Consider the following 57,671-nt stretch of genomic DNA (forward strand, 5'->3'; position numbering starts at 1 on the left):
AAGACTTTCTCCACAGCCTGAGAAAAGCCACGATAACGTGGCTTTTTCACTCTTGATTTTCAAAAAACAGTTCATATTGTACCTTGTACAGTTCATCATCCGTTGGCTCCTCAAGTGGCATTGCTTGTAACACCAACATATAGTTACCTTTTGGAATTGCAATATGCAATGTATCAGAAAGAATACTCCTTACAAAAACCCCATCGTTTTCTACCGTAAAAGGAACGGATATCGTTCTCACGACTCCCTCTTTCTCATTATGCTTTCCAACAGATGCTTTGATTTCACACGTATAATCGGAAATTGCTTCAAAGATAATTACACCTTCTGCTTTGGCATATCCCCTCTCAAAATCTTCATTACCCCAGTCTACATAAGGTTGTTCTCCACCATAATTCATCACGATTAATTGTGAATAGGAAATTGTTAACTCCACAAACACCATCCCCTTCTACTATTTCACCACAAATTTTACACGTGTCCCATCTGGATACTTATCTAGCTTATTTCCCACCCATGAACCTGCGCCTCTATTATCAGCAGGGCTAATATATTCAATATGCGCACCTTTTCCACCTTCTTTACACATTGCCATCGGCCATTCATCACGATCATATCCTTTTTTTACTGGATACGGTGCTAAAGACAACTTCCTTCTATCTCCCGTGCCATTTCGATCAATCGTACAAATTTTCGAGTGGCCTTCTTTTATCGCATCTGCAATGTGCTTTCCCGTTTCTGGATAACGTTCTTTTGGGAATTCTAGAACTTGATCATATGTAACTTCTTTCTGACTCTTTGGTTCTGCAGGTATAAGTGCTTCATAGACAACGACAAAAATAGAAAGAATAGCAATAATCGAAATAATAATACCTTTTAACTGCTTCATGTATGTGCCTCCACTTTTTAATCCTCTTGCCTTTCCTAGGTTATTATAGCAAACTTCTTTTATATATGTTTTCAGACATTATTTTAGTTGTTCCTCTTCTTTATGCCAAAAATGTTCATTTTTCCTCAGGTTTTCACTAATCATGTAGAAAACTTCTAGGTTTACGACATTCTTTTTCAAAGGAAGTCAAAGTAAAAGATTGAATTGGTATATACGATACTTTTTGGGGAGGAAATGTCATGGAGGCAATCTATAAAACGAAGGATGTCACGAATAAAACAGGAATCCCGAAACATATAGTTCGAAAATATAGTCAACTTTTAGAACAACACGGTTATACAATTACAAAAACCGCTGATGCTCGTATATATAAAATGGATGATCTAAAACTATTGAAATCAATCCATGAACGAGCAGCCAAATTACAAGAAGATATTACAGAAACAATTCCTATTATTTTAAAAGAAAAAGACAATCCACCTGTACCAGCGATAAAGAAAAATCAAGAGGTCCAAACCAAAGATGAAGGCCGAAATTTTGAAGAATTCATGCTAAAACTTGAAATGTTAGCTCAATTAAACGAAGCCATTATTCATCAAAACTCTACCTTAATCACACAAAATCGATTAAAAGATGAAAAACTAGATGTATTAATGCAACAGGTCTATGTAAAAGAAGAAAAACAAGAAGAAATGCTCCAAGATCTCATCGATCATGCAGCTCAAACAGATGCCTTGCAAAAAGAGAAGATGGACTTATTAATGAATCATATGTATAAGCGTGAATCAAAACAAGAAGAAAAAATGAATAAACTTGTCAATCATGTTTATAACAAAGACAACAAGCGAGATACACAGCTTATGCAAGTCATTCGTGAAATTCAAGAAACAAAGCGATTAATTGCCGCATCAAAAGAACAAAGTCTATTTCAATCACTTAAAAATTTATTCGTTCGCGTTAAACAGGAAAAAACAAATGAATAGACCCTTAACCATAATGTATTTTTCACTACCTAGAAATTAAGATTCTACAATCCATTCATACAAAATAATAAAAAGTTACCTTCTATCGGTAACTTTTATTCTTAATTTCTAACTGCTGGTAATGTAATAATTGCTTCTGTACCTTTCCCACTCTCACTGTTATACTCCAGCGTACCATTATGTGCTTGTAAAATACTAAAAGTCACCATAAGCCCTAGACCCGTTCCTTTTTCTTTCAATGAATAATACGGTTGTCCAAGTCTTGCTAACTGTTCTTTCGTCATTCCAATACCGCTATCTTTTACTCGTACTATAATGATTTCACCTTTTTGATTAGCAGTTACTTTTAAATATCCTTTGTTTTCCTGAATCGCTTCAATTCCATTCTTTACAACATTCATAATAGCCTGTTTTAATTTCGTCTTATCACCTATCGTATATAGATTCTCAGAAATTTCAACTTGTAAATACACACCTTGCATCGCCGCAAATGAAGACATTAACGTAGTCATTTCAATCAACTGCGCCGATAAACAAATATGTTCTTTTTTCTCAATTTGTGGCCTCGCTAAATTTAAGTAATCCGAGATGATTTGTTCAGCACGATCTAGTTCCGCCAATACAAGGCGCATATAATCCTTGTTCTTCATATCTTCTGTACTATCCAATAATTGGATAAATCCCCGAACAACTGTAAGTGGATTTCGAACTTCATGCGCAACACTTGCTGCTAATTCACTTACAATGTTCAATTTTTCCGACTTTTGCATCTCTGTACGTAGCAATGCGTTTTCGTTTAAATATTCCGTTAAATACACTTGAAATATCATTGTCATAACCATAACAAACGAGGCGCATATATATCCACCATATAAATGTGACATAGGCGGTGTAAATCCAATTCCTAATAACACATCGAACATTCCAAGTACTAGGCAGATAAGCGCATATAAAGATGAGATGATGAAAGATAAAATAAGTTTCTTATTCCTTGGAAAAACAGACCACTTTTTTGATAACAATAATGGAATAATGATAAGGAACACAACTTCTAATATACGAAACCAATTTAAATCATTTAAAAACCATTCGTATACGATAAAAATAAAAGCTGGAATAATCCCTACAATTCCTCCATACAAGAAACCACTCATAATTGGGATTGCATGAAAGTTGTAATCGCAACCTTCTTTAAAACAAATCGGGTATGTCATAGAAAGGACAAGCGTAATACTGGATAAAAACATAATAAAGTAGCGATTGGGCTTTGGAAGCATATCTTGATAGCGATTGAGACGAATCGCTTCGTATAAAAACAGTGGCAAAATAATGATTGCAACTTGGATCATTAAGTCGCGGATTAGTTCCATACCCTTTCATCCCCTACATGCATTTTGATTTGATTATATCATTTTATAGGATCGTTTGTTTTAAAATTTAGACTTTTCTTAACATATTTGTAAATCATTTGTGAAGAGTCGTTAAGAAATGTTACAACTTTCCGAAATGATTGTAAACCCTGTACCAAATTACCATGATGCAGTATACAATGAATACGGATTAAAAAATAAAACAAAAAATAGTCCAATAAACGGACAACTATAACAACATAAAGCATATAATCCATACTATCTATGTTTACAAATAAGTGACCATTATTTTAGTAGGAGGAAGATAAATATGGCAGGAACTACACTTGTTTTAAAAGAGGAGAATTTGATTGTTCTCGAAAATGTTGATAAATCAGTATACGAAGAATTACAAGACAAAGCTGGTGAAGAGAATTGCACATGTGCTATGAATGAATCTGTTATGCACCTTGGTAAAGTCTCTTCAGTACTTTGGAATGAAGATGAAATAGATTGGGAATATGGTTATTAAAAAAGTCGCTTTAAGCGGCTTTTTTTATGCACTGAAAAGCGAAATGATTAAAACTATGGTAAAATGAAATTAATTTTCAAACGGAAGAAAGGGAGAGAAAATGGAACAATTCATTAATCCTAGAGTGAAGGATATTCAAATTTCTGGTATCCGTCAATTCTCTAATATGATTCAAAACTATGACAATATCATCTCTTTAACAATTGGACAACCTGATTTTCCAACTCCTTCTTTAGTAAAAGAAGCTGCAAAACGCGCGATTACAGAAAACTATACAAGTTATACACATAACGCTGGTCTATTAGAATTACGTAAGGCAGCTTGCCATTTTCTAAAAGAAAATTACGATTTACACTATGCACCTGAAAACGAAACCATCGTTACTATCGGCGCTAGTGAGGCAATTGATGTTACATTTCGTACCATTTTAGAACCTGGAACAGAGGTTATTTTACCAGCCCCTATTTATCCAGGCTACGAGCCTATTATTAGACTTTGCGGCGCAACACCTATTTTTGTAGATGTTCGTGAAACTGGATTTCGCTTAACAGCAGAAGCGATTCAAAATGCAATTACCGATCGAACAAGATGTATCGTTTTACCTTATCCTTCTAATCCGACCGGTGTTACACTGTCAAAAGAAGAACTAACAAATATTGTATCTGTTTTAAAAGATAAAAATATTTTCGTTCTTTCTGATGAAATTTATAGTGAGCTTGTATATGAAGAAAGTCACATGTCCATTGCTCATTTTCCAGAAATGCGTGATAAAACAATTGTTATTAACGGATTATCCAAATCACATTCTATGACAGGCTGGCGCATTGGACTTTTATTCGCTCCAAGCTATTTGGCAGGGCATATTTTGAAAGTTCATCAATATAATGTCACCTGTGCAACTTCAATCGCACAGTATGCTGCAATTGAAGCATTAACAGCTGCTAAAGATGCACCAAAAATGATGCGTCATCAATATAAGAAGCGCCGCGATTATGTATACAACAGACTTATTCAAATGGGCCTAACTGTTGAGAAACCGACTGGTGCCTTTTATTTCTTCCCATACATCGGCAATATGGCATCTTCATCATTTGACTTTGCTATTGAGCTTGTCAAAGAAGCTGGACTCGCAGTTGTCCCTGGAACAGCATTTTCAGAATATGGTGAAGGATATATCCGTCTTTCATATGCTTATAGTATGGAAACGTTAAAAGAAGGCTGCGATCGTTTAGAAAAATTTTTAAAACAAAAAGCTAAGAGATAATACTCTTAGCTTTTTGCATAACGATCACAAGTTTGACGCTTCAGTAATTTATGCGGAATAATAATGCATTTCGAAATGGATTCAGAATGCTCCACCTTGTCTACTAATGCTTTTGCAGCTTCATACCCTAATTGATAGATATTCACATCGACCGTTGTAAGCGGCGGGCTCGCAATTTCAGACAATAATGCATTATTGAAGCTCACAAGCGAAACATCTTTTGGTACGATAATCCCTTTTTTCGCAAGTGCACTTAGTACCCCAAGACCTATAAGATCGTCTGTAGTCATAATGGCCGTTGGCGGCTTTCCAAGTCCCATTAACTCTTCTACAGCTTGCTGACCACTTTCTCTTGAAAAATCAAAGTGCAAAATATATTCATCTGGTAACACAATGTCCGCTAATTTTAAAGCATCGCTCATTCCAGCTAAACGGTCTTTTGTCACAAGTAAATCAGAGCCACCACCAATAAACGCAATTTGTTTATGACCTAATGAAATGAAGTATTCTGCTACTTCTCTTGCAGCTGTATAGTTATCATTATCTACATATGTAATTTCATCTTTTCTCTCATATGGTTTTCCAATTAACACAAACGGGAAATTTTGCTCATTTAAATATTGAATAATGCGGTCATTTTCACGTGAATATAGAAGAATAATCCCTCCAATTTGACGCCCTTGTACCATTTTCACGACACCATTAAAAATCTCTTCTTCCGTTTCACCAGTTGACATATAGAGTGCATATCCTTCAACATGAGCAAATGAACTAATCCCTCGAATTACTTCTGGGAAAAATGGATTTTGAAATGCTTTATTCGCAGAGCTTGGCATTACAAGACCAATTGTTTTTGTCGTTTGATTCGCAAGACTTCTCGCATTTAAATTTGGATGATATCCCAGTTCGCTCATTACTTTACGAACACGGCGCTTTGTTTTTTCACTTATACTTGGATTATCAGCAATTACACGAGACACAGTAGAAGGTGCAACATTTGCCTTTTTCGCCACATCTTTAATTGTAACTGTCATAAAATCCCCCTCCTCTCTTCTCATTCTTTATTCATATGTATTTTTATCCCGTAGTTCCTCAGGTAGTAGGAGAAAGCGAAAGCCTCTATTACTTTATTTTATCCCTCAAAAATTATATTAATGTAAACCAATATTCTCCCTCTTCATGTATTGTAAGGGATACAGACTTATTTTCCTATACTATAATATACTATTTTTTCACATCTTTTCCCATAAGATGTCATATAAATGCTATATCATGCCCCTAAAAAAAGAGAAATGGGACATATTGTCCCATTCTCATCCTTTCGTACCTCCGGCTGTTAAACCAGAAATAAAATATTTTTGCAGGGATAAGAACAAAATAGAAATCGGTATTGCAATTAATACAGATCCAGCTGCAAATGTTGTAAATTCATTACCAAATTTTTTCGCTACCATTTCATATAACCCAACCGCTAACGTATAATTCTCTGGTGTGCGTAAAATGATGCTCGCTAAAATGAAATCTGTAAACGGACCGATAAACGTAAATAAAGCTACAACTGCCACAATCGGTTTTGCGAGCGGCATAATAATTTGCCAGAAAATACGGAAGTGCCCTGCTCCGTCCATACGAGCCGACTCATCTAATTCTTTTGGAATCGTATCAAAATACCCTTTCATAAGCCACGTATTCATCGGAATTGCTCCGCCAACATAAATTAAAATCAACGCAAGATGTGTATCAATTAATCCAGTTAATTGTGCTAAGACATAAAGTGCAATCAAAGCTGCAAAGTTTGGAATCATTTGCAAGATTAAAAATGTTAACAAACCATTCTTTCTTCCAACAAAACGATATCTTGAAAATGCATAAGCTGTAAAACTAATAGATAGTACAGAGAAAATCATCGTTAAAACACTTACTTTGAGTGTATTTTTATACCAAAGTAAATAATTGCTTTGCGAAAGATCTAATAACTTTCGGTAGTGATCTAGCGTTGCGTTTTTCGGAATAATACTTGACCCTGATAAACTATCTCCTGGATTAAACGATGAACCAACAATCCATAATAATGGATAAAAAATAATGACACACATTATGAAAATTACGAAATAACTTAATGAGAGACGTAACATCTTTTGTCGTTTTATATTCATTTACATCATATCCTCTTCTTGGAATGATTTTGTTCTCTTAAATTGCCATAATGCAACTGAAATAACGATTAACGATAAAATCATCGTAAGTGCCGCTGCTTTTCCATATTGTGCTGATGTCATCGTTAATTTATAAATCCATGAAATTAAAATATCTGTTCCCCCTGCATTTTGCCCAGATACAGCAGGTCCCCCGCTATTAAATAGATAAATAATACTAAAATTATTAAAGTTAAACGTATATTGTGTAATTAAGATTGGAGCTGTTGCATATAGAACAAGCGGCAATGTAATTTTTCGGAATTGTTGCCATGCCGTTGCTCCATCTACTGTAGCCGCTTCATACAATTCCCCTGGAATCGATTGCAATATCCCTGTTGTCATTGCAAAAATAAATGGGAAACCAAGCCATGTTTGAATGAATATTAAAGCAGTTTTCGCCCAAAATGGATCTGTCATCCAAGCAATCTTTTCGATTCCAAATAAAGCTAACACTTGATTGTTAATTGCGCCAAATGACTCATTAAACATACCAGCAAAGACAAGAATGGATACGAATGCTGGTACAGCCCACGGTAAAATAAAGATGGTACGAATCACTGCTTTCCCTTTAATCCCAGGCTGATTCACTAATATTGCTAAGAAAATACCAAGCGCCACTTGTAATGTCGTTGCAACAAATGTCCAAATCACAGTCCAAGAGAATACGCTTAAAAATGTATCTCTCCACATTGGTAATGTGAAAATATCAATAAAGTTTTTAAATCCAACCCAGTCTACTAGTTTTGCTGGAGGAGAATGATATAAATCATAATTTGTAAATCCAATTAAAATAACAAAAATGATTGGAAATACAACAACAAAAATAAGTAACAAAAATCCTGGTGACACCATTAAATATGGAAAACCTTGATCTAATAAATTACGGTATTGTTCTTTCACAGAATTTAACGGTATTCCTACATCACGCTTTTTTCCGTTTTGATAGGCATCATATAAATTAAAAGCATATATACCTAATCCAAATACAATAACGATTAGTGCTAAAATCCCTTTTACTAATAGAAAAATAGAATGGTCCCGAGGAACTTCTGTACCGAGCGTAACAATTCCCCACAATCCGATATTTAATAAATCAGCGAATGCTACAACAAATGAACCTGTTAATACAAGAAAGATAAGACCTTTTATATATTGTTTATTATATATTTGACCAATACCTGGAATAATTGACAACATAGCCGCTCGTTTCCGATGTTTTGAACCGTTCACTTCCTGCGCTGGTTCAATGGATGTTTGCATATTTCTTCCCCCTTTTTCTTCCCTTTGGAAGGAAGAGAATCCGTATCTCCCTTTTACGGGAGATACGAATCCCATCTTATTTTTTCTTACTATGATTTGCTTCAATGTTTCCTTTAATTTGTTTTACAGCTTCATCAAGTGCTGCTTTTGGCTCTTGTTTATTTGCTGCAACTAATTGAAGCGCGTCTCCAGCTGGTTTCCAAACTTCTTGCATTTCTGGAATATTCGGCATTGGAATACCATTCTCTGATTGAGCTGCCACTGCTTTTGCAGCTTCATTGTCTTTAATCATTGGATCTTCCATTACGGATTTAACAGGAGGAATTTCTTTCGTTTTTTCAAAACGGATTTTCGCGTTCTCTTCATTTGTTACCCACTCAGTAAATTTTGTTGCTAAATCCTTCTGTTTCGAGAAGCTTGTTACATGCCATCCTTTTACACCTACAAAAGTTTTCATTGGCTGACCGTTTGGTAATTTTGGCATTGGTGCTACCCCATAATCAATGCCTGCCTTTTCCATCGCTTGGAATGCCCATGGACCATTCATAATAGATGCCGCTTTTCCTTCATTAAATAATCCATCTGCAGCTGCCCCACCAGATTCACCAATAATTCCTTTTGGAAATAAATTTTCTTTATACCATTTTTGAATATATTCAGCACCTTGTACCGCACCACTATTATCTAATCCAATATCTGCTGGATTCGGTCTTCCATCTTTCTCACCAAATACATAACCGCCCATACCAGCCATAAATGCATTTGCAAAATAGAAGTTATCTCCTAACGCTAAAAATCCGTACTTCCCATTTTTTGTAAAGTCTTTTGAGAAATTAAAAAGCTCATCCATTGTTTCTGGTGCTTTTGGCATTAATTTTTTATTATAAATAAAGACTGGTGTTTCAATTGCTTTTGGTAAACCGTATAGTTTTCCGTCGTATGTTTGTGCCTTGATTGATAAATCTGTAAATTTATTTTTCACCGTATCATCCACTTTCACCTCTGAAAGTAGCCCTTCTGTTACCGCATTACCAATATGATCATGCGGCAATGTTACAACATCTGGCCCTGTACCCGCTGGACCATCGAGACGAAGTTTTTCTACTTGTTTCGTCATCTGAACCTCTTCAACTTTTACTTTCACATTATATTTCTTTTCAAAACTTTTCACTGCTGGATCTAATCCAACACCCTTTTTCTCATCTTCCCAAACAAGAAGATCATAATCTTTCTTCTCCTTGCTCGCTTCCTTTTTTCCTGAATCTTTCGGACCACATGCCGATAGCATACCGACTGCCAAAGTTGAAATTGTTAATAACGATAATGCTTTCTTCACCCTAAAAACCTCCCTAAATTATATATGTACTGGTTTAACAAATGAAAACGTTTGCACTTACTAGTTTAATAGAAGCGCAACTCATCTTCTAATCTATGAAAACGTTTGCGCTATTTGTCTATCATTATACATTCTTTTATGTATTTTGCAATATTTTCTTTTTATATTTTCCAAAAAAATTTATGATGTTATTCTTTCTATCCATTGACTTTCTTTTCAATGAATACTACTCTTATAAGCAACATTACAGCTATATTAAAAAGCAATCGTTTGCAACATGTTCTTATTTATAAAAAATTAAAGGGGGATTTTTTATATGTTTAAAGAAGCAATATACCATAGACCAAAAGACAATTACGCATACGCTTACAATGACAATACACTTCACATTCGGCTGCGCACGAAAAAAAACGATGTAGACGTAGTTTCGCTTATTCACGGTGATCCATATGAATGGCAAAATGAAAAATGGATTACTACACAAATACCCATGAAAAAAAGTGGATCAACTGATTTATTTGATTATTGGTTTGTTTCAATTGAACCGAAATTTAAGCGCTTACGATATGGATTCGAACTAACAAATAACGCTGAAACGATTATTTATACAGAACGTGGCTTTTTCTCTGAATTACCTAACGATGACGTTGGCAATTTTTTTTGCTTCCCATTTATACACAAAGAGGATGTTTTTACAGCTCCTTCATGGGTAAAAGATACAGTGTGGTATCAAATTTTCCCAGAACGGTTTGCCAACGGGGATCCTACATGTAATCCATTACATACACTTCCTTGGGGAAGCACAAACCCTACAGCTACAAATTTTTTTGGAGGAGATTTCGCCGGTATCATTCAGCACCTTGATTACCTTGTAAAACTCGGTATTTCTGGTATTTACTTTACTCCCATCTTTACCGCACATTCCAATCATAAATATGACACGATTGACTACATGGAAATTGATCCGCAATTTGGGACAAAAGAAATGTTCAAACAACTTGTGAACGCCTGCCACAAACGTGGCATAAAGGTCATGCTCGATGCTGTGTTTAATCATAGTGGATACTTCTTTGATAAATTCCAAGATGTTCTTAAAAAAGGCGAGCAATCACCCTATAAGGATTGGTTTCATATTCATGAGTTTCCGGTAGTAACCGAACCACTTCCTAATTATGATACCTTTGCTTTTACACCATATATGCCAAAATTAAATACCGCTCATCCAGATGTAAAAGAATACTTACTCGAAGTAGGACGTTATTGGGTACGAGAGTTTCACATTGACGGCTGGCGCCTTGATGTTGCAAATGAAATCGATCATACATTTTGGAGGGAGTTCCGTAGTGAAATAAAAACAATTAACCCTGAAGTATATATTCTAGGAGAAATTTGGCATGATGCACTTCCTTGGCTACAAGGCGATCAATTTGATGCTGTAATGAGTTATCCTGTTACAAATGCCCTTCTTTCTTATTTTGCACATGAAACGATTGGCGCTAATAGATTTATGGAACAAATTACAGTATCTCTTCACTCGTATTCCATGAATGTGAACGAAGCGGCCTTCCATCTATTAGGCAGTCATGATACACCGAGAATTTTAACACTCTGTAACGGAAACAAAAATAAAGTAAAACTACTTTATGTATTCCATCTTTCTTTCATCGGTTCACCATGCATTTATTATGGTGATGAAATTGGTATGGATGGAGGAATGGATCCTGGTTGCCGAAAATGTATGATTTGGGATGAAGATAAACAAGATAAAACATTATTTCAACATATAGAAACATTAATTTCATTACGAAAACAACATAAAGCATTTGGCGGACACGGAACATTTCAATGTATCGAAGCAGACGATGAACAGGGTTACATTTCTTATACGAAAACATATGAGGGAGAAACAATCTTCTTTGTTTTAAACTCAACCAACCATGAAATTATAGCTCCTATACCCTTTGATATTACTGGTAAAAAAATTATAAATTTGTATACAAATGAAGAGTTTTCAGCAGAAACAAACGCATTACAAGTTTCACTTCCCTCATATGGATTTTCAATTTTGAAATGGTAAAGCAAAAAAGCCTTGTGTCAGAAGCTGCACAAGGCTTTTCATTATTTTAATTTATATGCTCTCGTTTCATAAGGCTTCAGGACGATACTCTCAATTTTTTCATCTTGCACATTGTAATTGTTTATCAATAACTCTAAGTTGCTGTATGTTATCTCGTCTGGCATTTCAAATACACACTCATCGTCGGTAAAGTTTGCAATTACAAGTAACTTTTCATCTTTCCATGTTCTTATATAAGCAAAAATAGATGGATGCTCCTCTAAAATTAAATCATATGTTCCATACACAATGATTTGATGTTTTTTACGAAGCTCAATCAATTTCTTATAGTAATAAAAAATAGAGTTCGAATCTTGTAATGCTTGTTCTACATTGATTTCTTTATAATTAGCATTTAATCCAATCCACGGTTCTCCTGCTGTAAACCCAGCATGCTCGGTTGCACTCCACTGCATTGGCGTTCTCGCATTATCTCGTCCTTTTACATAAATAGATTGCATCACTTTTTCTTCATCTTCATCGCATTCTATTACTTTTTCACGATACATATTTAACGTTTCAATATCACGATACTCATCAATTGAATCAAAGTGAACATTTGTCATTCCAATTTCTTCTCCTTGATAAATATAAGGAGTACCTTTCATCATATGAAGTACTGTCGCTAACATTTTCGCTGATTCTATGCGATAAGTTGTATCGTTGCCAAAACGAGAGACAACACGTGGTTGATCATGATTGTTCCAATACAAACTATTCCATCCTGTATGTTCTAACGCTTTCTGCCATTTTGTTAAGTTCTGTTTTAAAGTAAGGAGCGAACACGGTTTTACATCCCACTTTCCACCTTCTCCAGAATCTAAATCCATATGTTCAAACTGAAATACCATTTGCAATTCTTGACGTTCTTCAGCAGTGTACAGTTTCGCTTCTTCTGTTGTTACACCAGGCATTTCACCAACTGTCATAATATCGTATTTAGACAATACTTCTTGATTCATTTCATGCAAATACGTATGGATATTCGGCCCATTCATAAAGTGTTGATGCCCAGATACATAACCTTCTTCCTCTGTCTTCACAGCTGGCAATCCTTCTTCTTTGGAAATAAAGTTAATCACATCCATGCGGAAACCATCAATCCCTTTTTCAAGCCAAAACTCCATCATCTCATAAACATCTTTTCGCACCCGTTCATTATCCCAATTTAAGTCTGGTTGCTTTTTAGAAAATAAATGTAAATAATATTCGTCAGTCTCTTCATCATATTGCCATGCAGACCCACTAAAAGCCGCTCCCCAGTTATTCGGCTCTTTCTCCCCTTTACCTGGACGCCATATATAATAGTCTCGATATGGATTATCTTTTGATTTACGAGATTCTATGAACCAATTATGCTCATCAGAAGTATGGTTAACGACTAAATCCATCATTAGCTTCATATTACGTTCGTGCATTGCACTTAATAGTTCGTCCCAATCATTCATTGTTCCAAACTCATTCATAATCTTACGATAATCGCTAATATCATAGCCATTATCATCGTTTGGAGATTCATAGACTGGTGACAACCAAATTACATCGATACCTAGTTTCTTTAAATAATCCAGCTTTGAAATGATTCCACGAAGATCGCCAATTCCGTCACCATTACTATCCATAAAACTACGAGGATATATTTGATATACAACACTTTCTTTCCACCATTGTTTTTCCATCATGCTACCCCATTTCATTATTTAATTACAAAATTAGGCGCAAACGTTTTCATTAATGAATGATAACAGATTCTAGAACATTTTAAAATAGCGCTTATAATTTTTTATTGTCTTTCCATGCAGAATGTACACTGCTTAATATCTGTTTTATACAAAATATGAAAACGTTTTATTTTTTTCTGTCATTTTTATTTATTTTTCCAATTTATTCGTTTATAATAAATCCAAAGAAAACGTTTGCATATTTTTTCTAGGAGGAAAAGTCATGGCAGAACTAAAATTAGAAAACATTTACAAGATATATGATAATAACGTAACAGCGGTAACGGATTTCAATTTACACATTCAAGATAAAGAATTTATTGTGTTCGTTGGTCCATCCGGATGTGGAAAATCAACGACATTACGAATGGTCGCTGGACTCGAAGATATTTCAAAAGGAGAGTTCTCAATTGATGGTAAGGTAATGAATGATGTTCCTCCAAAAGATCGAGATATCGCAATGGTTTTTCAAAACTATGCACTCTATCCACATATGAGCGTTTACGATAACATGGCATTTGGCTTAAAGCTTCGTAAAATTCCAAAAGACGAAATTGATCGTCGTGTAAAGGATGCAGCTCGAATCTTAGGACTTGAAGAATATTTAAATAGAAAACCGAAAGCACTATCTGGTGGACAACGCCAACGTGTTGCGTTAGGTCGTGCGATTGTCCGTGACGCAAAAGTTTTCTTAATGGACGAGCCTTTATCCAACCTTGATGCAAAATTACGTGTAGCAATGCGCTCAGAAATTTCTAAATTACATCAGCGACTTGGTACAACAACAATTTATGTAACACATGATCAAACAGAGGCAATGACAATGGCATCACGCCTTGTTGTTATGAAAGATGGAAAAATCCAACAAATCGGTTCACCAAAAGAAGTATATGAAACACCAGAGAATATTTTCGTTGGTGGATTTATTGGCTCACCTGCAATGAATTTCTTCCGTGGTAAATTAGCAGAACAAGACTTTGTTATAGATGATAAGATAAAGATTAAAGTATCTGAAGGCAAAATGAAATTATTACGTGAACAAGGTTATGTGAATCAAGAAATTGTACTAGGAATACGTCCAGAAGACATCCATGATGAACTTTTATTTTTAGAGGCTTCACAAGAGACAACATTTACAACTCAAATTGAAGTTTCAGAATTACTAGGGGCAGAATCTATCTTATATATGAAACTAGGAAATCAAGATTTCGCAGCACGCGTTGATGCAAGACACACGTTTGCACATGGTGATCAAATTAAGCTTGCCTTTGATATGAATAAGGCGCATTTCTTTGATTGTGAAACAGAAAAACGTATTCGCTAAAATAGTAATTTTTATTATAATATATACAAAAAAACCGTCCACGTATGTATCGAGGGCGGTTTTCAACTATTATACTAGGGTTTCTACTGTATGAAGTGATTGTTCTTCCGTACTGATAATTCCAAAAATAGGTAAATCTCTCAATATCACTTCTTCTTGCTGTTTCATAAGAGATGACGTTAATTGCTTTATTTCTATCCAAACGTCATTCACACATAGCATATTGGAATCGTTCTCTTGTTGACGTGAGAAAATAGGATCTATTTTATATAAACCAGCATTATTAAATAGCATATCAATACGATTATAAGCTTCAATTGCAACACTAATGACGCACTTCCAGTCTCCTTGTTTCTCCATATCATTGGATACAAACAGTGCCTCTCCACCTAACTCTACAATTTCCTCTGCTGTTGCTTGTCCATTTTCCCTATCAATATCCGTCACAATTACTTTTGCACCTTGTGCTGCCAACAAAAGAGCTGTACTACGTCCAATACCGATGCCACCGCCAGTTACAACGGCGACTTTCCCTGCAAGCTTCATTGTCATTACCCCTTCTGTAAGTCTTACCGTCATTCAGTATACTCCTTTCTCGGATACATCTGCAAGCAGGAAAAGGCACCTACACTCATTTGCTCTTTCTGTTTTTACTTCGCATGTGGCAAAAAAGCCCTGACCGCTTCTATGCATTCTCTCCCATCTAAAAAGAGGGGTTTTATGTTGTTTTTAATATATATTAATTTCCAATCTATTAATAATAAAAAATAGGATGTTTTAAAAATTAGCCATTGTCTATTTTTAAAACATCCTTCATCAATATGTAGGGCACTATATAGGAGATATCAGCACTATATAAATTCCATTATATTAATTTAAATTTGTTAAGTTTTACAAAAATAAAACCCGAAAAATCTAATTTATAATAAGGTTCCCCTTCTTCATATCATAAAAAAAAGGAACCTTATTTCAATATCTTTATCACTGTTTCTTACTATGATTAAACGAGACTCATCACCTTTGTCTTGGCAACTAAATCATGAAATCCTCTATTATCCTCGCGGAACAACATCATGTACACATTGCATACTGCAGGAATTCCAAGTAGCAATATGTTTGGTAATAACAATACAAAGAACCGTACGATTAACGTTTGTATCGTTAACGTTTCACTTGTTAGTGATATAAGTTTTGTCCTTGTTATTTTTTTACCAATTGTACAACCGTTCCAAACAAATGGCACAAAAATAAAGTAGATGGCCATTAATATAAAAACAAGTGTAAGATCATATCGATAATCACCTAAACTTATATTAAAACGATTGAAAATAGCACCATAATTTCCTGTTATAATGGCCACAATAGCACCATACATAACCGATATGAAAAACATATCAATAATGGAGGCACCAATGCGATTCATTACCACCGCTGGACGATGCACCTTTAACTTCATTTTATGTCGACTCCTTCGTATCCTTCTTTACCCGTTTCATCGTACCATTTCTAAAAAACATTGTAAACTGGCGTTTCTTTTCCTTTTCTTGTACAATGTGTTACAACAGCATTGTAAAGGGGGTTCTCATATTGAAGCGGTGGATAATCCTATTTTTCACTATATTATTAGCAGGTTGTACAGGGGACATAAACCATTCAGCTTACACCATCAATGATGAATATGAACTGATAAATACTTCCGGAAATGCATTTGAACTTTTCCCAAAGCAAGATGCTGTATATGCCACACAATATATCCCAGCAAAAGTCACAGAAATCGCCTGGGATGATAGATATATTATTGCAAAACAAATTGAGGAAAAATCAGATCCAAACAATCCCGAAGCAGCGATGACAAATAAACAAAACGAGCATTATTGGATTATTGACGTAAAACATAATAAACGTTTTGGGCCTTATAATGAAAAACAATTCCTAGAACAAAAAGATGCCTTTAAGATCAAAAAACAATTTCAAACTGTAGAAACGTATGTGAAAGAATTCAAAAAAGAGTCAGCCTAAGCTTAAAGCTGACTCTTTTTTACTGCAAACAGGCCCGTTCCTCACCTACTATACTAAGATTCTTTTTCATAGTAGAAAATCACCATATAAATCCATTTTCATTTTTCGACATCTAAATCCCTGCTATGCAGAACACAAAGTACCCTACACTCATTTGCTCTTTCTGTTTTTACTTCGCATGTGGCAGAAAAAGGCCCTGACCGCTTCTATGCATGAATAGATGCTCTTTCCCACCTAAAAAGAAGGGGTTTATATCGGTTTGTTAATTGATGTATATATATATTTTCACACCCCTTCATCTGACATTCCTTATACAAAAACATCTCACTTAGATAGTGAGATGTTAAATGTTTGTGGTTCTGCAACGGTTTCATGCGTATCACCGCTGGCGAGAGCATCCGTTGTAAATGCTATTTTAGTCACATCTTTTTTTTCATCATCGAGTATTAATCCAATTATACCTTCCCTTGTTTCACCTGGCTTATACTCTTCCCTTGTCACACTCTTTGTACCAACCAGCGTATCCTCTCCGTATAAGAAATTTTGCTTCGTTACATCAAATTGCTGTGTTTCATTAATCGTAACATTGTTCATGGAGAAAAATTCCATGTTTTTATCTCCACTATTTTCTACTTTATATGTAATTTCAGCATAACGTACGTTATCACTGATCTCTTGTCCACTTAATGAAGCATATAATTCAGCATCTTCACGGCTAACTTTATCTCCAAGTCTACGTTGCACTTCATCTGGGCTTAATGCTGTATAAATTTTCAATGTGTCCTTTGCCTCTTTACTCATTTGTGACAACGAAATAACTTTGACATCTTGTACATGGATTTTCATTGGAGCTACCTCAAATGTTTGATTTATATGGTTCAATTGCTCCAATTTAAATGTTCCCCAGCCTTTCTCTTTAACAGCCTGTCCAACTTTTTTCAGTTCTTTACCACCATATTCAGTCGTCTCCGGAATCGTTTCTTTCTTCTTTGGCTCCTTCTTTTCTTCCTTATGGAAGCAGCCACTTAATATAACGAGACAACTACACAAAACACAAATACTTTTCCATATTTTCATCTTCTTATTACTCCTAACACTCACATTCTTCCTCTGTTTTCACCCTTACATGTGACAAGAAAAGGCCCTGATCGCTTCTATGCATAACCAGGATGCTCTCATTCACTTAAAAAGGGGGTATGTCGTTTTTTAACTTGTATTTATATAGATAATTCTCTTGTTTTATATAAAATAGAAACAATGAGAAGCCCACAAAAACACTTATAATCCCAGACACTATTATACTCCTTATTTGTAAAATATGAAAATAAGGGGGTAACAGCGCATGAACTATACATATTACTAGAGCCACAACTGCTGACCATGCCCAATATTTTCTTTTTTCATTAACAGAAGTTCTATCTACGTTTATTTGATCTCGATATTTCCAAAGGACATATATAAAAAGCAATATTCCAAAACACGTATTCCCATGCTGTATGTATTTATATATCAGTATCATTTCCTGTAAAAAGGAATAACAGTAGCTGAATGCGCAACTGTAAACGGCTTATTTAACTCCCTTCCTAATTTAAAAACTCTATCTACATAGAATACAATCTATCATAACGATATCAACGATTTATATGCAACATTTATTTTCACATTGGAATATCTATACTTTAGATGATACAATTTCCATGTAAGTTTTGAAAGATATGGAAACAAAGAAAAATACATATGTATGAGAAGGCCTAGAATTTGCCGCTCTCCAATATATCATCTTACTCGCAAGGTGTCCCACACTTATATTTGTTGCTATATAAATCCATTTTCATTTTTCGCCATCTAAATCCCTGCTATGCAGAATAAAAAGTAACCTTCACTCGTTTGCTCTTNNCGCATGTGGCTGAAAAAGGCCCTGACCGCTTCTATGCATGGCCAGATGCTCTCTCCCCCCTAAAAAGATGGATTTTATGTCGTTTTTTTAATTGATGTATATATATTAGAAACAAAATCTTTAACGAATTGAGGTTTATATGTTGAATGAACATACAGCTTTTTTAAAAAGTGTCACCTTACAAAAAGAACATATTCCTAGTTTCTCTGTGTACCCCTATTGCTTACCCGCTATCCGGACATTACAATCACTTGATTTTCATCCCAATGTAACATTTATTATTGGAGAGAATGGAACTGGTAAATCAACATTACTAGAAGCAATTGCTGTCGCCTTAGGATTTAACGCTGAAGGTGGTACAAAGAATTTCCGGTTTACCACTCATGATTCACACTCAGCTTTGCATGAATATATTCGAATCACCAAAAGCTTCGCTACTCCAAAAGATGGATTCTTCTTGCGAGCGGAGTCGTTTTATAATGTTGCTTCCTATATTGATCAGATGGATACAAATGAAGATTCTATTTTAGGTAATAAGATCATTGATTCATACGGGGGTATATCGTTGCACAATCAGTCTCATGGTGAATCATTCTTCTCCTTATTTATGAATCGCTTTTCAGGACAAGGTTTATATATTTTAGATGAGCCAGAAGCAGCTTTGTCCCCGATGCGGCAGCTTTCTATGCTCATTCGGATGCATGAACTAGCTAAGCAAGGATCACAATTCATCATCGCAACGCATTCTCCTATTTTAATGGCTTATCCAGAGTCCCATATATATTCTTTAACACAGGAAGGCATCCATGAATCAAAACTAGAAGAAACCGAACATTATCAAACAGTGAAACTCTTTTTTGAAAATCGCGATCGATTATTTCATCATTTATTTCAATCCTGAATTGGGAGTGCATAAAAAAGAAGCAGCAGTCGCTGCTTCTTTTTTATAATGCTTCTATAAATAGCGCTACTCCTATACCGCCACCAACGCAAAGAGAAGCAATACCTTTTTCAAGGCTGCGTCTTTTTAATTCGTGAATTAAACTCACTGTAATACGTGCCCCTGTACAACCAATTGGATGCCCAAGACCAATACCACTACCGTTGACATTCACTTTTTCGCGGTTTAATCCAAGTTCCTTCTCAACTGCTAAATATTGTGCAGCAAAAGCTTCATTAATTTCTAATAAATCGGCATCTTCTAATGACCAATTTACTTTTTCTAATCCTTTTCGAATTGCTGGTGCTGGACCAATTCCCATAATTTTAGGATCTACTCCCGCCACTGAATATCCAACAATTCTTGCTAATGGTTGGAGCCCTTTTTCTTTGGCCTTTTCCTCACTCATTAATACTAAAACGGCACTTCCATCATTAATACCTGATGCATTCCCTGCAGTTACTGATCCATCTTTACAAAATGCTGGCTTTAATCCTGTCAACTTTTCAATTGTAATATCTGCACGCGGATGTTCATCCTTTGAAAATACTACTTCTTTTCTACGTTCTGTTATTGTAATAGGAACAATTTGATCATCAAAATAACCTGATTCGATTGCTTGAAGAGCTAATTGATGACTACGAAACGCAACCTCATCTTGTTCCTCCCTTGTAATTTCATATTGTTCAACTAAATTTTCTGCTGTTTCCCCCATCATAATATGATGGATTGGATCTTCTAAAATTTCCCACACCGTGTCACGGATTTCTCCATGCTGAAGACGCTGTCCCCATCGGTGTTGTTTTAATACATAAGGGCTTGAACTCATCACTTCTACTCCACCTGCAATAACAACATCACTTACACCTAACTGAATTTGCATTGCTGCTGACATAATCGCTTGCATACCTGAAGAACATTGACGCTGAATCGTATAACCTGTAACCGTTTCTGGAAATCCTGCTGCTAATGCAGCTGTTCGCGCTGTATTTGCCTCATCTGTTCTTTGAATACAATGTCCTAAAATTACTTCATCCACTTCATGAGGTTCTACTCCACCTCTTTTAACAGCTTCTTGAAGTACGGGAACAGCTAATTCTACTGGCGTTACATTTTTTAGCGCTCCCCCGAAGGTTCCAATTGGCGAACGAACTGCAGCTGTAATGACAACATTATGCATTTTGCACTTGCCCCTCTCTTATGTATCCTAGTCAGTTTTTGGATGGAATAACATAAGATGTATATCTAAAATTATCATACTACAAACACACTGAAAAAATCAAAATATTTGATATAATACAAATATATATACATCAATTAAAAAAACGACATAAAATCCCTCTTTTTAGGGGAGAGAGAGCATCTATTCATGCATAGAAGCGGTCAGGGCCTTTTTCGGCCACATGCGAAGTAAAAACAGAAAGAGCACACGAGTGGAGGTTACTTTTTATTCTGCATAGCAGGGATGTAGATGGCGAAAAATGAAAATGGATTTATATAGAAGGAAGATTCCCTTCTATTCTATTAACACATAGAAAAACCCCTTATTTTTACGTGATGTTAAAAATATTCCTACTAACAAAAAAGGGAGCATTCGCTCCCTTTTCATTACTTTTATTTTCGAAAACTTTCATATTTAACTGCTTCAAATGCCTTTTCAATCTCTTCATTCCGATAATGAACATATGTAAAACGCCCTAATTCTACTAATCGAGCGATTTCTTGTAATGCTTTTTGCTTTTCATATGTCTCTTCAATTGTTACGTGTACATAGAATTTCATAAGTGGATGTTCATATAAAGATTCCCCTACCTCTACATGCACTTCTTCCACCCCTTGAACCACTCTTACATAACTTGCAAACTGATAAACAGCTTCTCGATCTGAAACAATTTTTAATGTGTACATATATTCTCCCCCTTTTCTTTTACTATACCAGAAAAGAATTCATATAACTTTATCCAACTATGAATATTTTCTGACTTCTTCTCATTTCTTATATCCTTTCATTCGCAAAGCTATCTTTTCTGTCAAAAAACACTCCCATAATTACTGCATTTTTCTATTACTCTGTTACAAACTAGCTAAGCACTATATATACATCAATTAAAAAAACGACGTAACCCCCCTATTTTTTAGGTGGGAGAGATAATCCGGCCATGTATAGAAGCGTCCAGATCCTTTTCCTGCCCCATGCCAAGTGAAAACAAAGAGAGAAAATAAGTAGCGGTCACTTTTTGTTCTTCATAGCCGCGACTTATATGCTGGAAAATCAAAATGGATATATAGATACAATAAAATCTAGTTACTTATGGGAATTACATCCATACATATCACTTCTTCACCACATACAGTATGACAAGAAACTGTTTTCCATTTGAGGTGTTTTCCAATGAACCCATATATAAACATATGCATTTGTATTACCCCAGGATCCGATATTACAAACGACCGTATCGCAAAAGATTTAGCAGTTGCTGAATCAATATGGCACCCGATATCGTTTCGAATTAAAGATGTCATTACATTAGACGATTCCTTTCAATTTTACGATGAAGAAATTAGTTATATGGACTCTATACAAAAGCAACCAAAAGTTTCATCCTTTTTTTATACATGTGCATCACAATCTCCTGATTGTGATCTCTATATTTGCTATATCGGGAGCAATTATTTTAAAGAACACTCCGTCATTGCATGTGCCTACTCATTGGCTAAACAACAGTTTCTCACTGGATATATCGTTCTAACCAATTCCGCAGCCTCAATGAGAAACATATACACACTCGCTCATGAAATTGGGCATATTTTATTTACAAGGCGTATGAATGGAAAGCTTACCCATGCAGATCCCCACTCGCCAACTGGATCTGAACATCACCCTTCTTCAAATAATCTCATGCATCCAATCGTTCCCCGTCCTGATAGAGTCAGCATGAATTCGTTATTAACAAGAGAACAGAAGAATTTGGCTTTGCAAAGTCCTTTATTACACAGAAAAAAACAGTAACTACGATCGTTACTGTTTAGAAAATATTCTACTCTAATCTGGCTGCAAGAAACATCCATATATAACGAAAAGAAAAGTAGTCCCTTATATCTTCTTAGCATATTTCTTTGAAAATACTTTTTATACATCTAAAGCAGCCTTTTTTCTATCATACTCAATCATAGAAAATATTCTACTATATAAATCCATTTTAATTTTTCAACATATAAGTCGCTGCTATACAGAATAAAACATGACTTGCACCCCTTTGTTTTCATCTTTACATATAGCAGGAAAAGGCCCATATCACATCTATGCATGGCCAGATGCTCTCGTCCCCCTAAAAAGAAAAGAGTTTTATGTTGGCTTTTCAACTTGTATTAATGTATATAACAAGGTAACCACACCACTTTTGCGAGCTTTATATTCCGATTTATTTTACGTTCCGGAATTTTCCATCCTTTTCACCTTCTTTAGAAACTTGTATCATTCTATCTCCTTATCTAGCTGATTTCCTTCTATTGGCTTTCATCATAAATTCAATGAAAATAAGAATAAATATACTGCCATACAAGCACACTATCTGAAATAACATAGGAATTAAATCTTCTGACGTAAATGTTTTAAAAACAAACATGATAGAAAGAGGAATGACTAAATATAAAACTTTAAACCATCCTTCAAAATACACATTTGTAATTACTGTTACCATGAAGATTACTCCCGTTATCGTATAACTCTGTAATTGGTTCAATTCAATCATTCGTGTAGGGTACATCATATCGAGAATAATTACTGCTCCTAATACAACCATTGGGATGAACATCAATAAAACTTGAACAAACAATTGGTTTGAAATATTCAATCGAAAAGCTGTTTTACGAAAGGCAATATTAGGTGCTACAAGAGCAATCATTAATGCCGTACCGTACCCAATACATTGAAACAATGAGATCTGTAATTGACCGCTATCATTTATAATTAAAACAGAAGCAATAATCCAAAACGCAACGATATTCATCACTGTATATCCGATTTGTTTCCAGCTCTCTTGCCTATCCTTTTCCATTATCCGAACAAGCTCGTTTGCGTATACTTTTGGTGAACTTCCAAAAATATCTTCTACACTTTTCCCATCATTTTCTCCTTCTATTAAATGCATTTCAGCATCCTCTAAAAAACTCTCAACATCACTTTCTTTTACACCCTTTGCTGTTAAAAACATTCTCATATTTAACAAGAAATTTTGCGCTTCAGTAGATAGCATCATCCTCGTCTCCCCTTTCCTTTCAGCAAGCGCTCTACACTACTTTGCATTGCTTCCCAGCGATCCATAAATTCATCTAGTGCATCTTCACCTTTTTCTGTTAATGTATAATATTTCCGCTTCGGACCAGATGGAGATTCCTTCATCGTACTTGTGATTAATCCTTCCTTTTGCATCCTTATTAAAAGTGGATAAATGCTTCCTTCACTAGCCATCGTGAAACCATACTTCGCTAACTTTTCACTCATCTCATATCCGTATATTTCTCCTTCAGAAATGATAGCAAGAAGACACCCTTCTAAAATCCCTTTCAGCATTTGACTTGTCGACATAATTCAAATCCTCCTTCTATCTTGTTTTACAAGATAGATAAGCGTAAGTATCTTGCTTTACAAAATAGTATAGCAAAAGCTATTTTGCAAAGCAAGATAGCTAAGTATATTTTCCCATATATTTGCAGGATTTTCATTATACGCTCTCTAAATAGAGCAATAAGACAAATCTTATATAAAGGAGTGGTTTTCATCATGGTTACAAATCGAGTTATCTTTTTGACAGGTGCTGCAAGTGGGATTGGGTATGAAATGGGAAAGGCATTCGCGAAAGAAGGGGCAAAAGTTGTGATTAGCGATCGCCTCGAAGATCGCGCAAAAGAAGCTGCTGAACAGTTGCAAAAAGAAGGCTATACTGCAATTGCTTTGAAATGTGATGTTACATCAGAACAAGAAATTGAAGAAGCAATTTCTAAAACAGTGACAGACTTTGGTTCATTAGATGTCTTAATTAATAACGCAGGGATGCAACATGTTTCCCCCATTGAAGACTTCCCAACAGATAAATTTGAACTACTCATTAGAATTATGCAAATTGCACCGTTTATTGCAATAAAACATGCTTTTCCTATTATGAAAAAGCAAAAATATGGCCGAATTATAAATGTAGCTTCTATTAATGGTCTTGTTGGATTTGCTGGAAAAGCTGCTTATAATAGCGCAAAGCATGGTGTAATTGGTTTGACAAAAGTAGCAGCCTTAGAAGGAGCTGTTCATGGCATCACTGTAAACGCCCTTTGTCCAGGCTATGTTGATACCCCCCTTGTCCGTAATCAACTTCAGGACTTAGCAACAACGCGAAGCGTTCCACTAGAGAGAGTATTAGAAGATATCATTTATCCACTCGTACCACAAAAGCGATTGCTTAATGTGCAGGAAATTGCCGATTATGCTTTATTTTTAGCAAGTGAAAAAGCAAAAGGAATAACTGGCCAAGCAGTTGTTATTGATGGAGGGTATACAGCACAATAATCTTTATTGAAAAAGGATTTGCTCATTAAGAGCAGAGTCCTTTTTTACCTTGCTATTTGCGGACAATAAGATCCCCACTTCAAAATGTAGCGACAACAAAGAAGTTAGGTGGGGGATCAACTGCCCGTAAAAGCACGATTCGTGAAGGCTAATAATCTGTGGAGAATAAAGCCCCATTGATTAAAATTTCACTTTATTTTGTTTCATGAGGAGTTTCGTATCTTTTCATTTGCTGCGGGAGTTTCTCTATTGCGACAATTACACCATCTAACTTATTTTCAATACGATGTAGTAAATATAACGTCACAACAATCGGAAACCCTACATTACCAATCATCGAGATCCATTCCTCCATCTATTTCTCCCTCCTTTCTTCTAAATAAATAAGAATAAGAAAGGAATTTAGGCATAAAAAAACAAGCTACTACAAGCTTGTTTTTTTATGAAGACTACAACAAGAATAAAAATCATTTGCCAATATTTTATTTATATAATTCCGGACGGCGATCAACAAAAACTGGAATGCCTCTGCGGACTTCCTTAACCTTTTCTAATTCTATTTCCCCATGCAAAATGGCTTCTTCTTCGTCTGCTTCGACCATGATTTCTCCCCATGGATCAACAATAAGAGAATGTCCAGCAAACACATTATTTGGATCTGCTCCTGCTCTATTACACGCAACCACATAGCATTGATTTTCAATTGCTCTCGCTTGAAGAAGCAATCTCCAATGTGCTAAACGAACGAGCGGCCATTCTGCTACAACAAATAACACTTCCGCACCTTTCACTGTATGAACACGCATCCATTCTGGAAAACGAATATCATAACAAATTGTTCCCCCGCACTGCACATGATCTAAAGTAAACTCACCTGTCCCAGCACCAGCTATCAAATACTTATGTTCATCCATTAGCTGAAACAAATGCACTTTACTATACTCCTTCTGTAAGTTACCTTCGCGATCCACAATATACATCGTATTCGTAACACCTTGACTTGTCTGCTTCGCAATAGAACCGCCAACAATATTTACAGCAAACTGCTTCGACCACTTTGTAAGAAGTTCTCTTGTTTCGACTCCATCTTTATCGGCAATTTCAGGCAGTCTCTTTAAGTCATAACCAGTTGTCCAAAGTTCTGGTAATACGATTACATCTGGTTTTTCGTGCATTGCTTGTTCTATTTTTTTCTTTGCATGTTCAATATTTGTTTTCACATTACCAAAAGCAATATCTATTTGAATACATGCAACTTTCATTTCGCCAACCCCATTCTCAATTATTTTCCCCTTTACAAAGCCTTGGAAAGATTATATCATTTGTCACTAGAATTGTAACAATTTTCGAAAGAGGTGGAAAGTATGAAAAATTTTCAACCTTCCAAGGTTGTAACATCACTGCCAACGCAATTTTTCGCTTCACTTGTTGCAAAAGTTAACAAAGTAGTCGAAGCGGGTCACGATGTTATCAATTTAGGACAAGGCAATCCAGATCAACCAACACCGCCGCATATCGTAAAAGCCTTACAACATGCAGCAGAAAAAACAGTTCATCATAAATATCCGCCATTTCGTGGACATGAAAACTTAAAAAAAGCCGTTGCAACATTCTATGAACGTGAATACGGAGTCAAAGTCAATCCCAAAACAGAAGTCGCTATTTTATTTGGCGGTAAAGCAGGATTAGTTGAATTACCCCTTTGTTTTACCAATCCTGGTGATACAATTCTTGTACCAGATCCCGGATACCCTGACTATTTATCTGGCGTCGCTTTAGCAAAAGCACAATTTGAAACCATGCCACTCGTTGCAGAAAATAATTTTTTACCAGATTACTCCAAAATAAGCACTACCACCACCGAACAAGCAAAACTAATGTTTTTAAATTATCCAAACAACCCAACTGGTGCTGTCGCCTCCAAGGAATTCTTTGAAGAAACGATAGCTTTTGCAGAAGACCATGATATTTTAGTTGTTCATGACTTTGCCTATGGCGCAATTGGTTTTGATGGTAAAAAGCCAATTAGCTTCTTACAAGCCAAAGGTGCTAAAAATGTGGGGATTGAAATTTATACATTATCGAAAACATTTAATATGGCTGGTTGGCGCATTGCTTTTGCAATTGGTAACGAAAGTGTTATTGAAACAATCAATCTATTACAAGACCATATATACGTCAGCATTTTTGGTGCTGTGCAAGAGGCTTCCTACGAAGCACTATTAAGCTCACAGTCTTGTGTAACTGAACTAGTTAATCGTTATGAATCTAGACGGAACGCTCTTATTAAAGCTTGTCGCTCAATTGGTTGGGATGTCACCTCACCAAAGGGATCATTCTTTGCTTGGCTTCCCGTCCCAGAAGGTTTTACATCTGAACAATTTACCGACATATTACTAGAACAAGCACATGTTGCGGTTGCTCCTGGCGTTGGGTTTGGTGAACATGGTGAGGGCTATGTAAGAGTTGGCCTCTTACACACAGAAGAGCGATTGCAAGAAGCTATTTACCGAATCCAGAAATTAAAAATTTTCAAAAAGCCATTGACAACCTGAAAAAACTCTGTCAAAATTCAAACATCCTTATGGAGCAGGCTTATTTCACTATTGTGAAATAAGCCTGCTTTTTATTTCTCCTTATTTTTTATTTTATCAAGTGCTTTTATTAATAAATTTTGAACATTTTTTGAACTTTTTCGGAAAATTCTGTTTAAAATGTGATATAATACAAATAATAGAAAAGAAAACTGCAAATAGAGGGGGAAAATCATGAATTTAATTATGGCACTTATAATTGGGGTTACATGTGGAGCTGTTCCTGCCATTCTCGGAGCAATTATGGAGGAATTAGAAATCGGTATGTTAGGTTTTGTCGCATCATCTGTAAGCGCTTTATTTTTTGGGTTGTACGGTGCTATTCCTGTCACTATTCTTTTTGCATTTTATATATTACGTCATGCTCGCACAAAACAATTCGGTCGCAATCATATCGCTCAAGTTATTCCATTTCCAATCGAACGAGCTCGTCGTGCTTCTAGTTTATAATCCATTACAATTTAGTCTTTCTTTCATCCTCATACACACATCTATCCAAATATATCCCACTTTCATAAAATACTCTCTTACAACTTCCTTAAATAATCATTGTATACAAAAGAAAAAAGTCCTCGTTTGAGGACTTTTTATTTATTATCTTCCAAAAATTGAAATAGCTCTTGTAAATGAAGTGCATCTTCTCCGTAGCTAACAGACACATAGCTTATTCCATCAATATCAGCATTCATATAGAGATCAATTCCTTCACGATCATATTTTAAAGCTAAATAAAATTCCATTTCTTCTATCATCTTCTTTGATGTTCGGATAACATAATGACCGTTCTCACCACGTCCATATTCAAAATTCGGCTCAAAATCATACTTTTGTTTAAATGCAGCTTTTTGTTTATCATTAATTGGTGTACAAGTTACGCGCTGCACAGCATCAATCATTCCATCAAATTTTTCTAAATTCATTTATTTTACCCCTTTATGTATTTTTTATACAATACTTGTGTCCCACTATCCTCTTCTCCAGCCTCCATTAACTGTTCATATAAATCCTTCGCCAAAGATAAACCTGGTACAGGTAATTGTAACTTTTCAGCTTCATCTAATGCAATCTTCATGTCCTTCATAAAGTGTTTTACATAAAATCCTGGTGCAAAGTCTTCTTTTAACATACGCGGAGCTAAATTACTTAATGACCAGCTACCAGCAGCTCCAGTTGAAATACTCTGTAATACTTTATCTGGATTTAACCCTGCTTTTTTGGCGTATGCTACTGCTTCACAAACACCTATCATATTTGATGCAATTGCAATTTGATTACACATCTTTGTATGCTGTCCACTTCCTGCCGGTCCTTGTAGCTGAATGTTTTCCCCTAGTTTCTCAAATAAAGGTAAACAAACTTCATACACTTCTTGATCTCCACCAATCATAATGGCAAGTCTTCCTTCTTTTGCGCCAATATCCCCTCCTGATACCGGTGCATCTAGGGTATGTACATTCTTTGTTTTTCCAGCTTCATATATGCGCTTGGCTAACGTAGGTGTAGATGTTGTAAAATCAATTGCAATTGTCCCTTCACTCGCATGCTCTAAAATTCCCTCTGTTCCAAAATAAATTTCTTCTACATCATGCGGATAACCTACCATCGTCATAACAACATCAACGTTTTTCACCAAATCTTTTGGTGTATCACACCAATTTGCTCCTTCTTTTACTAAAGAAGCAGCTTTTTCTTTCGTACGATTATACACATATACTTCATAGCCACCTTGTAATAAATGATGTACCATGCTTTTTCCCATAACACCCGTGCCAATAAAACCAATTGTTGAAATTTTATGTTTCATCTTCTCATCCCCCTTGTTCTAATAAATCGCTTACCATCTTTCGGAATTCTTTATTAAAATCGTCATCCATACTATTTTTTACATTTGAAAATAAAATAACAAAAGTCCCTTTATCTTTATTAAAGTTATTAAACGTATTCCAGCCATTAAGTACACCATGGTTATGAAAATAATCAGGATTTATATAGAAACTAAATGCATATGTTCGTTCTGGTGAAGGCGTAAACATTGCTTGTATACTTTGCTCTGAAAGAAGTTTTCCATTTATAATTGCTTCATCTAGTTTCTTCATATCCCCAACTGTAGTATACATCTCACCACAACCATATAGCCACTCCATTCCTAATTTTGGTACAGATACTAGTACATTGTCTTTCTTTTTATAGCCTTTAGTAAAATGCTGTTCTCCTGGTACCATATCCCCCATACCCGATTCATGCATTTCTGCTCTTGCAAATATATTTTCCTTTACGTACTCTCCCAAAGGCTTTTTAGAGATATTCTCTATAATATAAGCAAGCACCATGTAATTATAATCCGTATATCTCCACCCTGTTCCTGGAGGAAACTCTAAATGCAGACTTCCAATCCAATTCACTAAATTTAAGCGTGATGCTGCATTTACCTTTCCTTTCCCAATCTCCGGTAAACCTGAAGTATGCGTTAACAGATGGTATAATGTAATATTTTTATCTATTGGAAATGAAGGGATATATTTATGTACATTGTCTTGAATATTTAACTTTCCCTGCTCTTGAAGTTGTAAAATTGATGTTGCGACAACAGTCTTAGTGATGGAACCAATGCGGTATTTTGTTTGTGGCGTATTTTCAATGTGATTTTGAACATCTGCATATCCGTATCCTTTGTTCAATACAACATGGTCTTTGTCCGTAACGAGAACCGTTCCATTAAACTCTCTATCTTTTAAATATTGATCTAATTTTTGTGCTACACTAGCATAATCGATTGGCGGCTTCTCTTTTTTTTCCAAATTATTCTGTAATTCAGACTCAACAGATGGGGTTTCCTTTGAAGTGAGTACTTTTTGTTTCTCTTGTTTATCAAAAAAGTAGTACACACTTCCACATACTATAAAGCACATCAAAAACATAATAATTATTTTTTTTATCATTCAAAAACCTCCACGGTTACTTCATTATAAATTACCCCCTCTTTCTATTATCAAGCAACAAAAAAAAATCGCAACACTTTGTTGCGAAAAAATTACATTTTTTCTTTTCTATATACACGAACTTGGTTTTTTCCATTTTTTTTTGCTTCGTACAAAGCAATATCTGCTCGTTGTACTAATTCTTCTCTCATAATTCCTGGTTCATATAATGCGATTCCAAAACTTGCCGTTAACTTTGAAATCCCGGAAAATTGTTTTGTTTCAATAAAAAAACGTAGTGATTCGGCAACTTGAAATGCCTCTTTTTCCGTTGTATTTGTAACTAGTATGATAAATTCTTCTCCCCCCCATCGTGCAAATATGTGCTGAGATTCAATTTTAGATTTCATAAGTTCTGCTAATTGAATTAATGCTAAATCACCAAAATCATGACCATACGTGTCATTTACCTTTTTAAAATCATCTATATCAAACAGAATAAGTGCTATTTTTTGATTGTCTCTTTTCGTATTCTCCCATTTTTCTTCTAATATTTGTTGAAATTTTAAACGATTATATATTTCTGTTAAAGAGTCAATTGTAGCAAGTCGTTCTTGCTCCTGATATAATTCATCTAATTCCGTAATATCTGTACACTTAACAATAAACCTAGACAAATCTTCTGGTAAAGGTGCAGCACGTAGTAAAAAAACAAATTCATCCCCTTCATGATTGTGCATCTTGATTTTCCTACCTTGTGATAAAGAATCATCCAACCAAGTTATATCATGATTTGTTGCATAGTATCCATGCTCCTGAATGAAATGTTCTGCAAATACTATATGCTGTTCTCGGTATGAAATTAAATTTTCATACCCAAAAAAGTTTAAAAAGTTCGTATTACAATCAACAATTTCATCATCTTCCATAATAAACAATAAATCATTTTGGAAATCAAACATCATTTGAAGAAGCTCTTGCTGAAAACTGACTTGCTGTAATAATGACAATTGATAGAGGCTCTTATTCACTTCTTCTAACACAACTTGCGGGGTAACAGGAGCAACAACGATATTCCGTATTCCTATTTTAAGTACTTCTACAAACTTTGCTGTTACAGGCTGATCCCAAATAATAATGAAAGAACTCTGTGAATTATACAATTGTTTTATATGTTCTACTTGTATACTATCTGACACATACATGATTACAATTTGTGGGCGCACTCTCTTAAACAATATTTTTCCTTCTTCAAAACTGCTAGCTATAAACATACACTTTGGATGTACATTCTCTATTGTATGCTGATGATTGTGCCCTTCTTCTATATAAAGTACATTTAGCCGGAGATCCTGTAATACATTTTGAAAAACCGTATTCTCTAATAAAAAATGTAGTATGTTCATCACTGATCTTCACTCACTTCATATATCTTGTTCTACTGAATTCCTCACGATCCTTTTTTATAGGAGATTGTCATCAAAAGAACCCGATTGGTGAGGCCTAAACATCAGCAGGAACGAAGAACTCTCCCACTGATAGGAGATTTATTTTGCCTATCTTTCTATGTGAATTACCTTTTTATTGTATGATTACACGAATCATAACGTTTGTATGAATGCCCTCTTTTTATTCTATTCTTAAAAACTTGACAATCAAAATAAAGATATTATATTCTTTATCAGTGACAGCTTACAAAATGTAAGTAAAAGGCATGTTATTTATTTTTATAAATTGATATATAATTTGGAGGATATATGATGACAAAGCAAGATTTCTTTAGCGTTTTATACGAGCGTACGTCTAATCGTGCATTCAATCCTGAAAAGGAAATTTCAAATGAGGAACTTCAAGAAATTTTAAAAGCAGCTTCCCAAGCACCTTCAGCTTGGAACCTACAACATTGGAAATTCCTTGTTTTTCAAGGTAAGGATGTACAAAGTCGTTTACATCCCATTGCATATAATCAGCAGCAGATTCTTGATGCCTCTGCCGTAGTCGCTGTTTTAGGAGATTTAGAAGCATATAAAAACATTACACCTGTTTATGGTCCAATTGTTGAACAAGGATTTATGAAAGAAGAAGCAAAAGAACGTTTGACACAAAATATTGAATCTGCATACACGCGTGAACAGTATCCACGAGATGCAGCCTTCTCAAATGCATCTTTAGCTGCGATGCAACTTATGCTTGCAGCTAAGGCAACTGGTTGGGATACTTGTGCGATTGGTGGTTTTAATTCACAAGCACTAATGGAAGAATTTAATGTTTCTTCTCGTTATGTACCAATCATGCTAATTACAATTGGTGAGTCTACTTTAAAAGGCCATCCGGCACCACGCATGAGTGTTGAGCAAGTAACTGAATGGGCTAAATAAAAAAACGAAGATATCCATCTTCGTTTTTTTATGTTATCTATTTGTAATATATCATAAATAAAATTCGACATAATTGTGTAAAAATATTTTACCGTACTTCTTATCTATAATTAAACATGACGTATTATGTCGAATTTTATTTACCTCTCGAAATATAGGGTGATTTTTTGTTACAATTATGATACAATAGTAACAAATAGATAACAAGAGAGGGATTTTCATTGAATTCATATGGAAGCTTTATTGCATTTTTAAGCTATGCCGTAACTGTACTGCTTCTATACTTTATTGGTGATGCTATGAATATTGCAATACTACAATTTCCAAAAGAAAAAGCATTCCAAGTAGAAGAGGGACTACATACCTCACACTTTATCGCACCATTACTTTTAGCTCTTCCGGTGTATATTATCGTTTTATATAAAAGCAAAAAAGTGTAAAGACTGCCTTTTTATTAATGAGGATGGTCTTTTTTGTTTTTATCCCACTATTTGCAGAGAGTAATACTCCACCTCAAAATTCATTAGAATTTAAGTGGTGGGTAGTTCACGCTCTAATATGCCTAATAGATGATATAATTGCGATTTGCTAAAAAAACCTGAGACCGATTTCATCGGCTCAGGTTTTTTTTCTTATTAGATGCTTTTCACTAATTCAACAACTTCTTCAGCAGTTGACATAGTTAATGCTTTTTGTGCTAACTCTTGCATATCTGCTTTTGACAACTTGCTTAGTTGTGTTCTTGCAGGAAGGATAGATGTTGCACTCATACTAAACTCATCTAGTCCTAATCCAAGTAATAATGGAATTGCAAGTGAATCTCCTGCCATCTCACCGCACATACCAGCCCATTTTCCTTCTTTATGAGCAGCATCGATAACCATTTTTACAAGACGTAAAATTGATGGGTTATACGGTTGGTATAAGTAAGATACACGCTCATTCATACGGTCTGCAGCCATTGTGTATTGAATTAAGTCGTTTGTTCCAATAGAGAAGAAATCAACCTCTTTAGCAAACTGGTCTGCTAATACCGCAGAAGCAGGGATTTCTACCATCATACCTACTTCAATAGCGTCAGAAACAGTTGTACCAGCTTGAACAAGTCTTTCTTTCTCTTCTAATAAAATTGCTTTTGCTTGACGGAATTCATCAAGAGTTGCAATCATTGGGAACATAATTTTTAAATTACCATATACGCTTGCACGAAGTAATGCACGAAGTTGTGTACGGAACACATCTTGCTCTTCAAGACATAAGCGAATTGCACGGTAACCTAAGAATGGGTTCATTTCTTTTGGTAAATGTAAGTATGGAAGTTCTTTATCTCCACCAATGTCAAGTGTACGAACAACAACTGGTTGACCCTCTTTTACACCTTCAAGAACTGCTTTATACGCTTCGAACTGTTCTTCTTCTGTTGGAAGATTGTCACGGCCCATGTATAAAAATTCTGTACGGTATAAACCAACGCCTTCTCCACCATTGTCAATAATACCTTGTACATCGTTTGGTGTACCGATATTTGCAACAAGCTCAACATGATGTCCATCGCTTGTTACAGTTGGTTGATCCTTTAGTTTAGCCCATTCTACTTTTTGTTCTTCGAATTTTGCTTTCTTTTCTTCGAAAGCACGAAGAGTTTCTTCAGATGGGTTCACAATTACTTCTCCATCTAAACCGTCGATGATTACCATATCGCCGTTCTGGATTTTCTCCATAACAACTTTTGTGCCAACAACAGCTGGAATTTCCATAGAGCGAGCCATAATTGCAGAGTGAGATGTACGTCCACCAATATCAGTTGTGAAACCTTTTGCATATTTACGGTTTAATTGAGCTGTATCAGATGGTGTTAAATCTTCAGCAATAATGATTACTTCTTCAGAAATTGTACTTGGATTTGAGAAGTTAATTCCTAGTAAATGTGCAAGAACACGTTTCGTCACGTCGCGAATATCCGCCGCACGCTCTTTCATATATTCGTTATCCATGTTTTCAAACATAGTAATGAACATTGTTGCAACTTCGTCCATTGCAAATTCAGCATTTATTTTTTCATTATTTACTTTATCTTTCACTGGATTTACTAATTCTGGATCATTCAATACTAATAAATGTGCTTCAAAGATAGCAGCTTTATCAGCACCTAACTCAACAAAAGCATGGTCCTTAATAGCTTCTAGTTCAGATTTTGCTTTCTCAAGCGCAGCTTCTAAGCGTGCAATTTCTGCAGTTTCGTTCGAAATGGTTTTCTTTTCAATGTTAAACTCAGGATTCTCAAGTCTGAAAGCCTTCGCAATAGCAATCCCACTTGATGCAGCGATCCCTTGAATATTAAGAGTCATTACTCTCCTAAGCCTTCGTTTTTCATAGTTTCTTCGATAGCTGCTAGTGCTTGAGCTGCATCATCACCATTTGCAGTGATTTTAATTTCTGCGCCTTGTTGAATACCTAAAGACATAACGCCCATGATTGATTTTAAGTTAACGTTCTTACCATTATATTCTAAGTTAATGTCAGCACCGAATTTGCTTGCAGTGTTTACAAGTAGAGTTGCTGGACGAGCATGAATTCCAGAGTCGCTAGTTACTTTAAAGATTTTTTCCATAATAATTTATCTCCTTTAAATACAGTATTTTTTCGGTTGTATAGACGTGAGTACTACATCATCTATTGTATATACTAGGCGATGTTCGGTCAACCACATCGCCTAGTATAATTATAAACATTTTGCGTCAATTTCTTACTGAATGTCAATAATATCGGCTTCGCCTTTCTTGACATTACCTTCTTTTTTCAGCTCAACTTGTTGTCCTTGCCCTAAATTTGTAAAAATAATTGGTGTGATAATAGATGGTGCATTTTCTTTTACAAATGCTATATCCACTTTCAATAATGGTTGTCCTTGTTTCACTTTATCACCTTGTGCTACAAGTGTTTCAAAACCTTCACCATTTAATTTTACAGTATCAATACCAAAGTGAATTAAAATTTCTTTTCCAGCTTCAGATTGAATACCAATTGCATGCTTTGTTGGGAATACATTGACAATCTCACCGTCAACTGGAGAAACTACTGTTCCTTCTGTTGGCTCAATTGCGAACCCATCGCCCATCATTTTCCCTGAAAATACTTGATCAGGTACTTCTGTAATCGGTAAAATTTTACCTTCAATTGGAGATACAATTGTTTCATTTGTATCAGTTTGTTGTACAGTTTCTTTCGCTTTTACAGGCTCTTCTTTTGCAACATGCACTGCACGACCTGCCATAATATCTTGAATTTGTGATTTTAACGTATCAGATTTTGGACCGAAGATAGCTTGAATATTGTTACCAACTTCAAGAACACCTGCTGCTCCAAGCTCTTTTAAACGATCTTTATTTACATCCTTTTGATCTTTTACTTGAACGCGTAAACGTGTAATACAAGCATCTAAAGAAGCAATGTTTTCTTTTCCGCCAAGTGCTACTAAAATCTCACCTGGAAGCTCGCCTGCTTCTACTGTTCCTGCTCCATCAGTATCTGCCACTACTTCACGACCTGGTGTTTTTAAATCCCATTTACGGATTGCAAAGCGGAATCCGAAGTAGTAAATCACTGCTAATACAAGACCAACAACAATTACCCACCACCATGCAGTACGATTCGGTAATACACCAAATAACATAAAGTCAATAAAACCACCAGAGAATGTCATCCCGATTTTAACGCCTAAAATTTGCATAGTCATAAATGATAAACCAGCGAATACAGCATGTATTCCGAATAATACTGGTGCTACGAATAAGAATGAAAATTCAAGTGGTTCTGTAATACCTGTTAAGAAAGATGTTAACGCAGCAGATCCTAAAATACCAGCTGCTAGTTTTTTATTTTCTGGACGTGCCTCATGATACATCGCTAACGCTGCTGCTGGAAGACCGAACATCATGAACGGATATTTACCTGTTGTAAATGTACCAGCTGTTAATTCCACGCCATCTTTTAGCTGTGCCATGAAAATCTTTTGGTCACCGTGGATAATGTCACCTGCGGCATTTGTATATTGACCAAATTCAAACCAGAATGGTGCATAGAAAATATGATGCAATCCAAATGGAATTAACGATCGCTCAATTAAACCGAATATAAATGCTGCCAATGTTTTATTTGCATCAATCATTTGATGCGAGAATGCATTCAAACCGCCTTGAATTGGAGGCCAAACAAAGCACATTACAATCCCTAAAATTAACGAGAATGTTGCTGTTGCAATTGGCACGAAACGTTTACCAGCAAAGAATCCTAAGTATGGTGGTAATTCAATATTAAAGTACTTATTATAACAATATGCTGCTAATATACCTACAAGTATACCCCCAAACACTCCCGTTTGAAGCGTTGGGATACCTAATACATTTGCATATGCTGGATCTGTAAAACCAGTTTTAACTGGAATTTTGTCACTTGTAATTGTAACAAATTTCTCTACTCCTAAGAATACGCTCATCGTTTTGTTCATGATTAAGTATCCAACGAAGGCTGCTAACCCAGCTACTCCGTCTCCACCTGCTAATCCGATGGCAACCCCTACTGCGAATAATAATGCAAGGTTTGCGAAAATAATATCACCAGATTGTTCCATAATTTTTGCAACTAGAACAAACCAATCTGCCTTTAAAGCAGGAACTAGATTTGTTAACTGTGGATTTTGAAATGCATTACCAAATCCAAGTAAAATACCTGCAGCCGGTAAAATCGCTACTGGAAGCATAAGCGCTTTTCCGACTTTTTGAAGAACACCAAAGATCTTCTTAAACATAGAAACACTTCCTCTCTTATCTATATTGATGCTTTTCGACAAACGTCAAAAAGGCATGAGGAAAAAAAGATAGAACGATAGCTATACAAAGGGTAGTATGTCCCTTTATCTAGCTTGCATTCCTTACTTTTCTCCACTCATGCCTGATCGAATCAGTAACACGTGTCAAAAATAGGTTTACGTATAAGTTCACTATTTTAAAGCAAACGTTTTCGTTATTTGCTTTAACTTGTTTGTCGAAATTTGTATAACTGTGCAAGATTTATTATACATAACAATTGTAAGCGATTCAATCATTTTTTCTAACGTTTTCATTTTAGACAAAAATACGTGTCTTTTACACATGCTCTGCTTTTACTAATCTTTGCAAGTGCATCGTTAAATAAATGCTTTCCGCTTCGTACACAGGAAGCTGTAATTCCTGCTGCATCACCTTCACAAGCTTCCAAGCTAAATTATAACAAACAGGATACTCTGCTTTTAATAAATCAGCAAACCCTTGTGCTTCTTCTACCTTTTCTCCCTTTTTCACCCGTTCAATTGCATATTGTAAATGACGAATAAGGCGTAAATAATGAATACTTTCTCGCTCTAATGTAAGATGTAGATTTCTTTCAATTAAAGAAACGAGCTGTGCAATAAGACGAGAGTTTTGATTAACAGAAGATAAATCAGAATTTGTGAGCGAGCTATAAATATGAAGTGCAATAAAACCAATTTCTCCTTCTGGTAATGTAATGTGCAAACGAGAATTCAGGAGCTGCACAACTCCTTCAGCAATTTCATATTCTTCTGGGTATAACATTTTTGTTTCAACTAAAAAAGGATTATCCATTGTAAAGCCTTGTTTTAGTCTTTTAATCGCAAAAGAAATATGATCTGTTAAGGCAATATGAATGTGTTCGTTTAATGGCGATTGTACCTTCTCTTGAATATATAGCATAATATCATTCATCAGTTCAATTAACTTTTCGCTCACGTGTGGCACTAAAAGCTTATATTGTTCACGATCCCGTTCATTTTTTAAAACAAACATTTTTTCAATTTGTTCCGCCTCTAACACATCTTTTGCTTTCTTCCCAAATCCAATTCCCTTGCCGATCACTACTACTTCCTCATGTTCCGGATGGCTCGCAATGATGACATTATTATTTAAAACTTTTTTAATTTCTAGATAATTATTCATATAACACCACCCTCGTCCTTAAATAACCTACTTTTATGTTACAGAACATCCTTCTTTTTCGTCAATGCAAACATCTACCATTTTAGAAAAAGTTGTTTTTTAGACATGATTGTATAAGATGCGTATAATATAAGAACAGGTGTACATAGAAAGGAGAGGGCAACATGATTAAAATGTTTGTAAGCGATATAGATGGTACGATGATGCAACATGGGGGGATCATTGATCAACAAGATATTGCCGCACTTCGTAGTCTCGCAGAGCAAAATGTAATTCTTTCTTTCGCCTCTGGCAGGCTTGATAATGAAATCGCTGGTTTAATGAAAGAAGTTGGTACTCAATTTCACCGCATCAGTGTGAACGGTGTTTTTGTATATACATATGAAAATAAACAACTACTGTCTGCCACGTTTGATTCCAGCATTTTACCTGAGCTGTTATCAATAACAAAAGAAAAACCGTATTTTCGTTATGTAAGTGATGAACATAATTATTACATTGAAGAAAAAACACCTTTTATCCATGAGCTTGAAAAACAAGTGATGATGACTTCTGTTGAAGAACCAAATTTATTACAAAAAATTGATGATACGATCTTCCCAAATAAAATTTCTGTTGGTGGCACAAACGAAGACCTACAAGTACTTCAGAAAAAAATTGATGAGAAATTTGGCGGCAAAGTCAGTACTTTTATCTCGGCTGAGCAATGCTTAGATGTCATGCCGCCAAATATTAGCAAAGGATCAGCCATCTCTATTTTATTACAAGAGTTTCAAGTAAAACCTGAAGAAATCGCTTGTATCGGTGATTCTTACAATGATATTCCTATGTTCAATTTAACACCTCATAGCTTTGCCATGTCACAAGCTCATGATGCAGTGAAAGAACATGCACATTATGTCGTAGACTCTGTAAAAGACGCTATCGAACACGTGCTAGCTTACAACTCAAAGCAAAATAAAAATACGACTCACTCCATATAAGAATGAGTCGTATTTTTATTCCTCTAAATACCAAACAAGTCGAAATTTCACTGTACATCACAACATAAAGTATATTACTTATTTCGTGAAATACTCGTAATAAACTTATAACGATCACCACGATAAATACATTTCACATATTCTAACGGCAATTCACCCTCTGCATATGACCATTGCCTCATTACAAGTACAGGCGCCTTTTTAGGAATATGCAAATGATCAGCCTCATTGTCTGTTGCAATGGATGCTTCAATTGCTTGCGTAGCACGAATAAGTTTAAAACCTAACTTTTGCTCCAAATGTTCGTATAAAGATTGTTGCAAAATTTCTTCGTTAATATCTTTTACAAGAGTTGGCGACAAATATGTCGTCTCAAAAGCAATCGGCTCATCATCAGCTAAACGAATACGTCTCACTTCATAAACCGATTCTCCTTCTTGTATTCTAAGCCGGTCTGCTATTTTAGCAGTAGCAGGAACTAAGCCGAAACTTAATAATTGACTGCTTGGTTTCAGACCACGAGAAAGCATATCTTCTGTAAATCCCGTCATCCCTTGCAGCTTTTGCTCCACTTTTGGAAGTTGAACAAACGTTCCAATTCCACGTTTTCGATATAAATAGCCTTGTTCCACTAAGTTATTAATTGCCTGTCTAATTGTCATGCGACTTACTTCGAACTTATCACAAAGTTCATTCTCAGATGGAATTTTATCTCCCGGCTTCCATTCACCGTCCTCAATTAGCTGTTTCACCCACTCTTGAATCTGATAATAGATCGGAAATGGTGAATATTTGTCGATGTTCATCAGCAATCGCCTCACTGCATAAAGATAGAGCTTCTGGGTCAGCGATTACGGTTACATTCGGATGACGTTGCAGAATTGTAGCAGGACACGCTTCGCTATATTCACCTTGCAATAATTCCTTAATTGCTTCTGCTTTTTTTGGTCCCATAGCAATAAGTAGAATTTGCTTCGCTTTCATGATGCTCCCAATCCCCATTGTAATTGCATGAGTTGGCACATCTTCTTCTTTTTCGAAGAAACGAAGGTTTGCTTGGCGAGTAGACTCTGTTAATTCTACAATGTGAGTTGGAGAATCAAAAGCTGTTCCTGGCTCGTTAAATCCGATGTGACCGTTTTCACCGATTCCAAGAATCTGTAGGTCAACTGGGTTAGCTGCTAGAATGTGTTCATAGCGCTTACATTCTTCTTCTAAATCACTTGCCATCCCATTTGGTACATAAGTTTCTTTAAATGGAAGATAGTCAAACAACTGTTCTTGCATAAAGTAATAATAGCTATTTTTATCTTCATTTGGTAAATTTACGTACTCATCTAAGTTTACAGTGGTTACACGGCTTGTATCAAGTTTATTTTTTCGCATTTCTGCATAAATCCCCAGTGGAGAGCTTCCTGTAGCCATTCCTAGTGTTGGTTTTTCTTTTGAGTTTATAACTTCTTCAATTAATTTATAGCCTGCTTCTGCTAATTCTTCTGAAGTTTTTACAACAAGAATATTCATCTATTTACTTCCCTTCTTTCATATGGATTCCTAATCGAACTGTATCATATACATGTAAATCTTCTGTCATGACAACAAAATCTGCATCTTTACCTACCGCTAATGCACCTTTTCTATTTAATCCAAATTCTTCCGCTTGGTTAACTGATGTCATAAGTACAGCATCCTCAATTGAACATCCTGTAAATTCAATTACATTTCGGAACGCTTGGTCCATTTTCAAAATACTACCAGCTAACGTTCCATCTTCTAATCGAGCACTACCATCTTTTACATGTACAGGCTGTCCGCCAAGTTCATATAATCCATCTTCTAGACCCTTTGCACGCATTGCGTCAGTAATAACACTTACTTTTTTTGGACCTTTTAATTTATATGCCAGTTTCACCATATCTGGGTGAATGTGAATACCATCTGTAATAATTTCAACCATTACATCTGGATTTAATAACACATGACCAACAACCCCTGGTTCACGGTGATGTAAACCTCGCATTTGATTATATAAATGTGTTGCGTGTGTAATTTTTCTGTTTTTTAATTGTGCATCAATTGCATCTGTATGTCCCATTGTGCCAACAACACCAGTTTCAGCAAGATACTCTTCAAATTCTGCCGCCCCTTCTTCTTCTGGTGCATATGTTACTAATTTAATTAAATTGCCACTTACTTCTTGCCATTGTTTAAATTGTTCAATATTGGCAGGAACAATATGTTCAAGAGGTTGTGCTCCCGCACGTTTTTTTGAAACATATGGTCCTTCTAAGTGAATATATTCAAAATGTGCTCCTTTTTCTTTCGCTTCTTTTGCAGCACTTAATGCCGCTTCAATTGCTTCTGGAGCTTGTGTCATTGTTGTTGGGAAGTAAGTTGTAACTCCTTCTTTTAACATTTCTTTACCAAGAGTTACTAAACCATCACTATTTGCATCCATCGCATCAATATCGTATCCACCATGAATATGAACATCAATCATACCCGGAATCACAATTTTTCCTTCTGCATCAAAAACAGTTTCATTTTCTTGTGATACATATTGAGCCATCAAACCAATTTCTTTAATTGTTTCTGCGTAACGAATAAATCCTCTTTCCATTACTTCTTGGCCTGTATAAACTTTGGCATTGATGACAACTTGCGTTTTCATTTTCATCGATCCTTTCCCATGAAATACCTACTTGTTATTAGTACCTATTTGTCTAATTCCATCTTAATATACACACGAGTAGTTGTCTATACATTTAAATGGAAATTTCCTCTTCTTTCGGTAAAAAAGGAAATTTATTTGTTTTCTTCTTTAATTATAATATATATTATTCTTTTTTTCCAAAAGGAGACAATGAACCTTTTATGCAAGTTAATCATAATCCTTTATTTTCATTTCCCTGCTCAGCATTTATAGGTTCTTAACTACTTCTCTACTTTAACAGTGGAAGCGGTATATTTGACCATATTGAAATATGCTCCCCGTCTGTCTCCATCTCCACTGTTCGTTTATTTGTTCCATACACCATTACACCACATCTTTTCAATCTCTTTACCACACTTTGATGAGGATGACCATATGGATTTTTGCTACCGTAAGAAAGAATAGCAAATGAAGGATCCACCCTTTTCAAAAATACTTCGCTCGTTGATGTGTATGAACCATGATGACCTACTTTTAATACATCTGCATGTACATCATACTGCTTTAATATTTTATTTTCAGTTTGTATATCAGCATCTCCCATTAATAAAAAATCAGCCTTACCATATCGAATCTTTAGAACAATGGAGGATTCATTATTTTCATCCTTTGATTTTCCATTGTTTAACACTTGAATGGACACATGGGGATCTACTGGGATATGTTGTCCTTGTTTTACACGAACAAACGGAATTCCTCTCTTTTTAATATTGCTCCTATACGTATGATATGTAAAAGAACTATACGTTTTCCCACTATCTAATACAAGCGATACCGGCATTTGTTCTATAATTGGAATAAGTCCGCCTATATGGTCCATATCTGGATGAGTCCCTACTACTACGTCTAAATGGTTAATTCCCTTTTCAATTAATTTTTGAATAATTTCTTCTCCCGCTTCATAAGGACCCCCATCAATTAACATCGTTTGACCATTCGGTAAAGTGATTAGCGTGGCATCACCTTGTCCTACCTTAAAAAAACTCACTTTCATTTTTCCTAAATGTGGACGTTGCACAGTAAAAGAAGACGCAGTATGAACAGACATCATATATCTTTTAGCAGATGTGCTGTTTAATGAACAGCATAATAAAACAGAAACTAGCAATAGAATAATCCGTACGCCTTTCATAATTCGTCTCCTTTTTTTCATTTAGTATGACACGCTGTGTATTTCATATACAAAAAAAGCTTAGCGAAGTGCTAAGCTTTCATTTTGATAATTCCTGCAAGGAACCAAAAAATAGGTCTGCTTCATTCATTTGTTCATTCTCCTCAGAAAGAACAGGTAAATCATCTAATGTTTGCAATCCGAACGTATCTAAAAACTCTTTTGTCGTGCCATATAAAATAGGACGCCCTGGCCCTTCAGCTCTGCCAATTTCTTTGATAAGTAAGTGTGAAACTAGTGTTTGTAATGCTCTGTCCGTTTTCACACCACGAATCTCTTCCATTTCCGTTCTTGTAATTGGCTGACGATAAGCAACAATCGCCAATGTTTCAAGAGCTGCCTGAGAAAGAGAAGCTGCCGTTGGTGCATCCATTAACTTTTGATAATATAGCGCATGTTCTTTTTTGGTTACTAGACGGTACACTTTCGCAAATTGTACAATTTGTAATCCTCGCTGCAGCCCTTCCCATTCTTTTTGCATCTCTTCAACCATTTGAACTACATTTTTCACTTCAATTTCAAGTACTTTTGCAATTTGTTCTGGATAAATCCCTTCATCCCCAGCAACAAATAGAAGTCCTTCAATAATTGCCATTCTTTCTTTTCTCTCCAATGTACAATCTCCTTTCTCATACCTTTTCCTCACCAAAAGTACCCATAAAAAAAGCCGAATCACAATAAATTGCGTCCGGTTCAACATTCCTTTTATCGTTCCAAACGGTGCGGCAAAACTTTAATTAGATCGTGACAAAAAGATTTCATCAAAATTTTGCTCTTGTTCAATAACAATTTGTTGATTTTTCATAAGCTCAAGTATAGCTAAAAATGTTACCACCATTACTTCACGCTCTTCATCAGCAAATAAATCATAAAAACTTTGACGCCCACTTACTGTATCTAATTGCTGTAAAATATCAGTCATACGCTGTTCAATTGATATTTCCTGACGAGTAATCCGCGTTGTTACTGGACGCTGTGATTTTTTACGGCGTATAAGTTTTTGAAACGCTGCTAACATGTCATATAGCGTAACATCTAGAGGTAAATTCGTCTCCTCTTCCTGCTGAAACGATGTAAAATCGATTGGTGGACGTGTATACAGCTGTGCTCTTTCTTGTTCTCTCTCTTTTAACTCAGTAGCAACTTGCTTATATTTTTTATATTCAATTAACCGCTCCATTAACTCTTGACGAGGGTCATCTATAAAGTCTTCACCATTATCATGTACATCTTCCTCTTGTTTCGGTAACAACATCTTACTTTTAATTTGCAATAGCGTTGCAGCCATCACCAAATACTCACTTGCAACATCTAATTGTAATTCTTTCATCGTATGAATGTAAGATAAATATTGCTCTGTAATTTCCGCTACAGGAATATTGTATATATCAATTTCATAGCGATGAATTAAATGTAACAATAGATCTAAAGGCCCTTCAAAAGCCTCAACTTTAAAATTATATTGCACAAAACATCCCACCACATTTTTTCTATAACAACATAAGTATAGAGCATACTTATGTTCTATCCAACCTTTTTGAGAAATTTAATTTAAAATAGACACCTGCCCATGCAATAATGCCCACCTCTTCATATGATAGCAGTGTAGTAAGAACAATGTAGGAGGTACAAAAACTATGGGCCATTTTGATTGTGGTTTTCACGGCGGTTTCGCTTTACTTGTTGTACTATTTATTTTATTAATCATTGTAGGAGCGGCTTGCTTCTGCTAATGCAGACTGTAGTAAACGGCTAGAGAACTTCTCTAGCCGTTTACTACTTATATGATAAACTGTACATAAAACCGTTAGACAGGAGCGAAAAAGATGTATCCTAAAGCATACATACAGTTTTTAATTCATTTTCACGGAGACTACGATTATTTTGAATGTCATGAGGTGCTAGAAGAACATTGGAAATTAAAGCCACGAGGAGATCGTGATAACTACTGGGTTGGTTTCATTCAAATTGCCGTTTCTTTATACCATCAAAGACGATCAAATTGGAATGGTGCGGCAAAAATGATGAAAAGCGCAATTTCCATCTTAGAAAAAGAACGTGATCACATAAATTCATTAGGACTAAATGATCGACAACTTTTATCTTTACTCCAAAAACAATTACAGTCTATTCTTGCAAAAGCAACTTTTACACCTATATTTTTACCTTTTTCAGATGCCGCTTTAGAAAACAAATGCGTACAATTATGCTCTGAAAATGGCCTCCCTTGGAAAAATATTCATTCTCTACCTAGTGAATATATTATCCACAAGCACACATTGCGTAATCGAGACGCTATCATTTTCGAGCGAAACGAACAACTAACAAAAAGAAAGCAGAGATGATTACATTTCCATCTCTGCTTTCATGAATGTATATTTTGTTCAAATCCCTTACATTTTTCGCAAAAACTAGCTGTTTGCTCATTCCCACAAATTGTAACACCATGAAACTTATCTTTTAATTCTTGAACCATCTTTGTCCCAATTCCCATATGACGATGAGATGGATTCACACTAAGATGTTGAATTTCTAATACATGATCTTCCTTTTTAATAACCCCAACTATCCCAACAAAATCATCATTTTGTTTCCACAAATACAATTGCCAATTGTCTTTTGTATCATATTCTTTCATTGTCAATTGTAATGTTTTCACATCTTTTTCAGTTGGCATAAAAGAAAGAAGCCCCATTGCAATCTTTTCATAACTTTTTTTAAAACGAATTAACATAAACCTTATCCCTTCTTAGCAAAAGTTACAAACCATTTATCCCCTTAACCACTATTTCTATATCATATCTATTTTACAATATTTTCACTATAGTGAGAAGGGCCGTCAAAGCAACTTGATAATCATACAAAGAGAAATTCGGAAAGTCAACTGTACATAAACTCATTAATGATACGAAACTCTACCATATTCTATGTATGTTTGCGAAAGACCGTTCTCAGCATAACATCATTTTAATGTAAAAAAATTCGTCCTCCTACTTTATCATTTACTGCATGTTACCCTCCAATTCCTGTTTGTAAAATAAAAAATCTCCAATTGATAATGAGCAACTTATTTTCTGCAAACAAAAAAAGAGAGCTAACTAGCTCTCTTTAACTTATTCTTCCCAAACTTTAACTTCTTTCATTACATCGCCTTGACGCATGTTTAATACTGTTTCAATTCCGCTTGTAACTTTACCAAATACAGTATGTACACCATCTAAATGTGGTTGCGGCTCATGAACGACGAAGAATTGGCTACCACCTGTATTACGGCCAGCGTGTGCCATAGAAAGTGATCCAACAACATGTCTGTGAGGGTTTCCTTCAGTTTCACATGGAATAGAATAACCAGGGCCACCTGCACCTGTTCCTGTTGGGTCTCCACCTTGGCTTACAAAACCAGGAATAACGCGGTGGAATGTAACACCATCATAAAATCCTTTGTCCGCTAATTTTTTAAAGTTTTCTACTGTTTTTGGTGCTTCCTCTGCGAAAAATTCTAATTCGATTTTTTCACCATTTTCCATTAATATGTATCCTAAAGTTTTCATACGTATATGTCTCCTTTCAACTATCTCAGCACTATATTACCATATTCATGCCCAGAAACAAAAAGAATCCGACAATCTTCATACTTCTTTTTTGAAATCTAGAAGAAGACAGATGACAAATACGAAAAATGTACTATAATAACTTTGTTGCCCGAAAATTCCAGAAAGAGAAAGGGAGCGATTTTTCGTGAAAACGAAATTATTAGCTCTGCTATTAGCTGTTACGGTATTTATGATTCCAACAGCTTCATTTGCAGACATAATTGAGGGAGAATCAATTGTTACATTAGGAGAAAATTTATCTGAACAACAAAAGCAAGATCTGTTGAAAGAAATGAAAGCACCAAAAGATGCACAAGTTATTACTGTATCTAATGCCGAAGAACATAAATTTCTAGAGGGTATCGTTCCGAAATCACAAATTGGTACGAAAGCTATTTCCTCTTCTATGATTACGTACACAAAACCAGGATCTGGTCTTATTGTACGAACGAAAAACATCAACTGGGTAACAGATGCAATGTACACAAACGCGTTAATTACAGCAGGTGTGAAAGATGCTGAGATTCAAATCACAGCGCCATTTAAAGTATCAGGAACAGCTGCTTTAACAGGTTTAATGAAAGCTTACGAAACAACATCGAAAAAAGAAATTCCTGATGAAGTAAAAAAAGTAGCCAATGAAGAAATGGTACAAACGGCGAAACTTGGTGACAAAATCGGTGAGGACAAAGCTGTTCAACTTGTCACAAAAGTAAAAGAAGAAATTGCTAAAGAGCAGCCAAAAACAACAGAAGATTTACGTACACTGATCAAAAAAGTCGCCGATCAACTTGGTATTACGTTAACAGATGAGCAATTAGATAGCTTAGTTTCACTATTTGATAAAATGAAAAATTTAAATATTGACTGGAACCAAGTTAGTAGCCAATTAAATAAAGCGAAAGATCATGTTTCAGCCTTCTTAGGGTCTGAAGAAGGACAAGGATTCCTAGATAAAGTAAAAGATTTCTTCTCCAGTATCATTGATTTTATTAAATCGTTGTTTAAGTAAGAAAAAGCTCGTCATTGACGAGCTTTTTCTATATAAATCCAAATTAAAACCCGACATAAACCCCTTTTTTTTATGTGGGAGAGAGCATCCAGCAATGCATAGAAGCGGTTAGATCCTCTTCCTATCCCATGCCAAGTTAAAGCAAAGAGAGAAAATAAGTAACGGTCACCTTTTTTCTTCGTAGCAGCAACTTATATGCCGAAAAATCAAAATGAATTTATGTATTATATAAGCAAAGGTAACTTCATGATTGCTTCTTCTACAGAACGGACGATATGATGCGCTTTTCCCTTTACATATGGGTGGGCATGATGAAGGGTAAAAGAATGCGGCGTTACTGCAAACATAGAAATATCATTAAAAGAGTCCCCAATGCAAGCCACTTCATGTGCTTCAATTTTCAAATGCTCCATCAAACGTTTCAAAGCACTTCCTTTACTCACGCCCAGTGGCATAATATCAACATAACGTTTTCCAGAAATAAAAATTTCAGCCTGCTCATAAAATGTTTCCCTTAGTTCTTGATCCAATGTCACAATCTTTTCCTCTTCTCCATACACAAATAACTTTGCTGGATGAACTGTTTTACCAAATTCCTCCCCCAGTGTTTCTATTTCAGCAATATGTACGCCCATATAATCTTCAAAAGCATGATGGTGTTCATTTTTCTTTTTCGTATATCTTTTCTCTTTTGTACACACGATATCAGCTAGCCCTTTGTCATGTATATATTGATATATTTCCTGGGCAACTCCATCATCAAATTTTGATTCATGGAATATTTCCCCATTCGGTAATAACATTGTAGCCCCATTTAATCCCGTCGTATAATATGGAAAAGTGAACCTCCTAACCGCATCGTGAATTCGATGTGTAAAACGACCAGAAGCGAAGCAAATATTCGTCCCTTTTTCCGCCAACCAGCAAAGTGCCTTTCCATCTTCCTCATGCATATGGCTCACATTATAAACCAGTGTATCGTCTAAATCACTTACAAATAATTTAATCATGCCCTCTTCCCCTTTCATACACAATGTCTACTCTAAGTGTACGAAAAAAATGTTGTTTTTTTGTTAAAAAACAATAAATTTATAATAAAAAATAAGCAGGAAGATAACCCTGCTTATTTTTGCCTGCGTATATTTTGCGGATGTACAATACTTGGCCTTACTTTCAAACTAGACATCGTTGGGCGTAATAAAACTTTCGTTAACGCCCCCCAATCAAACGGTAGAAACGGCCATAAGTATGGTGTTTGTAAACTCTTAATGGATGTTAAAAATAGAATCAATATCGTCATTCCAATAACAAATCCCATTCCGTGAAACAATCCGGTTAAAATAATGACAAATAATTTTCCAAGCTTATTTCCAAGTCCTAATTCATAGCTTGGCGTTGCATATATCCCAATCATCGTAACAGCTGTATATAAAATAACTTCTGGAACAAATAAGCCAACATCAATTGCAATTTGACCAATTAAAATTGCTGAAATCAATCCAGTAGCTGATGATAATGGAGTAGGCGTGTGAATGGCTGCCATTCGTAAAAATTCAAGCCCAACATCAGCCATCAGAACTTGTAACAAAATAGGTAAATGTGTCATTTTATTTGGACCAATGAAAGCAAGCTTCTCTGGCAAGAGTGTTGGGTCAAATACAAATACTAACCAAAACGGTAATAAAAATAGAGAAAATAAAATACCTATAAAACGTATCCATCTTAAAAATGTACCAACTGCAGGATTTTGTCTAAACTCTTCTGCATGCTGTACATGATGAAAATATGTTGTTGGTGTAATCATAACGCTTGGAGATGTGTCAACAATGACTAATACGTGCCCTTCAAATAAATGATTCGCTGCCACATCTGGTCTTTCCGTATAACGAATAAGCGGAAATGGATTATAACCTTGTTTTACTATAAATTCTTCAATCGTCTTGTCAGCCATCGTAATTCCATCTACATTAATGTTCTCTAGTTCTTGTTTAATAATCCTTACTAACTCTGGATTTGCAACATCTTGAACATAAGTAATACAAATATCCGTTTGTGATCTATTCCCTACCCGAATAATTTCATTTCGCAGACGTGGATCGCGGACACGTCTTCTAATCAATCCTGTATTTACAATAATATTCTCTACAAAACCATCTCTTGACCCGCGCACTACTTTTTCTGTATCTGGTTCTGTCGGTGTTCGTCCTGGATAACTACGAACATCGATTGCAAAGGCCTCTGTTTCACCTTCCACAAAGATAATAATAAGTCCCGATAATACTTGTAGCATGACCTCATCCATCGTTTTTACTTTACTTACTTGTTGATGAATAAGGCGATTTTCTAAAAGCTTAACTGTATCTTCTTCAACATCTCTTATTTCATTTGTATCTACTGCTTCTTCCAAAATGTGAATAATGTAGTTTGTATCACACAATCCATTTACAAACAATACACCAATTTTTTTATCAAGAATTTGAAATTTACGAATCCCAACATCAAATGTGACGCCCAGCCCAACTGTTTGTTTTAAGTAATTTTCATTGTCACTTAAAAACGAAGAAATAGGAATACTAACTTTTTTCTTTTTCGTCATAAAACCCGCTCCTTTCTAAAATTAATTGAATTGCTTTCTTTGTAATGGGCGACCCTCGCTCCCACTCATCATTGCCACACATCTTGCCAATATCGCCAATCCCAACAATAACAGGAACATTTAGTTCATCTAAACAATAAATCGTATCCCCATTAATCCTGCCAATTTCGCCGTCAGGTAGCCCAAATTTATCAACACCGTATTCTGTTAACCTTCCCCCTCGGTCTACACTGACATCCACACGTGCCCATTCCCAATGGTGTGTATTAGATGCAACAGCTAAAATGCCAAGAACATCAATTTGTTTATGCGTCGCCACATATTTTAACGCCTTTTCTCCCGGACCTTCCCCAATAAATCCACTATCATCAAACATGACAAATACAGGGTCATATGGCGTTTGCATAATAAGCTCAACAATCTTCTGTCCTGTCAATTTAGTTGGATTGCTCTGCGATGCCGAAATACATCTTCCGCCAAATTCCTTTGTTAACAGCTCAATTGCTCGCTTCGCATATTCATCTCCATCTGTCACCAAAATAACCCTTCGTCTCATTTGATTTATCCTTTCGGTTTACATATAAGTGCCATAAAAAACGCAAATAATATCGCCGCTGAAATCCCTGCGGAAGTCAAACTAAACATCCCAATTCCTATTCCTAAATACCCATGTTTTTCAGCGGCTTGTAATGCCCCGTGCAAAAGGGAATGCCCAAAGCTTGTAATGGGAACTGTCGCCCCAGCACCTGCAAATTTTATGAGTTTATCATATAGACCAAAGCTATCTAAAATAGCTCCAATTACTACAAAAGTTGCCATTAAATGTGCAGGCGTTAATTTTGCAAAATCCAATAAAAGTTGTCCTACTACACAAATAGCTCCTCCAACGATAAATGCATATATAAAATCCACAATTCACCCCCCTTTTACTCTTTCAAATACAACGCCATGTGCAATTGTCGGGATTGTTTCTTTTTGATGCATCATAATCGGACTTAATAACGCTCCCGTTGCAACTACAAAAATACGTTGTAAATTCCCTTTTTGCATTTCTTGTAGTAAGTGTCCGTAAGTTACAACCGCTGAACAAGCACAGCCACTACCACCTGCAAAAACTTCTTCTTGATCCGCGTCATAAATCATTAATCCGCAATCATTATATATAGACCCGAGCTCATACCCTTCCTCAAATAAAAGTTGTTTCGTAATTGGCGCTCCAACCCCCGATAAATCACCAGTAACGATCAAATCATAATCTGCCGCACTTCTCCCTAGATCTTCAAAATGCTGTCGAATCGTATCAGCAGCAGCCGGTGCCATCGCCGAGCCCATATCAAAAGGATTGGTAATTCCGAAATCTTGTACTTTTCCAATTGTTGCGGCCGTTATTTTAATATCACTGTGCTCTTTGCTAATTAAAACTGTCCCTGCCCCAGTAACAGTGGAAGTCGCTGTTTTCGGTCTTTGCCCACCATACTCTGTCGGATAGCGAAATTGTCTTTCCGCAGTTGCATTATGACTACTGACTGTAGCGAGCACGCGGTTAGCAAATCCCCCATCAATAAAAGCTGCTCCAAGCGCTAAAGTCTCCATCGATGTAGCACAGGCACTGAACATACCTAAAAAAGGAATCCCGAGCTCACGAGCAACATAATTTGCTGTCACCGTTTGATTTAATAAATCCCCTGCTAAAAAAAAATCAATCTGCGAATTTGATATATTCCCTTTTTGCATAGCCTGCTGAATTGAATCGCTCATGAGTCTTCTTTCAGCGAGCTCCCAATTTTTCTCCCCGCAGTGTAAATTATCATATGAAATGTCAAAATACTTTCCAAGAGGACCTTCTGCTTCTTTTGGACCGACAGCCGTACCCGTTGCATTCACAAATATGTGATTTTGAAATACCCATGTTTGCTTTCCTGTCAATCTCATATCTATCCTCCTTTACGACATCAAAAGTTTAAACGTATATCGAATTAAACCAACAATGTATGCCCCAACAACACCGAACACAATTACACTCCCAGCAAGCTTAAACATATTTGTAGCAATCCCAAGGACAATCCCTTCACTGCGATGTTCCATTGCAGCGCTAGCCATAGAATTTGCAAATCCAGTAACAGGGACCGCCGAACCAGCCCCTCCAAATTGCCCGATTTTGTCATATACACCAAATCCGGTTAATATCGCTGACAATAATACAAGCGTTGCTATTGTAGGATTCCCGGCATCTTGCTCACTAAAATGAAAATAATACATATAAAACTTCATCAGTACCTCTCCCACTGTACAAATAAGCCCTCCCACAACAAACGCCTTTACACAATTCATCACATAATTTGACTTCGGATGATAATCTTTCACTTTATTTATGTAGTCATCTTTCAACTTTCTTTGTGTCATCTTTATACCGCCCTCCTACTCGTTTTGCTAGCATCAATGACAACATACGTTTTATCACGATCTGTAATTTTATAAACAAATTCATTTTTTATGTTTTCAAGTACACTGGCATCCCCAGCTATTTGAGAGATATCAGCAATCTTTACTGCATACGAAGGGGATACCTGTAGACCATTTCGCATTTTGAGATAGATTGTTTGTTCCAACTCTATTCACCTCTTCACTATTCCTCGTAGTTGTAGTATGGTTTCTGGAAAATTTTCTAATACAACTTTTTTCATAAAAAAAATCGAATAGATGTTATTCATCTATTCGATCCTTCATCTGTTTTAATATTTTCTTTTCCAGCCTCGAAACTTGCACTTGGGAAATCCCAATTCGCTCTGCTACTTCTGATTGAGTTTGATCTTTGTAATAACGTAAATATACAATTAAGCGTTCACGTTCATCTAACTCTCTAATCGCTTCTTTTAAAGCAATTTTATCAAACCATTTCGTTTCTGCTTGATCTGCAATTTGATCCAAAATTGTAATGGGGTCTCCATCATTTTCATACACCGTTTCATGTATTGAAGATGGGGCACGGCTTGCTTCCTGCGCAAGAACAACCTCCTCTGGCGTTAGTTCAAGCGCTTCTGCTACCTCAGTAATAGTTGGGGCTCTCCCATATTCTTTAGACAGCTCATCCTTCATTTTTCGAATTTTATTTCCAGTTTCTTTTAAAGATCGGCTTACTTTCACCGATCCATCATCACGCAAAAATCGCTGTATTTCTCCAATAATCATTGGAACTGCATAGGTTGAAAATTTCACCTCGAAAGATAAATCAAATTTGTCTACTGATTTCAAGAGGCCGATGCAGCCAATTTGAAATAAGTCGTCTGGTTCATATCCTCGATTGAGAAAGCGCTGTACAACCGACCATACGAGACGCATATTACTTTGAACTATCGTATCTCTCGCCCCTTGATCTCCATCTTGACTTTTTTGAATTAACGCTTTTAACTCGTGGTCCTTTAGCTGAGGTTTCTTCTTCTCATTTCTGACCTCTATGTCCATAGGCAATTCTCCTTAATTGCATAGAGCGTTACTATTTGATAAGTATTTTGTCAAATGGATTGTTGTCCCGAAAGATTCGTTTGAAATAACTTCTACTTCATCCATAAAATTTTCCATGATAGTAAATCCCATTCCGGAACGCTCTAATTCAGGTTTAGTTGTAAAAAGAGGTTGTCTTGCTTCATTTAAGTTAAAAATGCCAACCCCTTCATCTCGAATCGTGAGTTTCACCATTGCTTCTTCCAAAATCACTGAAATGTAAACAACACCTTCTGCATTCCCTTCATATCCATGAATAATTGCATTCGTAACTGCCTCAGACACAACTGTTTTAATCTCTGTCAATTCTTCCATCGTTGGATCTAATTGTGCAATAAAAGCAGCAACTGTAACGCGAGCAAACGATTCATTTTGACTTAACGCTGAAAATTGAAGGTTCATTTCATTTCTCATCTATGCCACCCCCAATGTCGCGAGCGCATGCGCTTCACTTTCTTCTAAACGAACAATTTTAAATAAACCTGACATTTCAAATAAACGTTTGACAGGAGGTGAGATTGCACAGACGACCATCTCCCCTCCTAAACTTTTCACATGTTTATATCGTCCTAATATAACACCAAGACCAGAACTGTCCATAAATGTTAAATTTTCTAGGCTTAATACAATATGATGAACACCATGCGTCTCGATCATATCGGTTACTTTCGCTCGCAACTCTTCAGCAGTATGATGATCTAATTCACCCGCTAGCCTAACACATAAGACATTACGCTTTACTTCTAAATGCATGGAAAGACTCACACGATTTCCTCCTTATGCTCAAACTTTACTCATTTACATAAGATTTTCGTGAATATAAAATAAGAATCCTTCCTCATGACAAAAGAAGTACTATTTCGCCATAATGTGTAAACTTCAGCAATTATTCTACCTTTTTCATGTATGCAGGTAGAAAAACGGCAAAATTTTTGCCGCTATTTTGATGTTGAAAACATTCCAAAACTTCTTTTAAATAATTCCCACCAGCTCGCTGCAGGAACATCTTCTCTCGCTACGATTGTCTGCTTTAATAAAATATTTTTATCTTTTTTGATGACAAGTGTGCCAAGTGCATCGCCTTTTTTGATCGGTGCTTTTACTTTCTTTTCAGCGATAACTTCTTGTTTTACCTTGTCCATATTCTCACCTTTCTTCATAAGGAGAGAAACATTATCTGATGCAACTAAATCAACCTTTTCCTTCTTACCTTTTCCTACTTGTACCGTCTTAATCTTTTCACCGCGCTTATACAATTTCTTTGTCGTATATTGTCCAAACGCATAATCAAGAAGCTTTGTTACTTCGTTGTTTCGTTCTTTTGATGTAGGTGCTCCCATTACAACAGAAATAACACGCATTCCATTTTTCTCAGCCGATGCCGTTAAACAATATTTTGCTTCTGTCGTAAATCCTGTTTTCACCCCATCTACTCCCGGGTAAAAACGAACTAATTTATTTGTATTGACGAGCCAAAACTTTTTCTCCGTATTTTCGCGTAAATAATCTTCATATTTCCCTGTATATTTCCGAATGAGTGGATATTTCATCAATTCTTTCGCCATAATTGCCATATCATTTGCAGTTGAATAATGATTTTTCGCAGGAAGGCCTGTTGGATTTTGGAAATGTGTATTTTTTAATCCTAAATCCTTTGCTTTTTTATTCATCATGTTTACAAAGCCTTCTTCCGAACCAGCAATATGTTCAGCAACCGCAACAGATGCATCATTTCCAGATGCAATGGCAATCCCTTTTAGCATTTCATTTACTGTCATTTCTTCTCCAGGCTCAAGAAAAATTTGCGACCCTCCCATGGAAGCTGCGTGTTCACTTGCTCTGACTTTATCTTCTAGTTTCAATTTTCCTTTTTCAACTTGTTCCATAATTAATAGCATTGTCATAATCTTTGTCATACTAGCAGGTGGTAACTTCTCATTTGGATTTTTCTCAAATAAAATTTTACCCGTATCTTGCTCAATCACAATTGCTGACAATGCTTCCTCCGCTAACTTCGGCCCTGTTTCTACTTCTGTTTTCTCAGCCCCTTTTTTCTCGGACTGTGCAAATCCAACCGAAGTACCGGAAAAAAGCACCATGAAACAAATAAGTATTCCAAAAACTCGCTTCATGACTAACCCTCCATTCTATATCAAACCTATTTTTTCCAATTAATATGTTTTTATACCATATTTTTCTATTATTGTATTGACAAATCACCTTACTGTATATATTGTATTAAGTGTATTACGCATAGTAGTACACTTAATACTCATCAGGAAGGAGGCATTGCTCTTGCATATTCAACTTGATCCAAGAAGCAACACTCCGATATGGGAACAAATTGTTCAAAATATAAAAGAACTCGTATTAAAAAACATGTTAGCTCCAGGCGATAAGCTTCCTTCTGTACGCGAGCTCGCTTCTTTGCTCGTTATAAATCCAAATACAGTTAGTAAAGCCTATCAAGAATTAGAGCGCCAAGGAATTATTGAAACATTACGAGGAAAAGGAACATTTGTATCTCAATCGATTACCCCGACATTAGACGAAAGGAAAATCGCTATGGTTGAAAAGCAATTTCATCAATTACTACTAGAAGCTTCTTATCTTGGGATTACAAAAGATAAAATTCACGATTGGATAGATTCATACTACAAAGAGATTGGAGGAAATACCGATGCTGAAAGTGACGAACTTGAAGAAAACAATTGATAATCAAATCATTTTAGACGATGTTTCTTTCACATTACAAAAAGGTAGTATCGTCGGATTACTCGGAAGAAACGGTGCAGGGAAAACCACTTTATTACGAACGATGGTCGGCATTT

62 protein-coding genes and 2 pseudogenes (1 of these 64 running past the window's edge) are annotated in these 57,671 nt (G+C 35.7%); 19 read left to right on the forward strand and 45 right to left on the reverse strand.

Annotated features, from left to right (window positions below):
* Positions 1-46: 46 nt before the first annotated feature.
* Positions 47-436, reverse strand: coding sequence for a competence protein ComJ (gene comJ / locus COO03_RS08060; RefSeq protein WP_141523259.1), 390 nt, complete (start codon positions 434-436; stop codon positions 47-49).
* 18 nt (positions 437-454) lie between these two features.
* The gene (gene nucA, locus COO03_RS08065) at positions 455-889 is read right to left on the reverse strand and encodes a DNA-entry nuclease (RefSeq protein ID WP_097896630.1); all 435 of its coding nucleotides are present in this window, start codon (positions 887-889) and stop codon (positions 455-457) included.
* Positions 890-1,128: 239 nt separating this feature from the next.
* Between nucA and COO03_RS08070 the strand changes: the two genes are divergently transcribed.
* Positions 1,129-1,872, forward strand: a complete 744-nt coding sequence (locus COO03_RS08070; RefSeq protein ID WP_097896632.1) for a DUF3967 domain-containing protein — start codon at positions 1,129-1,131, stop codon at positions 1,870-1,872.
* 101 nt (positions 1,873-1,973) lie between these two features.
* On the opposite strand, the gene COO03_RS08075 is transcribed toward COO03_RS08070, so the two are convergent.
* On the reverse strand, positions 1,974-3,242 hold the full coding sequence (locus tag COO03_RS08075; protein WP_097896634.1) for a sensor histidine kinase: 1,269 nt from the start codon (positions 3,240-3,242) through the stop codon (positions 1,974-1,976).
* Positions 3,243-3,552: 310 nt separating this feature from the next.
* Between COO03_RS08075 and COO03_RS08080 the strand changes: the two genes are divergently transcribed.
* Positions 3,553-3,753, forward strand: coding sequence for a hypothetical protein (locus tag COO03_RS08080; RefSeq protein ID WP_097896636.1), 201 nt, complete (start codon positions 3,553-3,555; stop codon positions 3,751-3,753).
* A 100-nt stretch (positions 3,754-3,853) separates the two neighbouring features.
* The gene (locus COO03_RS08085; RefSeq protein ID WP_097896638.1) at positions 3,854-5,017 is read left to right on the forward strand and encodes an aminotransferase A; all 1,164 of its coding nucleotides are present in this window, start codon (positions 3,854-3,856) and stop codon (positions 5,015-5,017) included.
* Positions 5,018-5,022: 5 nt separating this feature from the next.
* On the opposite strand, the gene COO03_RS08090 is transcribed toward COO03_RS08085, so the two are convergent.
* The 4 genes from COO03_RS08090 to COO03_RS08105 all read right to left on the reverse strand — a co-directional run bounded on the left by COO03_RS08090 (position 5,023) and on the right by COO03_RS08105 (position 9,811).
* Complete coding sequence (locus COO03_RS08090; protein ID WP_097896640.1) at positions 5,023-6,051, reverse strand: LacI family DNA-binding transcriptional regulator; 1,029 nt, start codon at positions 6,049-6,051, stop codon at positions 5,023-5,025.
* 279 nt (positions 6,052-6,330) lie between these two features.
* Positions 6,331-7,173, reverse strand: a complete 843-nt coding sequence (gene malD / locus COO03_RS08095; RefSeq protein WP_026590150.1) for a maltosaccharide ABC transporter permease MalD — start codon at positions 7,171-7,173, stop codon at positions 6,331-6,333.
* Positions 7,174-8,475: a carbohydrate ABC transporter permease gene (locus tag COO03_RS08100; protein WP_097896642.1), complete on the reverse strand. Its 1,302-nt coding sequence runs from the start codon at positions 8,473-8,475 to the stop codon at positions 7,174-7,176.
* Between the two features lie 76 nt (positions 8,476-8,551).
* Complete coding sequence (locus COO03_RS08105; protein WP_097896644.1) at positions 8,552-9,811, reverse strand: extracellular solute-binding protein; 1,260 nt, start codon at positions 9,809-9,811, stop codon at positions 8,552-8,554.
* Between the two features lie 316 nt (positions 9,812-10,127).
* Here COO03_RS08105 and COO03_RS08115 point away from each other — a divergent pair, with 316 nt between their 5' ends.
* Complete coding sequence (locus COO03_RS08115) at positions 10,128-11,888, forward strand: alpha-glycosidase (protein ID WP_097896645.1); 1,761 nt, start codon at positions 10,128-10,130, stop codon at positions 11,886-11,888.
* 41 nt (positions 11,889-11,929) lie between these two features.
* On the opposite strand, the gene COO03_RS08120 is transcribed toward COO03_RS08115, so the two are convergent.
* Complete coding sequence (locus COO03_RS08120) at positions 11,930-13,606, reverse strand: glycoside hydrolase family 13 protein (RefSeq protein ID WP_097896647.1); 1,677 nt, start codon at positions 13,604-13,606, stop codon at positions 11,930-11,932.
* Positions 13,607-13,871: 265 nt separating this feature from the next.
* On the opposite strand from COO03_RS08120, the gene COO03_RS08125 reads away from it, so the two are divergent.
* Positions 13,872-14,972, forward strand: coding sequence for an ABC transporter ATP-binding protein (locus tag COO03_RS08125; RefSeq protein ID WP_097896648.1), 1,101 nt, complete (start codon positions 13,872-13,874; stop codon positions 14,970-14,972).
* A 69-nt stretch (positions 14,973-15,041) separates the two neighbouring features.
* On the opposite strand, the gene COO03_RS08130 is transcribed toward COO03_RS08125, so the two are convergent.
* Together COO03_RS08130 and COO03_RS08135 are read right to left on the reverse strand one after the other, a co-directional pair.
* Complete coding sequence (locus COO03_RS08130; RefSeq protein ID WP_097896650.1) at positions 15,042-15,551, reverse strand: SDR family NAD(P)-dependent oxidoreductase; 510 nt, start codon at positions 15,549-15,551, stop codon at positions 15,042-15,044.
* Positions 15,552-15,972: 421 nt separating this feature from the next.
* Positions 15,973-16,428, reverse strand: coding sequence for an RDD family protein (locus COO03_RS08135; protein ID WP_097896652.1), 456 nt, complete (start codon positions 16,426-16,428; stop codon positions 15,973-15,975).
* 131 nt (positions 16,429-16,559) lie between these two features.
* Between COO03_RS08135 and COO03_RS08140 the strand changes: the two genes are divergently transcribed.
* Complete coding sequence (locus COO03_RS08140; RefSeq protein ID WP_097896654.1) at positions 16,560-16,991, forward strand: DUF3997 domain-containing protein; 432 nt, start codon at positions 16,560-16,562, stop codon at positions 16,989-16,991.
* Between the two features lie 324 nt (positions 16,992-17,315).
* Here COO03_RS08140 and COO03_RS08145 read toward each other — a convergent pair whose 3' ends face one another.
* Together COO03_RS08145 and COO03_RS08150 are read right to left on the reverse strand one after the other, a co-directional pair.
* A complete protein-coding gene (locus COO03_RS08145; protein ID WP_097896656.1) occupies positions 17,316-18,068 on the reverse strand; it encodes a hypothetical protein in 753 nt (250 codons plus the stop codon).
* 140 nt (positions 18,069-18,208) lie between these two features.
* A pseudogene (locus COO03_RS08150) lies at positions 18,209-18,507 on the reverse strand (DUF4184 family protein); the annotation flags it as partial.
* 520 nt (positions 18,508-19,027) lie between these two features.
* On the opposite strand from COO03_RS08150, the gene COO03_RS08155 reads away from it, so the two are divergent.
* On the forward strand, positions 19,028-19,789 hold the full coding sequence (locus tag COO03_RS08155) for an AAA family ATPase (RefSeq protein ID WP_097896658.1): 762 nt from the start codon (positions 19,028-19,030) through the stop codon (positions 19,787-19,789).
* Positions 19,790-19,832: 43 nt separating this feature from the next.
* Here the strand turns inward: COO03_RS08155 and COO03_RS08160 are convergent, their stop codons facing one another.
* A complete protein-coding gene (locus COO03_RS08160; RefSeq protein ID WP_097896659.1) occupies positions 19,833-21,008 on the reverse strand; it encodes an acetyl-CoA C-acetyltransferase in 1,176 nt (391 codons plus the stop codon).
* A gap of 434 nt (positions 21,009-21,442) precedes the next feature.
* On the reverse strand, positions 21,443-21,736 hold the full coding sequence (locus tag COO03_RS08165) for a DUF3928 family protein (protein WP_097896661.1): 294 nt from the start codon (positions 21,734-21,736) through the stop codon (positions 21,443-21,445).
* Between the two features lie 484 nt (positions 21,737-22,220).
* Here COO03_RS08165 and COO03_RS08170 point away from each other — a divergent pair, with 484 nt between their 5' ends.
* A complete protein-coding gene (locus COO03_RS08170; RefSeq protein ID WP_097896663.1) occupies positions 22,221-22,838 on the forward strand; it encodes an ImmA/IrrE family metallo-endopeptidase in 618 nt (205 codons plus the stop codon).
* A 478-nt stretch (positions 22,839-23,316) separates the two neighbouring features.
* Here COO03_RS08170 and COO03_RS08175 read toward each other — a convergent pair whose 3' ends face one another.
* Both COO03_RS08175 and COO03_RS08180 read right to left on the reverse strand, forming a co-directional pair.
* Entirely contained in the window at positions 23,317-24,084 is a 768-nt protein-coding gene (locus tag COO03_RS08175; RefSeq protein ID WP_097897050.1) for a DUF1129 domain-containing protein, read from the reverse strand.
* A complete protein-coding gene (locus COO03_RS08180) occupies positions 24,084-24,416 on the reverse strand; it encodes a PadR family transcriptional regulator (protein WP_097896665.1) in 333 nt (110 codons plus the stop codon). Before COO03_RS08180 ends, COO03_RS08175 begins: the two co-directional genes overlap by 1 nt.
* A 195-nt stretch (positions 24,417-24,611) precedes the next feature.
* Between COO03_RS08180 and COO03_RS08185 the strand changes: the two genes are divergently transcribed.
* On the forward strand, positions 24,612-25,388 hold the full coding sequence (locus COO03_RS08185) for a 3-hydroxybutyrate dehydrogenase (RefSeq protein ID WP_097896666.1): 777 nt from the start codon (positions 24,612-24,614) through the stop codon (positions 25,386-25,388).
* Positions 25,389-25,581: 193 nt separating this feature from the next.
* On the opposite strand, the gene COO03_RS08190 is transcribed toward COO03_RS08185, so the two are convergent.
* Both COO03_RS08190 and COO03_RS08195 read right to left on the reverse strand, forming a co-directional pair.
* Positions 25,582-25,743, reverse strand: a complete 162-nt coding sequence (locus COO03_RS08190; RefSeq protein WP_097896668.1) for a YvrJ family protein — start codon at positions 25,741-25,743, stop codon at positions 25,582-25,584.
* 127 nt (positions 25,744-25,870) lie between these two features.
* The gene (locus COO03_RS08195; protein WP_097896670.1) at positions 25,871-26,650 is read right to left on the reverse strand and encodes a carbon-nitrogen family hydrolase; all 780 of its coding nucleotides are present in this window, start codon (positions 26,648-26,650) and stop codon (positions 25,871-25,873) included.
* Between the two features lie 102 nt (positions 26,651-26,752).
* Here COO03_RS08195 and COO03_RS08200 point away from each other — a divergent pair, with 102 nt between their 5' ends.
* Positions 26,753-27,943 (forward strand): pyridoxal phosphate-dependent aminotransferase, encoded by a 1,191-nt coding sequence (locus tag COO03_RS08200; RefSeq protein WP_097896672.1) that lies wholly within the window; start codon positions 26,753-26,755, stop codon positions 27,941-27,943.
* A 213-nt stretch (positions 27,944-28,156) separates the two neighbouring features.
* Positions 28,157-28,432 (forward strand): hypothetical protein, encoded by a 276-nt coding sequence (locus COO03_RS08205; RefSeq protein ID WP_097896674.1) that lies wholly within the window; start codon positions 28,157-28,159, stop codon positions 28,430-28,432.
* 137 nt (positions 28,433-28,569) lie between these two features.
* Here COO03_RS08205 and COO03_RS08210 read toward each other — a convergent pair whose 3' ends face one another.
* From COO03_RS08210 to COO03_RS08225, 4 genes are all read right to left on the reverse strand, one after another.
* On the reverse strand, positions 28,570-28,902 hold the full coding sequence (locus COO03_RS08210; protein WP_097896676.1) for a DUF3909 family protein: 333 nt from the start codon (positions 28,900-28,902) through the stop codon (positions 28,570-28,572).
* 5 nt (positions 28,903-28,907) lie between these two features.
* On the reverse strand, positions 28,908-29,786 hold the full coding sequence (locus COO03_RS08215; RefSeq protein ID WP_097896678.1) for an NAD(P)-dependent oxidoreductase: 879 nt from the start codon (positions 29,784-29,786) through the stop codon (positions 28,908-28,910).
* 4 nt (positions 29,787-29,790) lie between these two features.
* Positions 29,791-30,921 (reverse strand): serine hydrolase domain-containing protein, encoded by a 1,131-nt coding sequence (locus tag COO03_RS08220; RefSeq protein ID WP_097896680.1) that lies wholly within the window; start codon positions 30,919-30,921, stop codon positions 29,791-29,793.
* 92 nt (positions 30,922-31,013) lie between these two features.
* Entirely contained in the window at positions 31,014-32,306 is a 1,293-nt protein-coding gene (locus tag COO03_RS08225; protein WP_141523185.1) for a sensor domain-containing diguanylate cyclase, read from the reverse strand.
* 354 nt (positions 32,307-32,660) lie between these two features.
* Here COO03_RS08225 and COO03_RS08230 point away from each other — a divergent pair, with 354 nt between their 5' ends.
* Positions 32,661-33,278 carry a nitroreductase family protein gene (locus COO03_RS08230; RefSeq protein ID WP_097896684.1) on the forward strand — a complete coding sequence of 206 codons (618 nt, stop codon included), beginning with the start codon at positions 32,661-32,663 and terminating at the stop codon, positions 33,276-33,278.
* Positions 33,279-33,499: 221 nt separating this feature from the next.
* On the forward strand, positions 33,500-33,718 hold the full coding sequence (locus tag COO03_RS08235) for a hypothetical protein (protein WP_097896686.1): 219 nt from the start codon (positions 33,500-33,502) through the stop codon (positions 33,716-33,718).
* 195 nt (positions 33,719-33,913) lie between these two features.
* On the opposite strand, the gene ptsP is transcribed toward COO03_RS08235, so the two are convergent.
* The 4 genes from ptsP to glcT form a co-directional block, all read right to left on the reverse strand.
* Entirely contained in the window at positions 33,914-35,626 is a 1,713-nt protein-coding gene (gene ptsP, locus COO03_RS08240) for a phosphoenolpyruvate--protein phosphotransferase (protein WP_097896688.1), read from the reverse strand.
* Positions 35,626-35,889, reverse strand: a complete 264-nt coding sequence (gene ptsH, locus COO03_RS08245; protein WP_000411078.1) for a phosphocarrier protein HPr — start codon at positions 35,887-35,889, stop codon at positions 35,626-35,628. The genes ptsP and ptsH overlap by 1 nt, the downstream gene beginning before the upstream one ends.
* A gap of 135 nt (positions 35,890-36,024) precedes the next feature.
* Complete coding sequence (gene ptsG / locus COO03_RS08250; RefSeq protein WP_097896689.1) at positions 36,025-38,085, reverse strand: glucose-specific PTS transporter subunit IIBC; 2,061 nt, start codon at positions 38,083-38,085, stop codon at positions 36,025-36,027.
* A 337-nt stretch (positions 38,086-38,422) separates the two neighbouring features.
* Complete coding sequence (glcT, locus tag COO03_RS08255) at positions 38,423-39,271, reverse strand: glucose PTS transporter transcription antiterminator GlcT (RefSeq protein ID WP_097896691.1); 849 nt, start codon at positions 39,269-39,271, stop codon at positions 38,423-38,425.
* A 164-nt stretch (positions 39,272-39,435) separates the two neighbouring features.
* Here glcT and COO03_RS08260 point away from each other — a divergent pair, with 164 nt between their 5' ends.
* Positions 39,436-40,254 (forward strand): HAD family hydrolase, encoded by an 819-nt coding sequence (locus tag COO03_RS08260; RefSeq protein WP_097896693.1) that lies wholly within the window; start codon positions 39,436-39,438, stop codon positions 40,252-40,254.
* A 74-nt stretch (positions 40,255-40,328) separates the two neighbouring features.
* Here COO03_RS08260 and phnF read toward each other — a convergent pair whose 3' ends face one another.
* From phnF to COO03_RS08290, 6 genes are all read right to left on the reverse strand, one after another.
* Positions 40,329-41,060, reverse strand: coding sequence for a phosphonate metabolism transcriptional regulator PhnF (gene phnF, locus COO03_RS08265; RefSeq protein WP_097896695.1), 732 nt, complete (start codon positions 41,058-41,060; stop codon positions 40,329-40,331).
* Complete coding sequence (locus COO03_RS08270) at positions 40,990-41,778, reverse strand: glucosamine-6-phosphate deaminase (RefSeq protein WP_097896697.1); 789 nt, start codon at positions 41,776-41,778, stop codon at positions 40,990-40,992. The genes phnF and COO03_RS08270 overlap by 71 nt, the downstream gene beginning before the upstream one ends.
* 4 nt (positions 41,779-41,782) lie before the next feature.
* The gene (gene nagA, locus COO03_RS08275; RefSeq protein WP_097897051.1) at positions 41,783-42,925 is read right to left on the reverse strand and encodes an N-acetylglucosamine-6-phosphate deacetylase; all 1,143 of its coding nucleotides are present in this window, start codon (positions 42,923-42,925) and stop codon (positions 41,783-41,785) included.
* A 271-nt stretch (positions 42,926-43,196) separates the two neighbouring features.
* Positions 43,197-44,099: a ComEC/Rec2 family competence protein gene (locus tag COO03_RS08280; protein ID WP_097896699.1), complete on the reverse strand. Its 903-nt coding sequence runs from the start codon at positions 44,097-44,099 to the stop codon at positions 43,197-43,199.
* 79 nt (positions 44,100-44,178) lie between these two features.
* The gene (gene scpB / locus COO03_RS08285) at positions 44,179-44,733 is read right to left on the reverse strand and encodes an SMC-Scp complex subunit ScpB (protein ID WP_373605242.1); all 555 of its coding nucleotides are present in this window, start codon (positions 44,731-44,733) and stop codon (positions 44,179-44,181) included.
* Between the two features lie 138 nt (positions 44,734-44,871).
* Positions 44,872-45,606 carry a segregation/condensation protein A gene (locus COO03_RS08290; protein WP_097896702.1) on the reverse strand — a complete coding sequence of 245 codons (735 nt, stop codon included), beginning with the start codon at positions 45,604-45,606 and terminating at the stop codon, positions 44,872-44,874.
* Between the two features lie 169 nt (positions 45,607-45,775).
* On the opposite strand from COO03_RS08290, the gene COO03_RS08295 reads away from it, so the two are divergent.
* Positions 45,776-45,871, forward strand: a complete 96-nt coding sequence (locus COO03_RS08295) for a YjcZ family sporulation protein (RefSeq protein ID WP_097896704.1) — start codon at positions 45,776-45,778, stop codon at positions 45,869-45,871.
* 93 nt (positions 45,872-45,964) lie between these two features.
* The gene (locus COO03_RS08300; protein WP_097896705.1) at positions 45,965-46,483 is read left to right on the forward strand and encodes a DUF309 domain-containing protein; all 519 of its coding nucleotides are present in this window, start codon (positions 45,965-45,967) and stop codon (positions 46,481-46,483) included.
* Between the two features lie 20 nt (positions 46,484-46,503).
* Here the strand turns inward: COO03_RS08300 and COO03_RS08305 are convergent, their stop codons facing one another.
* Positions 46,504-46,872: a GNAT family N-acetyltransferase gene (locus COO03_RS08305; protein WP_097896707.1), complete on the reverse strand. Its 369-nt coding sequence runs from the start codon at positions 46,870-46,872 to the stop codon at positions 46,504-46,506.
* Between the two features lie 379 nt (positions 46,873-47,251).
* The gene (locus COO03_RS08310; protein WP_097896709.1) at positions 47,252-47,689 is read right to left on the reverse strand and encodes a peptidylprolyl isomerase; all 438 of its coding nucleotides are present in this window, start codon (positions 47,687-47,689) and stop codon (positions 47,252-47,254) included.
* Between the two features lie 187 nt (positions 47,690-47,876).
* Between COO03_RS08310 and COO03_RS08315 the strand changes: the two genes are divergently transcribed.
* Entirely contained in the window at positions 47,877-48,743 is an 867-nt protein-coding gene (locus COO03_RS08315) for a DUF1002 domain-containing protein (RefSeq protein ID WP_097896711.1), read from the forward strand.
* Between the two features lie 224 nt (positions 48,744-48,967).
* Here the strand turns inward: COO03_RS08315 and COO03_RS08320 are convergent, their stop codons facing one another.
* The 11 genes and pseudogenes from COO03_RS08320 to COO03_RS08370 all read right to left on the reverse strand — a co-directional run bounded on the left by COO03_RS08320 (position 48,968) and on the right by COO03_RS08370 (position 56,972).
* Positions 48,968-49,771 carry a Cof-type HAD-IIB family hydrolase gene (locus COO03_RS08320; protein WP_141523168.1) on the reverse strand — a complete coding sequence of 268 codons (804 nt, stop codon included), beginning with the start codon at positions 49,769-49,771 and terminating at the stop codon, positions 48,968-48,970.
* Positions 49,772-49,866: 95 nt separating this feature from the next.
* Positions 49,867-51,339: a spore germination protein gene (locus COO03_RS08325; protein WP_097896715.1), complete on the reverse strand. Its 1,473-nt coding sequence runs from the start codon at positions 51,337-51,339 to the stop codon at positions 49,867-49,869.
* Positions 51,317-51,895 (reverse strand): stage V sporulation protein AE, encoded by a 579-nt coding sequence (locus COO03_RS08330; protein ID WP_097896717.1) that lies wholly within the window; start codon positions 51,893-51,895, stop codon positions 51,317-51,319. Before COO03_RS08330 ends, COO03_RS08325 begins: the two co-directional genes overlap by 23 nt.
* A 5-nt stretch (positions 51,896-51,900) precedes the next feature.
* Complete coding sequence (spoVAE, locus tag COO03_RS08335) at positions 51,901-52,251, reverse strand: stage V sporulation protein AE (protein WP_097896719.1); 351 nt, start codon at positions 52,249-52,251, stop codon at positions 51,901-51,903.
* 3 nt (positions 52,252-52,254) lie between these two features.
* Positions 52,255-53,271, reverse strand: coding sequence for a stage V sporulation protein AD (gene spoVAD / locus COO03_RS08340; protein ID WP_097896721.1), 1,017 nt, complete (start codon positions 53,269-53,271; stop codon positions 52,255-52,257).
* Positions 53,272-53,283: 12 nt separating this feature from the next.
* Positions 53,284-53,742, reverse strand: a complete 459-nt coding sequence (gene spoVAC, locus COO03_RS08345) for a stage V sporulation protein AC (RefSeq protein WP_097896723.1) — start codon at positions 53,740-53,742, stop codon at positions 53,284-53,286.
* Between the two features lie 23 nt (positions 53,743-53,765).
* Positions 53,766-53,948: pseudogene (locus COO03_RS08350) on the reverse strand (stage V sporulation protein AA); the annotation flags it as partial.
* Between the two features lie 94 nt (positions 53,949-54,042).
* Positions 54,043-54,801, reverse strand: coding sequence for an RNA polymerase sporulation sigma factor SigF (gene sigF / locus COO03_RS08355; protein ID WP_097896727.1), 759 nt, complete (start codon positions 54,799-54,801; stop codon positions 54,043-54,045).
* Between the two features lie 12 nt (positions 54,802-54,813).
* Positions 54,814-55,254: an anti-sigma F factor gene (spoIIAB, locus tag COO03_RS08360; RefSeq protein WP_097896729.1), complete on the reverse strand. Its 441-nt coding sequence runs from the start codon at positions 55,252-55,254 to the stop codon at positions 54,814-54,816.
* Positions 55,255-55,605 (reverse strand): anti-sigma F factor antagonist, encoded by a 351-nt coding sequence (gene spoIIAA / locus COO03_RS08365; protein ID WP_097896731.1) that lies wholly within the window; start codon positions 55,603-55,605, stop codon positions 55,255-55,257.
* A gap of 173 nt (positions 55,606-55,778) precedes the next feature.
* Complete coding sequence (locus COO03_RS08370) at positions 55,779-56,972, reverse strand: D-alanyl-D-alanine carboxypeptidase family protein (protein ID WP_097896732.1); 1,194 nt, start codon at positions 56,970-56,972, stop codon at positions 55,779-55,781.
* Between the two features lie 163 nt (positions 56,973-57,135).
* Between COO03_RS08370 and COO03_RS08375 the strand changes: the two genes are divergently transcribed.
* Positions 57,136-57,555 (forward strand): GntR family transcriptional regulator, encoded by a 420-nt coding sequence (locus tag COO03_RS08375; RefSeq protein ID WP_097896734.1) that lies wholly within the window; start codon positions 57,136-57,138, stop codon positions 57,553-57,555.
* Positions 57,521-57,671, forward strand: partial view of an ABC transporter ATP-binding protein gene (locus tag COO03_RS08380; RefSeq protein WP_097896735.1) — the 5' end (the start) only. It continues 731 nt past the right edge of the window; 151 of the gene's 882 nt are visible here — the first part of the coding sequence; its start codon is at positions 57,521-57,523; the stop codon falls past the right edge of the window. Before COO03_RS08375 ends, COO03_RS08380 begins: the two co-directional genes overlap by 35 nt.

The organism is Bacillus sp. AFS098217 (assembly GCF_002551815.1).
Lineage (GTDB): Bacteria > Bacillota > Bacilli > Bacillales > Bacillaceae_G > Bacillus_A.

Excerpts from the sequence above, each read along its gene's own strand:
- nucA (WP_097896630.1), bottom strand. The coding sequence starts at position 889 with ATGAAGCAGTTAAAAGGTATTATTATTTCGATTATTGCTATTCTTTCT.
- COO03_RS08070 (WP_097896632.1), top strand. The coding sequence starts at position 1,129 with ATGGAGGCAATCTATAAAACGAAGGATGTCACGAATAAAACAGGAATC.
- COO03_RS08075 (WP_097896634.1), bottom strand. The coding sequence starts at position 3,242 with ATGGAACTAATCCGCGACTTAATGATCCAAGTTGCAATCATTATTTTG.
- COO03_RS08080 (WP_097896636.1), top strand. The coding sequence starts at position 3,553 with ATGGCAGGAACTACACTTGTTTTAAAAGAGGAGAATTTGATTGTTCTC.
- COO03_RS08085 (WP_097896638.1), top strand. The coding sequence starts at position 3,854 with ATGGAACAATTCATTAATCCTAGAGTGAAGGATATTCAAATTTCTGGT.
- COO03_RS08090 (WP_097896640.1), bottom strand. The coding sequence starts at position 6,051 with ATGACAGTTACAATTAAAGATGTGGCGAAAAAGGCAAATGTTGCACCT.
- malD (WP_026590150.1), bottom strand. The coding sequence starts at position 7,173 with ATGAATATAAAACGACAAAAGATGTTACGTCTCTCATTAAGTTATTTC.
- COO03_RS08100 (WP_097896642.1), bottom strand. The coding sequence starts at position 8,475 with ATGCAAACATCCATTGAACCAGCGCAGGAAGTGAACGGTTCAAAACAT.
- COO03_RS08115 (WP_097896645.1), top strand. The coding sequence starts at position 10,128 with ATGTTTAAAGAAGCAATATACCATAGACCAAAAGACAATTACGCATAC.
- COO03_RS08120 (WP_097896647.1), bottom strand. The coding sequence starts at position 13,606 with ATGGAAAAACAATGGTGGAAAGAAAGTGTTGTATATCAAATATATCCT.
- COO03_RS08125 (WP_097896648.1), top strand. The coding sequence starts at position 13,872 with ATGGCAGAACTAAAATTAGAAAACATTTACAAGATATATGATAATAAC.
- COO03_RS08130 (WP_097896650.1), bottom strand. The coding sequence starts at position 15,551 with ATGACGGTAAGACTTACAGAAGGGGTAATGACAATGAAGCTTGCAGGG.
- COO03_RS08135 (WP_097896652.1), bottom strand. The coding sequence starts at position 16,428 with ATGAAGTTAAAGGTGCATCGTCCAGCGGTGGTAATGAATCGCATTGGT.
- COO03_RS08145 (WP_097896656.1), bottom strand. The coding sequence starts at position 18,068 with ATGAAAATATGGAAAAGTATTTGTGTTTTGTGTAGTTGTCTCGTTATA.
- COO03_RS08155 (WP_097896658.1), top strand. The coding sequence starts at position 19,028 with ATGTTGAATGAACATACAGCTTTTTTAAAAAGTGTCACCTTACAAAAA.
- COO03_RS08160 (WP_097896659.1), bottom strand. The coding sequence starts at position 21,008 with ATGCATAATGTTGTCATTACAGCTGCAGTTCGTTCGCCAATTGGAACC.
- COO03_RS08165 (WP_097896661.1), bottom strand. The coding sequence starts at position 21,736 with ATGTACACATTAAAAATTGTTTCAGATCGAGAAGCTGTTTATCAGTTT.
- COO03_RS08170 (WP_097896663.1), top strand. The coding sequence starts at position 22,221 with ATGAACCCATATATAAACATATGCATTTGTATTACCCCAGGATCCGAT.
- COO03_RS08175 (WP_097897050.1), bottom strand. The coding sequence starts at position 24,084 with ATGCTATCTACTGAAGCGCAAAATTTCTTGTTAAATATGAGAATGTTT.
- COO03_RS08180 (WP_097896665.1), bottom strand. The coding sequence starts at position 24,416 with ATGTCGACAAGTCAAATGCTGAAAGGGATTTTAGAAGGGTGTCTTCTT.
- COO03_RS08185 (WP_097896666.1), top strand. The coding sequence starts at position 24,612 with ATGGTTACAAATCGAGTTATCTTTTTGACAGGTGCTGCAAGTGGGATT.
- COO03_RS08190 (WP_097896668.1), bottom strand. The coding sequence starts at position 25,743 with ATGGAGGAATGGATCTCGATGATTGGTAATGTAGGGTTTCCGATTGTT.
- COO03_RS08195 (WP_097896670.1), bottom strand. The coding sequence starts at position 26,650 with ATGAAAGTTGCATGTATTCAAATAGATATTGCTTTTGGTAATGTGAAA.
- COO03_RS08200 (WP_097896672.1), top strand. The coding sequence starts at position 26,753 with ATGAAAAATTTTCAACCTTCCAAGGTTGTAACATCACTGCCAACGCAA.
- COO03_RS08205 (WP_097896674.1), top strand. The coding sequence starts at position 28,157 with ATGAATTTAATTATGGCACTTATAATTGGGGTTACATGTGGAGCTGTT.
- COO03_RS08210 (WP_097896676.1), bottom strand. The coding sequence starts at position 28,902 with ATGAATTTAGAAAAATTTGATGGAATGATTGATGCTGTGCAGCGCGTA.
- COO03_RS08215 (WP_097896678.1), bottom strand. The coding sequence starts at position 29,786 with ATGAAACATAAAATTTCAACAATTGGTTTTATTGGCACGGGTGTTATG.
- COO03_RS08220 (WP_097896680.1), bottom strand. The coding sequence starts at position 30,921 with ATGATAAAAAAAATAATTATTATGTTTTTGATGTGCTTTATAGTATGT.
- COO03_RS08225 (WP_141523185.1), bottom strand. The coding sequence starts at position 32,306 with ATGAACATACTACATTTTTTATTAGAGAATACGGTTTTTCAAAATGTA.
- COO03_RS08230 (WP_097896684.1), top strand. The coding sequence starts at position 32,661 with ATGACAAAGCAAGATTTCTTTAGCGTTTTATACGAGCGTACGTCTAAT.
- ptsP (WP_097896688.1), bottom strand. The coding sequence starts at position 35,626 with ATGACTCTTAATATTCAAGGGATCGCTGCATCAAGTGGGATTGCTATT.
- ptsH (WP_000411078.1), bottom strand. The coding sequence starts at position 35,889 with ATGGAAAAAATCTTTAAAGTAACTAGCGACTCTGGAATTCATGCTCGT.
- ptsG (WP_097896689.1), bottom strand. The coding sequence starts at position 38,085 with ATGTTTAAGAAGATCTTTGGTGTTCTTCAAAAAGTCGGAAAAGCGCTT.
- glcT (WP_097896691.1), bottom strand. The coding sequence starts at position 39,271 with ATGAATAATTATCTAGAAATTAAAAAAGTTTTAAATAATAATGTCATC.
- COO03_RS08260 (WP_097896693.1), top strand. The coding sequence starts at position 39,436 with ATGATTAAAATGTTTGTAAGCGATATAGATGGTACGATGATGCAACAT.
- phnF (WP_097896695.1), bottom strand. The coding sequence starts at position 41,060 with ATGAACATCGACAAATATTCACCATTTCCGATCTATTATCAGATTCAA.
- COO03_RS08270 (WP_097896697.1), bottom strand. The coding sequence starts at position 41,778 with ATGAATATTCTTGTTGTAAAAACTTCAGAAGAATTAGCAGAAGCAGGC.
- nagA (WP_097897051.1), bottom strand. The coding sequence starts at position 42,925 with ATGAAAACGCAAGTTGTCATCAATGCCAAAGTTTATACAGGCCAAGAA.
- COO03_RS08280 (WP_097896699.1), bottom strand. The coding sequence starts at position 44,099 with ATGAAAGGCGTACGGATTATTCTATTGCTAGTTTCTGTTTTATTATGC.
- scpB (WP_373605242.1), bottom strand. The coding sequence starts at position 44,733 with ATGGCAATTATTGAAGGACTTCTATTTGTTGCTGGGGATGAAGGGATT.
- COO03_RS08295 (WP_097896704.1), top strand. The coding sequence starts at position 45,776 with ATGGGCCATTTTGATTGTGGTTTTCACGGCGGTTTCGCTTTACTTGTT.
- COO03_RS08300 (WP_097896705.1), top strand. The coding sequence starts at position 45,965 with ATGTATCCTAAAGCATACATACAGTTTTTAATTCATTTTCACGGAGAC.
- COO03_RS08305 (WP_097896707.1), bottom strand. The coding sequence starts at position 46,872 with ATGTTAATTCGTTTTAAAAAAAGTTATGAAAAGATTGCAATGGGGCTT.
- COO03_RS08310 (WP_097896709.1), bottom strand. The coding sequence starts at position 47,689 with ATGAAAACTTTAGGATACATATTAATGGAAAATGGTGAAAAAATCGAA.
- COO03_RS08320 (WP_141523168.1), bottom strand. The coding sequence starts at position 49,771 with ATGAAAGGGGAAGAGGGCATGATTAAATTATTTGTAAGTGATTTAGAC.
- COO03_RS08325 (WP_097896715.1), bottom strand. The coding sequence starts at position 51,339 with ATGACGAAAAAGAAAAAAGTTAGTATTCCTATTTCTTCGTTTTTAAGT.
- COO03_RS08330 (WP_097896717.1), bottom strand. The coding sequence starts at position 51,895 with ATGAGACGAAGGGTTATTTTGGTGACAGATGGAGATGAATATGCGAAG.
- spoVAD (WP_097896721.1), bottom strand. The coding sequence starts at position 53,271 with ATGAGATTGACAGGAAAGCAAACATGGGTATTTCAAAATCACATATTT.
- spoVAC (WP_097896723.1), bottom strand. The coding sequence starts at position 53,742 with ATGACACAAAGAAAGTTGAAAGATGACTACATAAATAAAGTGAAAGAT.
- sigF (WP_097896727.1), bottom strand. The coding sequence starts at position 54,801 with ATGGACATAGAGGTCAGAAATGAGAAGAAGAAACCTCAGCTAAAGGAC.
- spoIIAB (WP_097896729.1), bottom strand. The coding sequence starts at position 55,254 with ATGAGAAATGAAATGAACCTTCAATTTTCAGCGTTAAGTCAAAATGAA.
- COO03_RS08370 (WP_097896732.1), bottom strand. The coding sequence starts at position 56,972 with ATGAAGCGAGTTTTTGGAATACTTATTTGTTTCATGGTGCTTTTTTCC.